Origin of the sequence: Amycolatopsis ruanii (assembly GCF_003385175.1) — a bacterium.
Classification (GTDB): Bacteria; Actinomycetota; Actinomycetes; order Mycobacteriales; family Pseudonocardiaceae; genus Amycolatopsis_E; species Amycolatopsis_E thermalba.
In genome coordinates this window covers 1-55,256 of record NZ_PQHY01000003.1, presented here as the reverse complement: position 1 = coordinate 55,256, position 55,256 = coordinate 1, and the positions used below count along the sequence as shown (strand labels likewise).

The window sequence follows — 55,256 nt, the reverse complement described above, 5'->3', positions numbered from 1 at the left end:
CGATCGTGGTGTCCCGCCCCAGTTTCGCCGACGTCGTCTCGATCGACGCCGGCACCGGGGCGATCAACTGGCGCTTCCCCGTCTCCGGTTTCCGGGCCGACCACATGGCGGTCTCGCCGGACGGGCTGCGCGTGGCGGTGTCGGCGTCCACCAGCAACCGGGTGCACGTGCTCGACATCCGCACCGGCGCCGAACTCGGGTCGTTCGCCACCGGGGACAAGCCGCACGAAAACGTGTTCTCGGCGGACGGGCGGTACCTGTGGAACATGTCCATCGGGGAGGTCAACAACGACCTCGACGCGCCGATCCTCGACCCGCTGAAGGGCGACCGCCGCATCACCGTGGTCGACGCCGCGACCTTCCGGCAGGTGCGGATCATCGACATGCGGCCGCGGCTGGACGCGTTCGGCCGTGCCGACCACTCGGACGCGGTGCGGCCGGTCGCGTTCAGCCCGGACGAGTCCACTTTGTACTTCCAGGTTTCGTTCTTCAACGGGTTCTTCGAGTACGACGTGCGCGGTGACCGGATCACGCGCATGAAGACGCTGCCGGAGAACCCGGCGACGAGCGACGACCGCACGACCTTCGTCAACGACTCGCGCCACCACGGCCTGTCGATGAACCCCGCGGGCACGAAGCTCTGCGTGGCCGGCACGATGGACGACTACGCGACGATCGTCGACCGCGCGACGCTGCGGGAGGGCCCGCTGGTGACGGCGAGCAAGCCGTACTGGGCCACGGTCAGCGGGGACGGCGCCGCGTGCGTGATCTCGGAGAGCGGGACGGACCAGGTGACCGCGATCGACTTCGCGACCGGGCGGAAGATCACCTCGGTTCCGGTGGGCGATCACCCGCAGCGGGTGCGGCTGGCGCGCCTTCCCGCGAACTGGCCGGGCCGGTGATCGGTGCGGGCGTCTCGCCGCCGGTGACCACCCGCGGCTGGCGCGCCTTCCCGCGGGCTGGTCAGGCCTTCGGCTTGCGGCGTGAGGTCGCCGAGCGCGGCGGTGCCGCGCGCATCCGCTCGCGCACCCCGCTCAGGATGCCGCTCAGGGTGGTGAGGTCGCGCCGCGACAGCCCCTCGAACAGCATCGTCCGCACCACCTCGACGTGCCCGGGCAGGACGCGCGCCACCATGTCCCGGCCGGCGTCGGTGATCGTCACCGTCACGCTGCGCTCGTCGTCCTCGGACGGGCGGCGCGTGACCAGCCCGGCCTTGTCCAGCAGCCCCGCCTGGTAGGTCAGGCCGCTGCGGCTGTAGACCACCCCGTCGGCCAGGTCCGTCATCCGCTGGCCGCCGCCGGGGGAGTTCGCGAGCCGGGCGAGGATCTGGAACTGCACCCAGCTGAGCGGCCCGGCGGCACGCAACTGCTGTTCCACCGCGTGCTGCAGGAGGCTGCTGACCTCCATCAGCGCGAAGTAGGCGTCCAGCTGCTCGGCGTCCAGTGCGTCGTGGCTCACATCCGGATTCTACTTGCTTCGACTTCGAAGCGTGCTACGGTCTACATATGCTTCGAATTCGGAGCAAAAATCGAGGAGAGATCATGCGAGCAGTGCGGTACCACGAGTACGGCGGAGCCGAAGTCCTGCGTCCCGAGGAGGCCGAGCGCCCGGCGCCCGGGCCGGGCCAGGTCCTGGTGCGGGTCGCGGGCACCAGCTTCAACGGCGTCGACGCCCTGATCCGCGCCGGTGTGCTGCGGGAGGTCTTCCCGGTGCGCCTGCCCCACATCTCCGGCGTGGACGTGTCCGGCACCGTCGCGGAGACCGGGGACGGCGTGACCGGCTTCCGGGCCGGCGACCCGGTGATCGGGTTCCTGCCGATCATCGACGGCGGCGCGGCCGCCGAGTACGTCCTCGCCCCGGCCGAGGTGCTCACCGCCGCGCCGGAGTCCGTCCCCGCGGCCGACGCCGCGGCCCTCCCGGTGGTGGGGCTCACCGCCTGGCAGGCCCTGTTCGAGCTGGGCGAGGTGCGGGACGGGCAGCGCGTGCTGGTCAACGGCGCGGGCGGCGCCGTCGGCGGGTACGCGGTGCAGCTGGCCGCCCAGGCCGGGGCGACGGTCGTCGCCACGGCCCGCGAAGCCCATGCCGAGCGGCTGCGGTCCTACGGCGCGGCGCGGGTCGTCGGCCACGGTGACTGGGACGCGGTGCGCGAACCGGTCGACGTGGTGGTGAACCTGGCGCCGGCGACCCCGCCGGAGCTGACCGCGCTGGTGCGCGAGGGCGGCATCGTGGTGAGCAGCGCGACGCCGCCGGAGCCGGACGAGTCCCGCGGGGTGCGAGCCGCCCGCGTCTTCGTCCGCAGCGACGCCGGGCAGCTGCGCCACCTGGTGCGGGAGGTCGACGCCGGACGGCTGCGCATCCACGTCGCCGACCGCCGCCCGCTGCACGAACTGGCCGCGGTCCACGAGGAGGCCGCCGCCGGGAAACTCGCCGGCAAGACGGTGCTGCTGCCCTGACCGGCGCTGGAGGGGTGGCCGTGTCGTGACTCCTGGTCCGGCGCCGGACCAGGAATCACGAGTCCACATCGGACGATCACCGGCGCAGTTCGGCCACCTTGTCCAGCCAGCCCAGCTTGTGCGGGTTGTTGATCCCGTAGATGCGGGTGATCCGGCCGTTTTCGACCACCAGGCTCAGCGCGGCGGCCGAGCCCTCGACGTCGAGCCGGACGCCCGGCATCCCGTTGACCCAGGTGGCGCTCGCGGTGAACCCGGTGCGCTCGGCGGCGTGGGCGAGCAGCGTCGCGACCCGCTCGGCGCCGATGACCGGCTTGCGCGCCGCCGGCACCACGCCACCGCCGTCGGAGATCACCACCACGTCCGGGGCCAGCACGTCCACCAGAGCGCGCACGTCACCGTTGGACACGGCGGCCAGGAAGCGGTCCACGGCCGCCTGCTGCTGCGCCCGGTCCACCTGCATCCGCGGCCGCCGCGCGGCGACGTGCTCCCGGGCGCGGTGCGCGATCTGCCGCACCGCCGCGGTGCTCTTCCCGACCGCCTCGGCGACCTCCGCGTAGGACAGGTCGAACACGTCGTGCAGCACGAACGCCGCCCGCTCGGCCGGGCCGAGCGTCTCCAGCACGGTGAGCATCGCGATCGACACGTTCTCCGCCAGCTCCACGTCCTCGGCCACGTCCGGGGTGGTCAGCAGCGGTTCGGGCAGCCATTCGCCGATGTAGTCCTCGCGCCGCCGGGACACCGACCGCAGCCGGTTCAGCGCCTGCCGCGTCACCACCCGCACCAGGTACGCCCGCGGGTCCCGCACCTCCGCCTGGTCCACCTCGGCCCAGCGCAGCCAGGTCTCCTGCACCACGTCCTCGGCGTCGGCCGCGGAGCCGAGCATCTCGTAGGCCACGGTGAACAGCAGGCTGCGATGGGTGACGAACGGGTCGGTCACGGTTCCTCCTCGGGTCGCTCGGCATGCAGACACCGCCCGGCGCGCGGATGTGACACCCCGGTTCAGATCCGGTTCAGGTAAAGGAACAGCCGCCGCGCGATGGCCTGGTCGGACAGCCCCTCGGCCATCAGGGCGAGCACCGGGTGCTCGCGTTCGGTGAGCCGCTCCAGCCGCCGGTCCGGGCCGGCCAGCAGCTTGCGGGCGTAGAGCTGCTCGACGTGCTGGGAGAGCACCAGAACCGGCAGCCCGGGCACCTCCCGGCGCGCGGCGAGCGCGGCTTTGAGCCCCTCGTCGGACTGGGTGGGCGGCATGCGGACGTCCACGACGGCGGCGTCCGGCCGCCACTTCAGCAGCGCGTCGAGCGTCTCCGGTCCGGTGGCCGCCGTCGCCACCACCTCGTGCCCGTAGGCCTCGAGCAGGCGGACCAGCCCGTCCCGCAGCAGGTAGAGGTCCTCGGCTACCACGATTCGCACGGCACCATCATCCTCACCGTGGTCGGACCGCCCGCGGGGCTGGTGATCGCCAGCGCCCCGTCGAACACCGCGAGGCGGCGGCGCAGCCCGGCGAGACCGCCGCCGTCCGGCTCGCGCACGCCGCCCCGGCCGTCGTCGGAGACCTCGGCGACCAGCCCGGCCCCGTCGTGGGCGAGGCGGACGTGCGCGCCGGTCGCGTGGCCGTGCTTGACCGCGTTGGTCAGCAGCTCGGCGATGCCGAAGTACACCGCCGACTCGACCGGCGGGTCCAGACGCAGCTCGTCGGCCTCGACGGTCACGTCGAGCGGCGTGTCCAGCGTGAGCGCGCGCACCGCGTCGGCGAGGACGCGCTCGGTCAGCACCGGCGGGCTGATGCCGCGGACCAGGTCGCGCAGTTCGGCCAGGGACGACACGGCCCCGGCGCGGGCTTCGCGCAGCAGCGCCCGAGCTCTGTCCGGATCGGACTCCATCAGTTTCTCCGCGGTGGCCAGCGAAAGCCCGAGCGCGACCAGCCGTGCCTGCGCGCCGTCGTGCAGGTCCCGTTCGATGCGGCGGATCTCCGCGGCCTGCGCGATCGTGGTGTCCGCGCGCTGGGCGGTCAGCTCGCCGACCCGGTCCGCGAGCGCCATCGCCGGGGTGGGGCGCAGGAAGCGGACGGCGACCGGTCCGGCGACGCGCCAGGCGAACGGTGCGGTGGCGAGGGCCACCGCCACCCCGAGAACCACCGCGGGCACCGAGAACCACCGGACCGCGGCGGCGATCCCGGCCGGCGGCACGGCCGCCGCCAGGCCCGCGGTCACCGGGGCGATCGCGGTGAAGCGCAGGTCGCGCCACCGCGCCGGATCCCGCCACCGGAGCCGCCACTGCTGGTCCAGGCGGGCGTCGCGCTCGGTGCGCTCGTAGGAGTGGCCGTTCCACCAGAAGCCGGTGGACAACCGCACCACCGGCGGCATCTCCCGGTAGCCGGCGGGGATGACGGTGCCCGTCCACTTCGCCACGAGCGACCGGAAGATCCGGCACACCGGCCGGGCGAGCAGCAGCGTCGCGACGGCCGCCCACAGCACCGGCGGTATCCACGTCCACGGACCGTCCCACCACAGGGCCAGCGCCACGGCGGCCGCCCACACGGCCGGGACCAGCATGCTGACGACCAGGACCACCACCGCTCGCCAGAATCCCACCACCACGTTTCGCACGGGTCCACTGTGCACCGCGGAACGCCGGGCCGGTACCGGATCGGCGCGGAAGTGGGGCTGGACCCACCCGGCTGGGCGCCCACCCGCACCCCCCGGGGGCGCGGTCACCGGCTCACGCGCCCTCCAGCAGCCGGCCCCCGTCCAGGTGCAGGCGGCGCTCGATGCCGATGCCGGCCAGGAAACGTTCGTCGTGGCTGACGACCACGAACGCGCCCCGGTAGGCGTTCAGCGCGGCCTCCAGCTGGCCGGTGCTCACCAGGTCCAGGTTGTTCGTCGGCTCGTCCAGCAGCAGCAGCTGCGGCGCGGGCTCGGCGAACAGGACGCACGCGAGCGTCGCGCGCAGGCGTTCGCCGCCGGAGAGGGCCCGCGCCGGCAGGTGCACCCGCGCGCCGCGGAACAGGAAGCGCGCCAGCAGGTTCATCCGATCGGCCGGGAGCATGCCGGGCTCGGCCGCGGCCAGGTTCTCCGCCACCGTGCGGTCGTCGTCGAGCAGGTCCAGCCGCTGCGACAGGTACGCGACCCGCCCACCGGCCCGCCGGATCGACCCGTGGTCGGGCTCCAGATCACCGCTGATCAGCCGCAGCAGCGTCGACTTGCCCGACCCGTTGGGCCCGGTCAGCGCGATGCGTTCCGGCCCGCGCACCGCCAGGTCCACGCCCGCGCCGAACAACTCCCGCTTGCGCAGGCCCTCACCGAGGAACAGCGTGCGCCCCGCGGGCACCGCGGTCCGGGGGAGTTCCAGGACGATCTTCTGGTCCTCCCGCAGCGACCGCTCCGCCTGGTCCAGCTTCGCCTTCGCCGCGTTGACCCGCGCGGCGTGCGTGCCGTCGGCCTTGCCCGCCGACTCCTGCGCGTTGCGCTTCAACGTCCCCGCGACGATCTTCGGCAACCCGGCGCTGGCGACGTTCCGCTGGGCGGTGCTCGCCCGCTTCGCGGCCCGCTCCCGGGCCTGCTGCATCTCGCGCTTCTCCCGCTTGACCTCCTGCTCGGCGTTGCGGATGTTCTTCTCGGCGACCTCGCGCGCGGCCTGGACGGCCTGCTCGTACTCGGTGAAGTTCCCGCCGTGGAAGGTGATCCCGCCGGCGTCCAGCTCCGCGATGCGGTCCATCCGGTCGAGCAGCGCCCGGTCGTGGCTCACCACGAGCAGGCAGCCGGGCCAGTCGTCGAGCACGGCGAGGAGGCGGCGGCGGGCGTCCAGGTCGAGGTTGTTGGTGGGCTCGTCGAGCAGCAGCAGGTCGGGCCGCTTGAGCAGCTGGGCGGCGAGCCCGAGCGACACGACCTGGCCGCCGGACAGGGTGTCCAGCCGCCGGTCGAGCGCGACGTGCCCGAGCCCGAGCCGGTCCAGTTGGACGCGCGTGCGTTCCTCGACGTCCCAGTCGGTGCCGATCGTGGTGAAGTGCTCCTCGGCGACGTCCCCGGCCTCGACCGCGGCGAGCGCCCGCAGCACCGGCGCGATGCCGAGCACCTCGGCGACGGTGAGGTCACCGGTCAGCGGCAGGTCCTGGGGCAGGTAGCCGAGCAGCCCGTCCACGGACACGCTGCCCGCCGACGGCCGCAGCTCACCGGCGACGAGCCGGAGCAGGGTGGACTTCCCGGCGCCGTTGGGCGCGACCAGACCGGTGCGCCCGTCCGGGAAGGTGACGGACAACCGGTCGAACACGGGGGTGTCGTCCGGCCAGGAGAAGGACAGGCCGGACACGACGATACGAGCATCGGACATGACGGAGAAACCTCGGAATGCGTGGCGGAACGGGTGGACGACGAGACGGCCACGACGGCAATATCCGCCGGTGGCCAGCTAGCTCCGGGGCTCACCCGGAGATGTCGTCTTCACCTGCCACGACGGGTCTCCTTCGCACGAGTCACTCCACCTTGATCGTAGCAGCTCCGGCGATCACCGCACGGCGTTAACGCGCGGCCCGGACCGCGCGACTCAGTGACATGGACGACGCCGACCTGTGGCGGGCCGTCGACACCCAGCGCGTGGCGATCGCGGACCTGCTGGACGGGCTGACCGGCGACGAATGGGCCCGCCCGTCGCTGTGCGAGGGGTGGACGGTGCGCGACGTCGCGGCCCACCTGGCCACCCAGTACCGGACCAGCCTCCGGGACGCGCTGGCCGCCGCGGTCCGGGCGCGCGGCGACATGAACCGGGCGATCCGCGACTCCGCGTGCACCTACCCCGGCACGGACGGGCTCGCCACGGAGATCCGCGCCCTCGCCGGGTACCGGCGGACCCCGCCGAGCATCGGCGTGCACGAGGTGCTGCTCGACATCCTCGTGCACGGCCTGGACATCGCGCTGCCGTTGGGCAAGCACCTCACCGTGCCGCCGGAAGCCGCCGCGCACGCCGCGCAGCGGCTGTGGGACAAGCCGCGGATGTTCCACGCCGCCGCCGTTTCGGCGGGCACCGCTACCGCACGACCGACAGCGGCTGGGCGGTGGGCGAGGGCCCCGAGGTGAGCGGCCCGGCGTGGGCGATCATGCTGCTGTTCGCGGGCCGCCCCGCCGCGCGGGCGCACCTCACCGGCTTGCGTTAGGCGGCGACGTCGAGCGCGGCGCGAGTTCGAGGGGACGTTCGTAGCTCGGCGAGAAGCGTTGCCCTGGCGGGGAGCCGGACGCGGGGCCGGCTCAGGCGAGTTCGGCCGAAACCACCGCGGGCAGCTCCCGCAGGCGGGCCAGCAGGTGGTCGATCTCCTCGCCCGGCAGCAGGACCGCGCAGACCATGCTGCTCTCCCGGACGCCCTCGCGGATGTCGACCGACAGTTCATGCACCGGGCGGCCCTGCTGCGACAGCGCGCCGATCAGGGCGGGGACCTGCGGGGCCCCGCCGGTGAAGTACGTGGCGATCCGGCGCCGGACGAGCAGAGCCGAACGCGGGGCCGGGGTGTCGAACGTGCTGACGGACATGGCGGATCTCCAGGAAGATCGAAAAGACCGGATGGATCCGGGCCAGGTCCCGAAGAAGAAGAGCGATCGCCGAACTGCGCGCCGGCGACCTGGGTTCAGCCGGCGCGCCGGGTTACGAGTCGCTGGGACGTCAGGCGCTGCACGGCGCAAGATTAACACGACCCCGCACCGATCGCCGAGACCCGTGATCGGGACGGGCCCGAGACCGGCCGGTTCCCGCTGGCCGTGCGCTATCCGGCCACCCGGTACCGCAGGTGTGTCACGCCGTGGCCGTCCAGCCGCCGGATCGGTTCGAGCTCGACCGGGGCGTCCTCGCGCGTGCCGAACAGCCGGCGGCCCGCGCCGAGCAGGACCGGGACGAGGTGGATCTCCATCTCGTCCAGCTCCCCGGCGGCGAGCAGCGCCTGCGCCGCGCCCGCGCCGTGCACCAGGATCGCGCCGTCGCCCGCCGCGGCCCGGGCGTCGGCGGCGCACTCGGCCACGTCGGTGTAGAACCGGGCGCTGCCGGGCGGCTCGTCGCCGGGGTCGACGTGGTGGGTGAGGACGTGGATCGGCACGCCGTCGTGGTGGTCGCCCTGCCACCGCCCGGCGAGCTCGAACGTGCGCCGCCCGGCGATCACGGCCCCGGTGGCCAGGGCCTCGCCGAACACCTGGCCGTCGGGCCCGGGGGAGTCGCGGTGGTCCAGCCAGTCGAACAACCGCCCGCCGCCGCGCCCCAGCTCCTGGCCGGGCCGGTCGTCGGGGCCGGGGATGTAGCCGTCGAGCGACATGGACATGTAGAGCCGGGTGGTCGCCATGGGACCGTCCTTCCGTTCGGGTGTCTCACCACCACGTCGGACGGCGGCGCCGCGGTTCGACAGGTTCCTAGGCCTCGTTTCCGGGGGAGAGGCCGCGCACCGCCTGGAACCCGAGCTGCGGGCCGAGACCGGTGGCGGTGGTGGCGGCGACCGGGCGCAGCAGCAGGCCGACGTGGTCGCCGGTGTCGTGCCGGGACAGGATGTCGCCCGCGAACCAGCCGGCGCAGTCGTCGAGCACCGGGGCGCCGCCCGGGCCGGGATGCCAGGCGCAGCGCGCGAACTTGTCGGTGTCGAACCCGGTGTGGCTGCCGAACAGCTCGGCCAGTTCGTGGGCCGAAGCGTCGAGCCGGTGCACGACGAGCGTGGCGGCGCGGGCGGCGACTTCGAAGGTGTGGTTGTTCTTCGACAGCCACACCATGAACCGCGGCGGGTCGATGCTGCACTGCGCGGCGAACCCGACGAGGCACCCGGCGTGCCGCCGCCCGTCGGTCGTCGTCACGACGAACATCGGGTAGTCCAGCGCGCCGACCACCGTCTCGAATCCGTCACCTGCCACCGCTCAGTTCTACCCCGTCGTGTCACACGGGGAGCGGTCGCGGTGTCTGGTGCGGACGCTCGGCGTGCTGGAGATCCTCGCCGCGATCGGGCTGATCCTGCCCGCGCTGACCGGGATCGCGCCGGTGGTGGTGCTGGTGACCGCGGTGTGCTGGATCGCGCTGATGATCGGCGCGATGGTCACGCACCTCCGCTACGCGGGCGGCGCCAGGTTCGCCCTGCTGAACCTGACCTACCTGGCGATCGCGGCGTTCCTCGCGCTCGGCCGCTTCGGGTTCGAGCCGTTCTGATCAGCGTCCCAGGATCATCTCGATGTTCTCCATGATCCCGGCCGTGTCGCCCAGCCCGCCCAGCACGATGACCTTCATCCGCGCCCGCTCCTCGTCGTAGGCGGTTTCCAGGCGCAGCGGCTGGTCCTCCGAGCTGCGGTTGGCCGTGGCGGCCATCAGCAGCGTCGCCAGGCGGCTCGCCGTCTCGGGGCTGATCGCGTCGATCTCCACGATGCTCGACACGTCCACGTGCCGCGCGCCCGGTTCGCGCGGCGCGGCGGTCGCGGTGCGGCCGGTGAAGGCATCCAGGTCCTTCTGCGCGATGCGGTACTGCTTGCCGATCCGGACCGCGTGCAGGCGCCCGTCGCGGACGTACCCGCGCACGGTCCGGACGTGCAGGCCGAGCATCGAGGCGACCTGGTCCACCGAGTACAGCTTTTCTTCCACAACCGGACCCTACACAGGAGGATGGGGAATGTTAGGGAGCGTCCTCACGGGTCCACGGTCAGCACGAGCTTGCCGAACTGGTCACCCGCCGCCAGTCCGGCCAGTGCGCGTGGGCCGTCGTCCAGGGGGAAGGTGCCGTGGACCACCGGCCGGATCCGGTGTTCGGTCACCAGGGCGAGCATCCGGTCGAACTCCCGCGCGCTGCCCATCGACGTGCCCAGCACGCTGATCTGGCGGAAGAACATCTCGCGCAGCGACAGACCGACCTCCGCGCCCGTCGTCGCCCCGAGCGACACCAGCCGCCCGCCCGGGCGCAGCACCGACAGGCACTTGCCGAACGTGGCCGAGCCGACGCTGTCCACGACGAGATCCACCGGCCCCAGCGCGGCACGCCAGTCCTCGGCGCTGCCGATCGCGTGATCGGCTCCCAGTTCCCGTGCCCGGCGGCACTTCCCCGGACTGCGCGAGGTCACGCTGACCGTCGCGCCGGCGGCCTTGGCCATCGCCAGCGCGAAGGTGGCCACCCCGCTGCCGATGCCGGGCAGCAGCACGTGCTCGCCCGCGCGGAGACCGCCGCGGGTGAAGAGCGCGCGGTAGGCCGTCAGCGCCGCCAGCGGCAGGGTGGCCGCCTCGGCCCAGCCGAGGTGCGCCGGCTTGGGCGCCACGTTCTTCGCCGGCACCACGACCTGCTCGGCGAACGTGCCGTCGGTGGGGACCCCGAGGATGGCGGGGACCTCCGGCACGTCACCGGGCTCGTCCCAGCCCAGCGACGGGTTGACGACGACCTCGGTGCCGGGAGCCACCGCGGCCCCGGGCCCCGCCGCGACGACCACGCCCGCGCCGTCGGAACCCAGCACGACCGGCGCGTCACCCGGACCACGGGCGTCGACGAGGAACAGGTCGCGGTGGTTGAGACCAGCCGCGCGGAGAGCGACCACGACCTCACCCGGCCCCGGCCGCGGCGCGGGCACCTCCGCCACCCGCACACCTTCCAGTCCCGCCGCGTTCCCGTGCACCACCGCCGTCATCGTTGTCACGCCGGCGAAACTAGCAGCGGCCCGGCGCCCGCCTCGACGCATCGCGAAGTGGGTCACAGCAGGGAATTTCCAGATGGTGAAGCGTGCGCGCGATGCCCGCACGGCGGTTCGGACAGTCGCATGCGGACGGTGGCGCCGTCAGACCGGCACGGCCGCCCTGCCCGGGGACAGCACCCCGGCGGCGATCGCGGCCACCGCGGCGGTCACGGCGAACACGACGAACCCGCCGCGGAACCCGGTCAACGTTTCCCCGACCAGGCTCGCCGCCGCGACGCTCGACACCACCGCCGCCCCCAGTGACGCGCCGAACTCGTGGAACGTGCTCACGATGCCCGACGCGATCCCGGCCTCGTGCGGCGCGACCTGTCCCAGCGCCGTCGCCGACGCCACCACGAACAGCACCCCGGTGCCGGCGCCCGCGACCGCGATGCCGATCGCCACGACCGCGGCGTTCATCACCAGCGCCGGGATCGCCAGGCCGATCGCGGCGACCAGCAACACGGCCACGGCCAGCGGGCGCGCGCCGAAGCGGCCGATGACCCGCCCGGTGAGGTTGGCCGCGGCCATCGTCAGCAGCGCGACCGGCAGGAACAGCAACCCGGTCACCAGCGCGCCGAACCCGCGCTCCTGCTGGAAGTAGAAGGTGCCGAGGAAGAACACCGCGACCGTCAGCGCCGTCGCCATGAGGATGAGGAACGTGCCGGTCGCCACCGGACGACGGGCCAGCAGCCGCACGTCCATCAGCGGCGCCCGCGTCCGCCGCTGCCACGCCGCGAACACCACGTAGCCGACGGCGGCCGCCGGCACCAGCCAGCCCGTCGTCGCCGTCAGCCAGCCCTGGTCACCGGCGTTGATCAAGGCGTACACCAGCGCCCCGGACGAGGCGGTGACGAGCAGCGCGCCCAGCACGTCCAGCCGCCCGCCCGGGGCCGCGGCCGCGCCACGCGGCAGCATCCGCGCCAGGGCGGCGACGATGACGAGCCCGATCGGCACGTTGATCCAGAACACCCACGGCCAGCCCGGCCCGGCGGTGAGCAGCCCGCCCAGCAGCACGCCGAGGGCCGCGCCCCCGCCGCCCAGCGCCGACCACACACCGAGCGCCTTGTTCCGCTCGTCACCGTCGAACAACGTCACGACCAGCGACAACGCCGACGGCGACAACAACGCGGCGCCGACACCCTGCGCGACCCGCCCGCCCAGCAGCACGCCGGAGCTTTCGGCGAGCCCGGTCGTGAGCGAGGCCAGGGTGAAGATCAGCAGGCCGGCGAGCGCGATCCGCTTGGCGCCGGCGAGGTCGGCGAGGCGGCCGCCGAGCAGCATCAGGCCGCCGAAGGTCAGCGTGTACGCGCTGACCACCCAGGTCATCGCCGCGCGGCTCATGCCCAGGTCGGTCTCGATGTGCGGCAGCGCGATCGCCACCACGGTGACGTCGAGGATCAGCATCAGCTGGGCGACGCCGAGGAAGCCGAGGATGCGCCACCGCAACGGGTGCCCGCCAGGTGCCGCGAAGGAATCCGACATGATCAACTCCGAGTTAACTCGTACGACTCAGTACGACTTGCAACCGGAATGCTAACTCGTACATTCCAGTACGAGCTAGACTGTGGTGGTGAGCACTTCCGCACGACCGCGTCGGCGCGGCGACGCCGAACGCAGCATCGCCCGCATCGTCACCGCCGCCCGGGAGGTCCTCGGCCGGGATCCGGACGCGAGCATCGACGACATCGTGAAGGCCGCCGGGGTCGGCCGGATGACGCTGTACGGGCACTTCCCGAACCGGGCGGCGCTGGTCGAAGCCGCCCTCGCCGACGCGCTGCGGGCCGGGGAGGAGGTCCTGTCCACGGTTGACCTCGACGGCGACGCGCGTGACGCGCTGGCCCGGCTGATCGCCCCCAGCTGGGCGCTGGTGGCCGAGTCGACGAAGCTGCTGCAGGCCGCCGAGGGGCTCCTGCCGGCGGCCCGGATCCGCGAGCTGCACGGGGAAGCCGCCGACCGGGTCGAGGACCTGATCCGAAGGGGGCAGCGGCAGGGCGTGTTCCGGACCGACCTGCCGATCACGTGGCTGGTCAACGTCGTGCACTACGTCCTCAACGGAGCGGCGGAGGAGACCCGCGCCGGGCGGCTGAGCGCCGACGACGCGCCGGGCGTCGTGGCCGCGACGGTCCGGTCGTTGCTGTCGGACTTGCCTTGACGTGCGCGTCAACCCGCAGAATGGCGCCGGTGTTCACACGAGCAGAACTGGATTACCTCGCCACGCAGCGCATCGGACGGCTCGCCACGGTGTCGCCCGGCGGGCAGGTGCAGAACAACCCGGTGAACTTCTTCGTCGACGACGGCACGATCGTCATCGGCGGGCACGCGCTGGGGGCGTCGAAGAAGTTCCGCAACATCCAGCGGGGCAGCACGGTCGCGTTCGTGGTGGACGACCTGGCGAGCGTGGACCCGTGGGTGCCGCGGGGCATCGAGGTGCGCGGCACGGCGGCGGCGCTGACCGGCCAGGAGCCGCCGGTGCCGTACTTCTCGCGGGAGACCATCCGGATCACCCCGGAGCGGATCATCGCCTGGGGACTGGACGGCCCCAGGGTGAGCCGCAGAGCGTGACCCGGCGCGGCACCTGCTGAGGAACCGAGGGCGATGGAGGGCCGCAACGGGCGCGTGCGCGCGCCGCATGGGGCTTTGTGGCGCTGCTGGGCGAGTGCACGCCGCGCGTGGGCTTTGTGGCGTGGCGCGGATGCGCGCCGCGCGACGCGGCACGGTGCGCGTGCCCGCGGGACCTTGTGGCGCTGCGGCGGCGTGCACATCCGGTGGGTTGCCGCGCGCGTGCGCATCCGGCGGGGCCTGGTGGCCCTGCCGCGCCGCAAGGCCCCGCGCCTTGACGGGCCCCTCGGTGTTCGGCTTCCGCGCCGTCGCGGTGCGTTCCTTACGCGGGTTGGGTTTCCGTGATCAGCTCCTCCAGTTCCAGCCGGGCGCCGGTCTCGTGTTCGGTGGTGTAGGTCTTCTCGCCGAGGGCTGTGCGGGCCGCGTGTTCGATGCGGTCCACGTCGCCGCGTTCGGCGGGGGGCAGGGGGGCTCCGACGGAGCGGCGGGAGACGTCGGCGGCGCCCAGCAGCCGTGCGGCCAGTGCGTGATCCCCGGCCAGGGCGTGCGCGCCGGCCAGGCCCTCCAGCGCCAGCGCGACCGCCCGCGGGTCCGTGCCGCGCCGGGCGATCTCCAGCGCCCGCCGGTGCCAGGTGAACGCGCCGTCGGCGTCGCCGCGCAGCTCGGCCACGAAACCGAGCTCGTCGCACACCAGCGTGTTGCCCGGCTCGTGTTCGACGAGCCCGTGCCACTCCAGCAGCACCCGCAACTGCCGCTCCGCCTCGTCGAGCGCGCCCTCCCGGCGGGCCCCCAGCGCGAGACCCGTGCGCGCGTACATCTCGCCCGGCGTGAACCCGCTCTCCACCGCCACCCGCCGCGCCCGCTCGTGCAGGCGCCGCGCCTCCGCGAAATCCCCGGCGAGCAGCGCGGTGCGGCCCAGCCACGACAACTGGTAGGACACCTCCGGCCACAGCCCCAGCTGTTCGGCCCGCTCCAGGCTCTCGGTGTGCAACCGCTCCGCGTCGGCGTAACGGCCCTCGAACGACGCCAGCGTGCCCAGCACGAACGACGCCTGCACCTGCCCCCACCGGTCACCGACCTCGGCGAAGATCGCGGCGCTCTCCGCCGCGGCCGCGGACGCCCGGCCCAGCTCGCCGCGCGCGATCAGCTGGCTGGCCGACTCGGCGAGCCCGGCCGCCGTGCCCCAGCGGTCACCCAGCGCGGCGAACCCGTCGAGAGCCGCTCCGGTCAGCTTCGACGCCCCCGCCAGATCCGCGACCGTGCCCAGCACGTACCCGAGGAACCACAGCGCCCGCGACCGCACCGCCACGTCGGGAATCCCCGCGGCCTCCTCGGCCACCGCCGGGTAGACACGCCCGCCGGCCAGCACCTCGAGCCCCGCCAGCCACGCCCGCGCGGCGGCCCGCCGGCCGGGCGCCACCTCACCCGGCACCGCGAGCGCCGCCCGCAACGACCGCAGCGCCTCGCCCAGCCGCCCGCGCAGGAACCAGTACCACGCCAGGCTCGTCACCAGCCGCAACGCCTCGTCCGCAGCGCCCTGCCGGACGAGCGTGTCGAGCGCCGCGCGCAGGTTCGCGGCCTCCGCGTCCAGCCTCTCCAGCCAGTGGCACTGACCGCTGCCGCGCAGCAACGGATCGGCCCGTTCCGCGAGCGCCGCGTAGTACCGCGCGTGCCGCGACCGGACCGGCTCGGCCTCGTCCGCCTCGATCAGCCGCTCCAGGCTGTACGCGCGCACCGACTCCAGCAGCCGGTACCGCGGGCCCAGCTCCCCGTGCTCGGACACCACCAGCGACCGGTCGACCAGCCGCCCCAGCACGTCGACCACCGTGCCCGGCTCGTCCCCGCACACCTCCTCGGCGGCCTCCAGCCCGCACCCCTCGGCGTGCACCGCGAGCCGCCGCAGCGCCCCGCGCTCCGAAGTGGACAGCAGCTCCCAGCTCCAGTCGATCATCGCGCGCAGCGTGCGCTGCCGGGCCGGCGCGCCCCGCGCCCCGGTGGCGAGCAACCGGAACCGATCACCCAGGCGCGCGAGCAGCTCGTGCACCCCCAGCGCCCGCACGCGCGTGGCCGCGAGCTCCAGTGCCAGTGGCAGCCCGTCCAGGGTGCGGCAGATCGCGGCGACCGCGTGCACATTGCCTTCGGTGAGCGCGAACCCGGGCGCCGTGGCCGCCGCCCGCGCGACGAACAGCCGCACCGCGCTGAACTCGCGCACCGACGGCAGCACCTCCGCGGCCGGCCGCTCCGGATCGGCGTGGCCCGCGGCGGGAATGCCCAGCGGCGGCACCGTCCACAGTGTCTCGCCGGTGAGGCCGAGCGGTTCCCGGCTGGTGGCGAGGATCCGCAGGTCCGGCGCCGCGGCGAGCAGCCGGGCCGCCAGCGCGGCGACGGGCTCGACGAGGTGCTCACAGTTGTCCAGCACCAGCAGCAGCCGCCGGCCCCGCACCGCATCCGCCAGCCGCGCCGTCAGATCACCGGCGTCGTCCCGCACCCCGAGCACCGCGGCGACGGCTTCGGCGGGCCGCGCCGGACCGTGCTCGTCGAGCCCCGCGAGCTCCACCAGCCACACCCCGTCGGGCGCGGTCAGCCCCGCCGCGATCTCCAGCGCCAGCCGGGTCTTCCCGACCCCGCCCGGACCGGTCAGCGTCACCAGCCGCGACCGCTCCAGAACCTGCCGGACCTCCCGCACCGCCGTCTCCCGGCCGATCAGATCCGTCAGCGGCACCGGCAGGTTCGACCGCGCGGCCGCGGGCGGCGGGTCCAGGGCCGGGTCCTGCCGCAGGATCGCCTGCTGCAGCTCGCCCAGCTCCGGCCCCGGCTCCAGGCCCAGCTCGTCGGCCAGCCGCTCGCGCAGATCCGTGTAGGACGCGAGCGCCTCACTCTGCCGCCCCGACCGGTACAACGCCCGCATTTGCAGCGCCCGCAACCGCTCGCGCAGCGGGTGCTCCGCCACGAGATCACCCAGCTCGCCCGCCAGCTCCGCGTGCTCGCCGAGCGCCAGCCGCGCTTCGGCCAGCTCCTCGACCGCCGCCAGCCGCTCCTCCTCCAGCCGCTGCGCGTACCCGGCCGCGAACGGTTCCTCCGCGAAATCCGCCAGCGCCGGCCCCCGCCACAGCGCCAGCGCCTCCCGCAGCAACGCGGCCGTGCTCGCCGGATCCCGGCTCGCCTTGGCCCGCCCCACCAGCGCCCGGAACCGGCGGGCGTCCACGGCGTCCTCCGGCACCCGCAACGCGTAGCCCGGCGGCTGCCGCACCACCAGCTCGCGGGCGCCCGGCTCGGCCCGCTCCAGCGTGCGGCGCAGCTGCGAGATCTTCGTCTGCAACGTGTTGGCCGGGTTGCCCGGCAGCCGCTCGCCCCACAGGTCGTCGGCCAGGCGCGCCACCGAGACCGGCCTGCCCTCGTGCACGAGCAGGTCGGCCAGCAGCGCGCGCACCTTGGCCTCCGGCACCGCCACCGCGGCGCCGGAGGCCGCCTGCACGGCGAGCGGACCCAGCACTGAAAACCTCACGGAAGCGACAGTAGCGGGCACCACCGACAGAAAACCGTGCGTGAACCGTGCGAGGCCACCGGCACGGTGATCACATGACCACAGACAAGCCATCCGTCACGGTGCTCGGCCTCGGCGCCATGGGCACCGCACTCGCCGGAGCGCTGCTGTCCGCGGGCCACCCGGTGACCGTGTGGAACCGGACCGCGGCCAAGGCCGACGCCCTCGTCGAACGGGGCGCCGCGCGGGCCGCCAGCCCCGCGGAGGCCGTCGCCGCGAGCCAGATCGTCGTCGCGTGCCTGCTCGACTACGACTCCGTCCGCGAGGTGCTCGGCACCGAGTCCCTGCGCGGCCGCACCCTCGTCAACCTCACCAACGGCACGCCCGGCCAGGCGCGCCGGTTCGCCGAGTGGGCCGCCTGCCAGGGCGCCGACTACCTCGACGGCGGCATCATGGCCGTGCCGCCGATGATCGGCACCCCGGCCGCGTTCGTGCTCTACAGCGGATCGGCCGGCGCGTTCGACCGCGCCCGCCCCGCGCTGGACACCTTCGGCGAAAGCATCTTCCTCGGCGAGGCCGTCGGCCGCGCCGCGCTGACCGACATCGCGCTGCTCACCGGCATGTACGGGATGATCGCCGGCTCCCTGCAGGCCTTCGCGCTCGTCACCGCCGACGGGGTGCCCGCCACCGACTTCGCGCCACTGCTGACCCGCTGGCTGCAGGCCATGAGCGGCTGGGCCGACGGCGCCGCGAAGCAGCTCGACAGCGGCGACTACGCCACCGGCGTCGTCTCCAACCTCGGCATGCAGGCGGCCAGCTTCGACAACCTCCACCGCACCGCCGACGAGCAGGGCGTCCACTCCGGACTGTTCGCGCCGCTCGGCCGGCTCATGCAGCAGCGGGCCGCCGACGGCCACGGCCACGAGGACCTCACCGGAATCATCGAACTCCTCAGGAAGGACGACAACGCATGACCAGCACGACCCTGATCGGCCTGGGCCCGATGGGACAGGCCATGGTGCGGGTGCTGCTCGACCACGGCACCGAAGTCACCGTGTGGAACCGCACGAAGAGCCGCGCCGACGACGTCGTCGCCCGCGGCGCCGGTCTCGCCGCCACCCCCGCCGAGGCGGTGAAGGCGGCCGAGCTGGTGATCCTCAGCCTCACCGACTACCAGGCGATGTACGACGTGCTCGCCGACGCCGGCGAGGCACTGGCCGGACGCGTCGTGGTGAACCTCAGCTCGGACACCCCGCAGCGCACCCGGGAAGCGGCGGCGTGGCTCGCCGAACGCGGTGCGACCCTGGTGGCCGGCGGGATCATGGTCCCGGCGCCGCTCGTCGGAGCGGAGGCCTCCTACGTCTTCTACAGCGGGCCCCGCGACGTTTTCGAGGCGCACGAGCCGGTGCTGCGGCACATCGGCCGGCCGGAGTACCTGGGGGAGGACCACGGCCTGGCGCAGCTGTTCTACCAGGCCGCGCTCACGATCTTCCTCACCTCGCTGTCGTCCTACCTGCAGGCGTTCGCGCTGCTGGAGGCCGAGGGCGCCGAGCCGGAGCGGCTGGTGCCGTTCGCGAAGGAGGCCGCGGGGCTGGGGGCGACGTACCTGGACGAGACCGTGGCGCACCTCCGCGCGCGTACCTACCCCGGCGACCTGAGCACGGCCACCATGATGGGCGCGACCGCGGACCACATCGTGCAGGCCAGCCGGGACGCGGGCGTGGACCTCGCCCTGCCCGAGGCCGTCAAGTCCCACTACGACCGCGCGATCGCGGCGGGCCACGGCCGGGACAACTGGACCAGCCTGTGGGAGGTCGTCGCCAAGCGCCGGTGATCGGTGACGGATTTTTTCCGGCGGGCTGTCGAATCCGGTGGTGCTCGATCGATGCAGTGGTGACAGCACCGCCGGATCCACCGCGGCCGCCTACGAGATCAAGGGCCGCGAGCAGGGCGAGGCCACCGCGATGCTGCTGGGGCGGGTCAGCTACCAGGCGTTCTCCCCGGTCTGGCCGGGCATGACCGAGGAGTTCGCCGGCTACCACGCGATGCCGAAGTACGTCGTGTCGGCGACGCTGCCCGCCAGTCCTGCTCGAACGGGATCCAGAAGCTGGTCTACGACGTGGTCCGGTGATCCCGCCGGGGTTCTCCGGCGGACCGCTGGTGGGCGTGGCGCCCGTAGGGCACGGCGCTCACCAGCGTCACCCGCACCGTCGCGCCGCTGGGGACCGGGTACGTCCGGGACTCGCCCTGGCGGGCGCCGGTCAGGGCGCGGCCCAGCGGGGAGTCGGGGGAGTAGACCTCCAGGTCGTCGCCCGCCCCCTCGCGCACCCCGAGGAGGAAGGTTTCCGTCTCGGGGTCGTCGTCGAACCGGACGGTGAGCACCATGCCGGGTCCGGCGATGCCGTCGTCGGGCGGGGCCTGCCCGACGACGGCGCGGCGCAGCAGGTCCTCCAGCTCGCGGGTGCGCGCTTTCCGCCGCCGCAGCCCGGTTTCCCGGTCCTCCGGGTCGTGGTCGTGTGCGGCGCGCAGCGCGGTCAGCTCGGCACGCAGGCGCGCGTATGCTTCCTCGGTCAGCCACACGGTGTCCATCGGGTTTCCTCGTTCGTTCGGCCGGGCGGCGGTGCGCCGCCGGAGCAGGGTGGCGTTCGCGTCGCCGGCGAAACCGGCCGCGACGCGCAGCAGGATGTCTCGTTCCACGCGCAGCAACGCGTTCTCCGCGCGGAGGAACTCCAGGTCCTCTGTGGATCCCATCGGCCGGCTCACCGCAGCGGGTCGAACGGCCGCAGTGCTTCCGGCTGTTTGCCGGTGACGATGCGCTCGGCGAGCAGCTTCCCGGTGACCGGCCCCTGGGTGAAGCCCCACATGCCGTGCCCGCCCGCGACGAACACGCCCGGCTCGGCGGTGGCGCCGATGACCGGGAGCCCGTCGCTGGTGACCGGTCGCGGGCCCACCCAGGTGTCGCTGCGCTCGTCCCAGCGCACGCCCGCGAAGAACGGGGCCGCCGACCGGACGATCGCCTGCACGCGCCGCTCGTCGGGTGGATCGTCGGGACCGCGGAACTCCATCGTCCCGGCCACCCGCATCGCGTCCCGGTAGGGCGTGCACGCGACGCGGACGGTGGGCAGGTACACCGGCTGCCGCAGCGGTGTCTCCGTCGGGACCGTGAAGGAGTAGCCGCGCCCGGCCCGCACCGGTACGCGGACGCCGAGTTTCCCGGCCAGGCGGCTGATCCAGGCTCCCGTCGCGAGGACGGCGACGTTGGCCGAGAAGCTCACGTTGTCGCGGGAGACGACCGTGACCGCGTGCCGGTGGTGGCGGATCGACCGCACGTCGAACCCGGCGCGGATCGTGCCGCCGCGGTGGCGCACCGAGTCGGCCAGCGCCCGCACGAACCGCGCGGGGTCGACGGGACGCTGGCCGGACAGCTGGATTCCGGCTCCGGCGCGTTCGGACAGCTGCGGCAGGCGCGCGCGGACCTCGCTCGCGGTCAGGCTGGTGTGATCGGCCCGCGCTCCGGCCGCGGTGAAGCGCCGCAGCTCGGCGAGCAGTGTCGCGGCCTCGCCTGCCGAGCCGAACACCGCGGTGACCGGGGCCTCGACGGTCTCGGCCACCACGCCGCCGCGGGTGAGGGTGTCGAAGGCGTCGAGGCAGTCGTCGTTCAGCGCCACGCCGGCGGAGACCACCCGGCGCCACGCGGGCCAGGTGCAGTGGGCGGCGAAGCGCAGCAGGAACGACCACAGCGCCGGGTCGGCGGTCCGCGGCACGTGCAGCGGCGCGTCGCGCTGCAGGAGCGAGGCGAGCCCGGCCCGCCGCACGCCGGGTTCGTTGAGCGGGATCGCGAGCCCCGGCGAGAGCCAGCCGGCGTTGCCACACGACGCGCCCGCGGCGACGCCCTTGCGGTCCAGCACGGTCACCCGCACCCCGTGTTCCTGCAGGAACCAGGCCGTCGACAGCCCGACGATCCCGGCGCCGACCACGACGGCGGAGCGTGGTCCCGCACCTCGAGCGGCCTCGTTCACCGGCAACCTCCCTGACTCGGCGTTCCGACCCGAGCATCGCGCCGCCGAGCCGGGCACAGGGTGTCCCGAACGCACAATTTGCCGGATTCGGTTTGTAGGATCCGCACATGGTCAAGCTCGACCGTCTGATCACGATCCTCGGCACCTACGGCGCCCGCCTGCTCGGGACCGCCGACCGCGAGGTCGAGCTGCGCAGCGTCGCCCTGCACGACCCGGTGCGGCAGGAGTCCGGGGTGGGCGACATCTTCCTCGCCGTCGGCGTGCCCACGGTGTCCGAGGCGATCCGGCTCGCCCGGCAGGCCCGGGCGGTGGTGCTGGTCGTGCGCACCACCGAGGAGCCCGCGCCGGACCCGGACGGGATGGCCGTGCTGGTGGCCGACCCGAGCGTGTCCTGGAGCCAGGTCGCCGGCGTGGTGTACGGGCTGGTGCTGGAGGGGCGCGAGACCGAGTCCGGCCGCGGCCCGGCCGACCTGTCCGCCCTGGCCGACACCATCGCCGCGGCGGTCGGCGGACCGGTCACCATCGAGGACCAGCTGTCCCGCGTGATGGCCTACTCCAGCGAGCAGCGCGAAGCCGATCCGGCGCGGCACGACACCATCCTGGGCCGCCGCGTGCCGGACCGGGTGCGGGCCCTGTTCGAGCGGCAGGGCGTGTTCACGCACCTCGCCCGCTCCGACGAGCCGCTGTTCGTGCCGGCCTCACCCGAGCACGGGCTGCACGGCCGCTCGGTCGTCGCGGTCCGGGCGGGCCGGGAGCTGCTGGGATCGGTGTGGGTGTCGTGCACCGCGCCGCTGGACGCCGCGCGGGCGCGCATCCTCACCGACGGGGCGCGCACGGTGGCGCTGCACCTGCTGCGCTGGCGGGTCAGCGCGGACCTGGAGCGGCAGGTCGAGTCGGAGCTGGTCATCCAGCTCCTCGAAGGCGATCCGGACGCGGACGCGGTGATCCGGAAGCTGGGCCTGCCCGCGTCCGGGCTGCGGGCCGTCGCGGTGCAGGCGCACACCGAGGCCGAGCGCAACGCCGGTCTGCTGCTCGCGTTCGAGCGCGCCACGACCGGCTTCGGGTGGTCGCGCGTCGGGCGCAGCACCCTGTTCGGCAACACCGTCTACACCGTGCTGCCCGCCGCCGATCCCGCCCCGGCGTTCCACTGGGTGCGGCAACTCGTCACCGGCCTGCCCGCGCACCTGCGCGTCACGGCCGGGGTGTCCGGGGAGTGCGAGGTCGCGGAGCTGCCGGCCGGCCGCCGGGAGTCCGACGAGTGCCTGACGTTGCACGACCGCCTCGGCCACACCGAAGCCGTGTGCTACGACGATTCCTGGCACCAGGTGCTCCTGCAGCGCCTGCGTTCCGCCGCGGCGACCGGCCGGATCCCCGCCCGCGGCCCGGTGGCGCGGCTGGCCGGACACGACGCCGCGCACGGCACCGAGCTGCTCCCGACGCTGCGGGCCTGGCTGGAGGCCCAGGGCGACCTGGCCCGCGCCGCCGCCGCGCTGGACGTCCACCAGAACACGGTCCGCAACCGTTTGCGCCGCGTCACGGCGGCGGTCCCCGGCCTGGACCTCACCGACCCCGCCCGGCGGCTGGCGATGCTGATCGCGCTGGCCGTGCACGAGTAGGTCAGCAGCAGTGCTCGCCGCGCCAGGCTTCGCGGCCTTCCTTCACCGCCACCGCGGCGATGACCAGCGCGACGACCGGATCGGCCCAGGACCAGCCGAACAGCGAGTTGAGCAGCAGCCCGATCAGCAGCACGCCGGACAGGTAGGTGCAGAGCAGGGTCTGCTTGGAGTCGGCGACCGCGCTGGCCGAGCCGAGTTCCCGGCCGGCGCGCCGCTGGGCGTTGGACAGGAACGGCATGACCAGCAGCGACACCGCGGCCAGCGCGATCCCCACCGTGGAGTGCTCGGCCGCCTCGGCGCCGAGCAGGCCGCGCACGGACTCGACGGTGACGTAGGCGGCCAGCGCGAAGAACGACACCGCGATCACCTTCAGCGCCACCCGCTCGCGGGCCTCCGGATCGGCGCCGGAGAACTGCCAGGCGACCGCGGCGGCCGAGGCGACCTCGATCACCGAGTCCAGCCCGAACCCGATCAACGCCGTCGACGAGGCGACCGTGCCGGCCGAGATGGCGACCACGGCTTCGATGACGTTGTAGGTGATGGTGGCGGCGACCAGCAACCGGACGCGGCGCTCGAGGGTGGCTCGCCGCCCGGTGGGGGCGGCGGCAGGGGCGCAGCAGTCGTCTTGCGTGGTCGCGGGCGGGTTGCGTGGCTCGGTCATGCGGTCACGCTCGGGGCCGGCTCGTCCAGGCAGGGCTCGCCGGTGTCCACCGCCAGCACGACGTGCACCAGCTCGCTCAGCGCCTTCTCCAGGTGCGGGTCCGCCAGCTCGTACCGCACCTGCCGCCCCTCGTAGGAGGCCACCACCAGGCCGCACCCACGCAGGCAGGCCAGGTGGTTGGACACGTTCGAGCGGGACAGTCCCAGCTCCGCGGCCAGCCGTCCCGGGTAGCGCACGCCGTCCAGCAGCGCGACCAGGATCCGGCATCGCGTCGGGTCGGCGAGCGCGCGGCCCAGCCGGGCCAGCGCGGCGCCCCGCGTCTCACAGGTCAGCACACGGCGAACAGTACAGCGGACGCTGACATGACGGCAAGGGGCACGGGGCCGGCGGTGATCGGCGCGGGCGCGCTACCCGGGCCGCACCCCGGCGTGGGAACGTCACTCTCGTCCGGAAGTGCCGGGGGTCAGCGGCTGAGCGGGATGCGCATGAGGTCGTTGCCGACGATCACCTCGCCGTCGAAGCCCCGGCTCGCCTGAGCGTGCCAGGACGCGTCGGGGATCGCCTTGAGGCCGGGCGCCAGGTGAGACAGAACGAGGGTGCGGACGCCGGCCGGCTGGGCGATCTCGCCGCAGAGGCGGGTGACGTCGGAGTGGCTCTCCCGGTGGTGGCGCAGCTGTTCGGGGGTGAGGCCGCCGAACTGTTCGACGATCCGCAGGTCGATCGCCTCGTGCACGAGGATGTCGGCGCCCCGGGCGAGGGTGACCATGTTCGGGGTGATGGTGGTGTCGCCGCTGATCACGACCGAGCCGTAGGCGGTGTCGAAGCGGAAGGCGAACGACGGGAACACCGGCGGGTGCCGCACGAGGATCGCGCTGACCGACACGTGATCGTCGGCCACGACCGGGAACGGCCGCATCGGCGGGGCCATCTCGCCGAGCGGGCTCGCACCGACGTCGGGCACCGCGATCTCGTGCACCCGGTACAGATCGCGGATGTCGGGCCAGGCCTCGTCGCGCATGCGGAGGTTGACGTCGTAGGCGGTGGCGGCGAGCGAGTTCGCGAAGAAGCCCGCCAGCCCGGGCGTCGGGTTGCCCGGCTCGACGGTGCCGGCCGGCTTGCCGGACGAGGGCTCGGGCAGCGCGCCGGCCGGGCCGGGGCCGTAGAAGTCGATCGGGTGGGTCAGCCCGTTGACACCACCGAACCGCAGCCACAGCAGCGTGTACAGGTCCGCCAGGTGGTCGGAGTGCAGGTGGGTGACGAAGACCTTGCCGAGCGTGCCGATGTCCACACCGGACTGCTGGAGCCGGCCGAACGCGCCGTGCCCGAAGTCGACGAGGTAGGTGCGCCCGTCGACGACGAGCGCGGTGGCGATGCCGGAGCGGCCCGCCATCGGGACCGGGCCGGCGGCGGTGCCGAGCAGTACGAGATGGGCGCCGGTGCGGGGGACCGCGGTCTCGGCGGCGGCCTGCCCGGCGCCCAGGAAGGGGAGGGCGCCGGAGACCGCGGCGGCGGATTTGAGGACGCGGCGGCGGGAGATGATCACGAAGCCGACGATACCCGTGGGTATTGAATACCGGCAAGTATCGAAACTCAGCGGATCAGGCCGCGCAGCGTGGTCGTGAAGACGGCGGCCACGGCGGCCCGGTCGACCTGCTCCGGATCGGTGCCGTGCTCCAGCGCGAGCCCGAGCCGCAGCGACTGCAGCGTCAGCGCGATCTGCTCCGGGGGCACGGCGAGTTCGATGCCGTACTCCTCGCAGGTCCGGGCGACCTGGGCGGCCAGCTCGTCGCGCAGCGCCCGGCGCACCTCCACGTAAACCGCACGCACGGCGGGATCGTGACCGGCCTGCTGGCCGATCTCGACCAGCAGCCGCCCCCAGGTGTCCTGCTCGACGATCCCGCGGGCGACGACCTCCGCGATGTCCTCCACGGCCCGCTCCGGCGCCTTCCCGGCGCGCAGTTCGAGCGCGCTCGCCGCGAACCGGGTGCGCACGTGCTGGTCGATCAGCTCCGCGAGCAGAGCCTGCTTGCTGGCGAAGTTGGAGTACACCGCACCCTTGGTGAACCCGGCGGCGTGCGCGATCTCGTCCAGCCTCGCCGCCTGGTACCCCCGCTCGGCGAACACCTTCGCGGCGGCCTCGAGCAGGCGCCGCCGCACCTCCTCGCGCGGGACGCGGGGAACCGGGCCGCTCATGTCGTCCTCGTCCGGGGCGCTGTGCACATGCGCAGGACGATACTTCCGGTATGCGCGCCGCGGATTCGCCTGGCAGCCGCTACTTCGGGTGCGCACACCGCATCCGGGTGACCACTCTTTACAGTCATGTCCGCTTTGCCGGATACTGGATCGCGAGGGGAGTACTTCCCAAGGTCCTGACCGGTCAGTACGGACACCCGTGTGTCCCCGGCAGGGCGCCCGGTCTCACCGGGTGAAGGAGACCTCGGACGCTGACCGTGTTCGAGGAGGCCCCTCCATGCCGGACCATTCCGCTGTCGCCGCTGCCGCGCCCATGTCGTCGATCGGCACGCCCTGGCTGTGGGGGATCAGCATCGCGGTGCTGCTGGCCCTGCTGGTGACCGACTTCCTGGTCACCCGGCGGCCGCACGAGGTGTCACTGCGCGAGGCCGCTGGGTGGTCGGTGTTCTACCTGACCCTGCCACTGCTGTTCGCCTTCTGGCTGTGGAGCGCGTTCGGCGGGCCCCAGGCGCTGGAGTTCGCCACCGGGTTCGTCGTCGAGAAGTCGCTCTCGGTCGACAACCTCTTCGTCTTCATGCTGCTGCTCGCCGCGTTCGCCGTGCCCGTCGAGGTGCAGCAGCGGGTGCTGCTCTACGGCATCGTCGGCGCGCTCGTGCTGCGCGGCATCTTCATCGCCGCCGGTGCCGCCCTGCTGCAGGCCGGCACGTGGGCCTTCCTGGTGTTCGGTGCGATCCTGTTCGTCTCGGCGATCAAGATCCTGCACGAGGCCCTGCGCGGCCCGGAACTCGAGCGCGACGTGTCGCGGATGCGTTCGGTCCGGCTGCTGCGCAAGCTGATGCCGGTCACCGACGACTACCGCGGCACGCGCCTGGTGGTCCGGGAACGCGGACGCCGCGCCCTGACGCCGCTGACGCTGGTGGTGGTGGCCGTCTTCGCCACCGACGTGGTGTTCGCCGTCGACTCGGTGCCCGCGGTCTACGGCATCACCGAGGACCCCTACCTGGTCTTCACCACCAACGCCTTCGCGCTGCTCGGCCTGCGTGCGCTGTACTTCGTGCTGCACACCGCGCTGGCCAAGCTCGTCCACCTCAACCACGGCCTGGCCATCATCCTGGCCTTCATCGGGGTCAAGCTCGTGCTGCACTGGGCGCACGAGGTGTGGCCCGGGGTGCCGACCATCCCGACCCCCGTTTCGCTGCTGGTCATCGTGCTGATCCTCGCCACGGTCACGGTGACCAGCCTGCGCTCCCGCAACCGCAGCGAGGAACCCGCCACGCGGAGCCGATCATGATCGACACCCTCGTCGACGCCGGCCTCATCGCCCTGCTCGTCGTCGCCACCATCATCACGGCCGCGGTCCTGATCACCGCCCGGCCACCACGCTGACCGGGCGGCGCGATCAGGGTCAGTAGATGTTCGTGTCGGTGAACGAGCTCTCGTGGCTGTTGATCTGCGCCCGCAGCGCGATCTGGTCGAACACGCGGATCTCGCGGGTGATCCGGCCGCCCTGGACCAGGAACTGCGACACCCCGATCAGGTCGACCGGCTGCCCGGTCAGCGGGCCGAACTCCGGCACGCCCCGGTAGGAGCCCTTCATCACCCACAGCACGGCGATGCGCAGCCCCGCGTACCGCTCGGCGTAGTTGGTCTGGATGTCGCGCACCTCGAACCGCGCGTCCGGGAACGGGGCGACCTGGTTGAGCAGGTCGCGCTGGTAGCCGTCCGGGCGGAGGACCGTCCGGTCGCCGATCGTGTGCAGGAACAGGTCGCGCGGCATGAAGTCGGTGACCTTGTGCAGGCGCCGCGCGTTCCACACCTCCTCGATGAACTCCAGCACCATCTCGCACTCGGGCCGGTGGTCGTCCGGGCGCGGCCCGCTGTCGCCCGCGGTCAGCACGTCGGCCGGGGCCGGCTCGGTCATCGAGCCCTCGTACCCGCGGAACCGCAGGCCCCGCGCGACCTCCGCCGGGTCCAGCCCGAGCTGCAGGCAGTCGGCGAGGTCGTCGCGCACGACCCATTCCTCCACCATCCCCCCGCGGCGGTAGAGGCAGTTGGCGATGGTGCGCTTGCGGATCGGCGCCGGTACGCCGTTCACGATGTGCGTGTCGGCGGAGAAGACGAGGTGCGAGCTGAGGAAGGCGTCATCGCCGCGGGCTTCCCACACCACGTCCTCGGCCTGGCCCACGTGTTGCGGCACCTGCGCGATCCGCATCAGGCTGCCTTCGATCACCCCGTCCCGGCCGACGACGGTGCCGAGGCCACCGTGGACGATCGAGTCCGGCTCGTAGTTGTCCACGATGTAGGAGATGTCGCGCTGGACCCAGATCCGGTCGGTGACTTCGCGGATGAAGTCGTCCGGGTCCTCGTAGGGCTGGTAGGCGACCGGATCGAGGGGCATGGCTGGGTCCTTTCCGTGCAGCGGGCCGGGGCACGCTGACTGTATCCGTATGCATGATCGTCGGCAAGAGCGAACTCCCCGCTGTGATCTGCGTCTTGACCGCACCACGTCACACACCTATGTTGCTCTCCATACGTATGCAAACGGCTCAGCCGTTGTGGCACAATGGAGGTGTCATGTCCACCGTCGCGCCGACCACAGCCGCGCCCGCCGACGCGCCCGGACGCCGGAAGGTGATCCGCCGGACCATCGTCGCCGGCAGTATCGGCAACTTCGTCGAGCAGTTCGACTACGGGTTGTACGGCTACATGGCGCCCGTCCTCGCCGCCTCGTTCTTCCCGGCGAGCGACCACACCGCCAGCGTGCTCAGCGCCTACGCGGTGATCGCGATCGCGTGCCTCGTCCGCCCGCTCGGCGGGACCATCCTCGGCCGCTGGGGCGACCGGTTCGGCCGCAAGAAGGTTCTGCTGTGGACGGTCGTGTTCATGGGCATCTCGACGGCCGCGATCGGCGTCCTGCCCACCTACGACCAGATCGGCCTGGCCGCGCCGCTGATCCTGCTGGTGCTGCGGGTCGTGCAGGGCATGGTCGCGGGCGGTGAGTACGTCGGCGCCGTCGCGTTCGTGGTCGAGTGGGCCGAGCCGCGCCGCCGCGGGTTCTACACCTCCTTCGCGTCCAACAGCTGCTTCCTCGGCATCCTCGCCGGGGCCGGGGTGGCCGCGTTGATGAGCGCGGTGTTCACCGACGAGGCGCTGCGCAGCTGGGGCTGGCGGATCCCGTTCCTGGCGGTGCTGCCGCTGTGCCTGGTCGGGGTCTGGCTGCGGCGCCGGATCGAGGAGTCGCCGGAGTTCGTCGCCGCCACCGACCACGGCACCAACGTCGTCGCCGCGCCGTTCCGCGAGGCGCTGCGGTCCCAGTGGCGGCCCATCCTGGTGTTCTGCGGCGCCTCCATCATGCTGGCGATCCTGTCCTACACCTGGGTCACCTTCTACCCGGAGTACCTGTCCGAGACGCTCGGCCTGTCCAAGTCGGCGGCCTGGCTGTCCAACATGATCTCGGTCGCCGTGCTGATCCCGCTGCTGCCGCTGGCCGGCTCGATCTCCGACCGGATCGGGCGCAAGCCGATGCTCGTCATCGGCGCGCTGTGCTGCATCTTCCTGGTGCCGCTGGCGTTCTGGGTCGGCCAGTCGGGCACGTTCGGCGGCGCCGTGGCCAGCCAGCTGATCTACATCATCCCGGAGTTCTTCCTGACCGGCATCGTCACCGTGTGCGCGGCGGAGCTGTTCGCCACCCGCACCCGGTTCAGCGCCAGCTCGATCGCCTACAACAGCTCGTTCTCGATCTTCATGGGCATCACGCCGTTCGTCGCGACGCTGCTGGTGTCCACCTTCGGCACGATCTACGCCGTGTGGGTCTACCTCGCGGTGGCGGCCGTGCTGGCGCTGGTGGTGATCACCTTCTTCATGACGGAGACCTACCGCAGCGAGCTGTCGGCCGACAAGTTCGCCCGCTGAGTTCTCCCTCAGGGCACCGGCGGCTCCTCCCGCGCGGGGAGGGGCCGCCGGTGTTCGAGCATCTCGTTGCGCATCAACAGGTCCACGGCGAGCCGGGCGAGTTCGGCGGTGGCGGGGGAGAGCCTGCTGTGCCGCCGCCGGACGAGCGCGAACGTGTTGTGCAGCGGCGGGTCGAAGGTCGTGGTGTGCAGGCGCAGCCCTTCGGTGCGCAGGAGCCGTTCGGCCACCGCCCGGGACAGGAACGTGTCCCCGAGCCCGCGCGCGACCAGGTGCAGCGCCGCCTGGGCTTGCTCGACCTCGAGGAACGGCTCCAGCCGCACCCCGGCGATCTGCGCCCGCTCGGCCAGCTGCAGCCGGTCCGGGTCCGCCCAGCCCACGTGCGCGTCGTAGAGGACGAGCCGCCGCGCCGCCATGGTCGTGATGTCCACCGGCGTGGCCACGTGCGCCGGGTCCGCCGACACGTAGAGCACCTCGTCCCGCGCCAGCGGCGTGACCTCCAGCCCGGACGGGGTGACCGGCAGGACCACGATGCCCGCTTCCAGGTCCCCGGCCGCGACCGCTTCGGCCACGCGCGCGGCGTTGACCCCGACCAGCCGGACGCGCACGTCCGGGTGCGCGGTGGCGAACCGCTCGGCGAGCTCGGCCAGCAGGTAGAAGTCGGCGTTGCGGAACAGGCCGAACGAGGCCACCCCGCCGGTCAGCCCGCGCACCGCCCGCACCGTGTCCTCGGCGTTCTGCGCCGCGCTCACCGTCTGCTGCGCGTGCGGCAGCAGCTGCGCGCCCGCGGGGGTGAGCGTCAGCTTGCGCCCGCCGCGGTGGAACAGCTGCAGACCGCACTCCTCCTCCAGGCGGCGCACCAGTTCCGAGACCGCCGCCTGCGTGTAGCCGAGCGCGTTCCCGGCCGCGGTGAAGGAACCGAGTTCGGCGGCCGCCACCAGGGCACGCAGCTGTGTCAGTGTCACAAGGAAAGGTTATAGGTGTCCCAACGGAAGACAAGGTGGTCCTGTGGCCGGAGCGGAACTAGCTTTCCGGGCATGTACTTCACCGAAGCCACCCAGCGCCGCTTCGCCGGCCGGTTCACCGTCGTCAAGGAGCCCGCGGCCGGCGGCGCCCCCGCCCAGCGCGACCCGGGCGTCATCGACACCGTGACGCGCATGCTCGGCCGGATCCGCGCCGAGGGACTCGATGCCGTCACCCGCTACGCCGCCGAACTCGACGGCTACGACGGCAGGCCACTGGAGATCTCGCGCGAGGAGATGCGCCGCAGCGGCGAGGCGCTGCCGGACGACCTGCGCGCGGCCATCGAGCTCGGCGCCGCCCGCACCCCGGCGTTCGCCAAGGCGTCCCGGGACGCGCTCAAGGACCTGGAGATCGAACTCGAACCGGGCCTGGTCGCCGGATACCGCTACGTGCCGGTGCAGCGCGTCGGCGCCTACCTCCCGGCCGGCCGGTTCCCGCTGACCGCGAGCGCGTTCATGACCGTCGGCGTCGCCAAGGCCGCCGGGGTGCCGTCGGTGGTGGCGTGCACCCCGCCGCAGCCCGACGGCGGCCCGAACCCCGCCGTGCTCTACGCCGCGTACGTGTCCGGAGTGGACCGGGTCTTCCTGCTCGGCGGGGTGCAGGCGCTCGCGGCGATGGCCTACGGCCTGGTCGGCGACGCCCCGGTGGACATGCTCGTCGGCGCGGGCAACGCGTTCGTGGCCGAGGCCAAGCGGCAGCTGTTCGGCACCGTCGCGATCGACCTGCTCGCCGGACCGTCCGAAGTGGCCGTGATCGCCGACGAGACCGCCGATCCCGAACTCGTCGCCGCCGACCTGCTCGGCCAGGCCGAGCACGGCCCGGACTCGCCCGCGGCGCTCATCACCACCAGCGCCGAGCTGGCGGCGCGGGTCGCCGCGGAGGTCGACCGGCAGCTCGCGACGCTGTCCACGGCACCGATCGCCGGTCCCGCCTGGCGCGACCACGGCTCGATCACGGTGGCGGCCGACCGGGAGACCGCGGCCGCGCTCATGGACGACCTCGCGCCCGAGCACCTGGAGATCCAGACCGCCGACGACGACTGGTACCACACGCACCTGACCGCCTACGGGTCGCTGTTCCTCGGGCCGTGGAGCACCGTCGCCTACTCCGACAAGGGCATGGCCGGGACGAACCACGTGCTGCCCACCGCGGGCGGCGCGCGGCACAGCGCCGGGCTGTCGGTGTCCCGGTTCGTCCGGCCACTGACCTACCAGCGGGTCGCCCGCGAAGCCACGCCCGCCCTCGCCGACGCGGTCGAGGTCATCTCCGCCTCGGAAGGCATGGCGGCCCACCGCGCCACCGCCACCCTGCGCACGCAGCGGCTGGCGCTGCAGGAGGTCTGATGGGACGGCCGCTCACCCTCGCGCTCGCCCAGGTCCCCGCCTGCCGCGACGTCGACGGGTTCGCCGAGCACGTCACCGCCACGCTGCGCCGGTTCCCGGGCACCCGGCTGCTGGCCTACCCCGAGCTGCACGTGACCGGAGAGTCCGATATGGACGCCGAGCCGCTGACCGACGGGCCGCGGCACCGGTGTTTCGCCGAACTCGCCGGGGACCTGGGCGTGTGGCTGTGCCCGGGCACTGTCGCGGAGCTGGGCGCCGACGGCCACGTCTACAACACGGCCGTCGTGTACTCGCCCGGGGGTGAGCAGGCCGCCGCCTACCGGAAGGTCTTCCCCTGGCGCCCGCACGAGCCGTTCCGGCCGGGCCGTGAGTTCGTGGTGTTTCCCATCCCCGGGGTCGGCCGCGTCGGGCTGTCCGTCTGCTACGACGCCTGGTTCCCGGAGGTCACCCGCCACCTGGCGTGGCTGGGGGCCGAGCTGGTGCTCAACGTGGTCCGCACCGACACCGCCGACCGCGCCCAGGAGGTCGTGCTGGCCCGCGCCAACGCGACCGTCAACCAGCTGTTCGTGGCCAGCGTCAACGCGGCAGGCCCGACCGGCGCCGGGCACTCGGTGCTGGCCGGGCCCGAGGGGCAGGTCCTCGCCGCGCTGCCCGGCTCCGGCGCGGGCGTGCTCACGGCGGTGATCGACCTGGACACGGTGACCGCGGTGCGCCGGCACGGCAGCTTCGGCGTCACCCGGGTGTGGGAGCAGATGCGGGAGGACGACGAGCCGATCCCGATGCCGCTCTACGGCGGCGCGCTCACCCCGTGGGCCTGGGCCGCGGCGGAACGGCGGCGCACCGCGCCGTCGTGAGGCTCACCGCGCCGCGTGCGTGCCCCGCGGCACCAGCTCCGGGGCGAACGTGACGCGGCGCGGTGTCTCCTCCGCGCCGCCGGCGAAGCGCACGTCCAGCAGGTCCGCGGCGGCCTGGGCCATGCCGTGCAGGTCGTGGCGGACCGTGGTGAGGTCGAAGGTCTCCCAGGACGCCATCGGCAGGTCGTCGAACCCGATGAGCGTCAGGTCGCCCGGCACGTCGACGCCCAGCCGGCGCGCCGCGTTCATCGCGCCGATCGCGATCACGTCGTTGCCGCAGAACACCGCCGTGGGGCGAGGGTCCTCGGCCATCAGGTCGAGCAGGCCCTGGTAGCCGGTGCCGTAGTCGAACGGCCCGCGCCGCACGCGGTGCCGCGGCAGGCCGACCCCGGCCTCCGACAGGCCCACCCGGAACCCGAGTTCGCGGTCGCGGCCGGTGGTGGTCTCCGCCGGGCCGCCGATCAGGGCCACGTCGGCGTGGCCGAGGCGCACGAGTTCCTCGGCGACGAGCCGGCCGCCGGCCTCGTTGTCCACCACGGCGGCGTCGGCCTTGTCGTTGCCGGTCTCCCGGTTGAGGAACACGAACGGCAGGCCGCGGCGGTGCAGCTCGGCGGGCAGGGCGGACCCGATCACCGCGGTGGTGAGCACGACGCCGTCGATCGAGCGGTCGAGCAGCCGTTCGGTCTCCAGCGCGGTCTCGCTGCGCTCGGTGAACAGCATCATCCGGTACCCGTGCCGCTCGAGTGTGTCGTGCAGGGGGCCGATCAGGTGCGGGTAGAACGGGTTGGTCAGGTCGGTGACGACCACCCCGATGCGGCGGGTCGAGCGCGTGGACAGGCTCCGGCCCGCTTCGCTGGGCACGTACCCGAGCGCCTCGGCCGCCTCGCGCACCCGCGCGCGCGTGGCCTCGGACACCCGGTGGTCCCCGCGCAGCGCCCGGGAGACGGTCGGCTGCGAGACCCCGGCGAGCCGGGCCACGTCATGGCTCGTGATCGACATCGGCGCCCCTTCCCGTGGATCGGCCGTGCATACGCATCCTAGCCGAACTCCGGCCGCCTTGGGCTTGACACACGGGTGTCCCCGATGGTGTTCTGCATACGTATTAACAACGAGCTGCGGAGGGTGTCATGGTCAACGGTGAGGGGTGGGTCCCGGCGGCGGAGCTGGAGCGCCGGACGATCCGGCGGGCCGATTTCGTGTCCTGCAACCAGGCGTTCATCGACTGCCGGACGCCGGGTTCGGACCGCAAGGAGAACTACTCGATGATCGGCCCGGGGGTGACGCAGAACCCGAACCAGGTGGTGAACCTGCGTGAGCCGCACGGGTTCAACATCGGCGCGGCGGCGATGCCGCACGGCATCACCAACAACCTGCACCTGCACTTCACGGCCGAGGTGTTCCTGTGCTTCCGGGGCGAGTTCCTGCTCCGCTGGGGCGCCGACGGCGACGAGGGCGAGCTGGTGCTCCGCGAGGGCGACATCGCCTCGATCCCGACGTGGATCTTCCGCGGGTTCACCAACATCGGCCCGGACGACGGCTGGCTGTTCACCGTGCTCGGCCACGACGACACCGGCGGCATCATCTGGGGCCCGTCGGTGCTGCGCGAGGCCGAGCGGCACGGCCTGTACCTGAGCGCGGACAACCGGCTCATCGACACCGTCGCCGGGGACGAGGTGCCCGATCCGGCCGAGCTGGTCCGCCCGATGGCCGCGGCGGACATCGCCGCCCTGCCCTCCTACGACGTGGCCAAGCTGCGCCGCCGGGTGGCGACCACGGACGACCTCCGGTGGTCGTCGCGGGCTCTGCTGGGCAGCGCCCTGCCCGGCGGGCGCGCCGAGCTGGCCACGGTGATCGGCTTCGGCATGACCGAGGACCGCGACCAGGAACCGCGGATCCACCAGCCGCACGGGCACAACCTGGCCTGGCTGCGCGCCGAGCCGGGCGAGGGCCTGCTGCCGCACCGCCACGACGAGACCCAGGTCCTGATGGTCAAGGACGGCGAGTGGGAGGTCACGCTCAACCGGCACGACGAGGTGAGCGTGCGGCTGGGGCCGTGGGACATGGTGTCCGTGCCGCGCGGGGCGTGGCGCAGCGTCCGCAACGTCTCCGACGACACGGCGACCCTGCTCGTCGTCAACGGCGGTGACGGCCGGGTGCGCCTGGAGTGGGACGAGGAGGTCGTCAAGGCGGCCGCCGACGCGGGGGTGGGCGTGGACCACAACGGCTACCTCGCGCCCTACCACCTGCTGCCGAAGCCGGTCGGGCGATGACCGTGCCGCCGGTGGTGCTGGTCCCCGGGATGCTCTGCGACGCCGATCTGTGGGCCGATGTCGAGCTGCCCGGGCCGGTGGTCCACGCGGAGATCACCGCGCCGTCCATCGGCGGCATGGCCGAGCAGATCCTGGCCGCGGTCGACGGCCCGTTCGTGCTCGCCGGGCTGAGCCTCGGCGCGATCGCGGGCTTCGAGGCCGCCCGGCTGGCGCCCGGGCGGCTGGCCGGGTTCTGCGCGATCTCCACCAACGCCGGTGCGCCGCTGCCGCAGCAGCTCGGCGGCTGGGCCGAGTTCGGCCGCCGCACCGGCGAAGGCGGGTTCGCCGAGGTCGTCGAGCAGATCCTGCCCACCATGTTCGCCGATCCGGATCCCGCGCTGCGGCAACGGTTCCGGGAGATGGCCCACCGGGTGGGGCCGGAGACGTTCCGCGCCCAGCTCGCCGCCCAGGCCACCCGGCGGGACGGCGCCGCCGCCATCGCCGGGTTGTCCTGCCCGGTCCTGGTGCTGTGCGGCGAACGGGACGCGCTGTGCCCGCCCGCGTTCCACCACGCCATCGCCGCCCACGCGGCCGACGCCACCCTCCGGGTGCTCCCGGCGGCCGGTCACCTGCTGACGCTCGAGGAACCCGCCGCCGCGGCCACGGTGCTGCGCGACTGGCTCCAGTCAATCCGATGAAGGAGTTGCCATGCCCAAGGTCCTGAAGTCCGCCGTCCCCGTCGAGCAGGTCGCCGCCCAGCGCACCGACGTCGCCGAGCGGGTGCGCGCGATCATCGCCGACATCCGCGAGCGCGGGGACGCCGCGGTCGCCGAGTACTCGGCCAAGTTCGACTCGTGGTCGCCGGAGTCGTTCCGCCTGTCGCCCGAGCGGATCCAGGAAATCGTCGCCCGGGTGCCGGACCAGGTGCTGGAGGACATCCGGTTCGTGCAGGACCAGGTGCGCACCTTCGCCCGGCACCAGCGCGACTCGCTGCGCGAGTTCGAGGTGGAGACCCTGCCCGGTGTCCACTTGGGACAGAAGCATGTGCCGGTGGCCGCCGCCGGCGCGTACGTCCCCGGCGGGCGGTACCCGCTCACCGCGTCGGCGCACATGACGATCGTGACCGCGAAGGTCGCCGGGGTGCCCCGGGTGGCCGCGTGCACGCCGCCGATCCGCGGCGAGGTGCCCGAGGCCACCGTCGCCGCCATGCACCTGGCCGGTGCCGACGAGATCTACCTCCTCGGCGGGGTGCAGGCGGTGGCCGCCCTCGCCGTCGGCACGGAGACCATCGGGCGGGTCGACCTGATCGCCGGCCCGGGCAACGCCTACGTCGCCGAGGCCAAGCGGCAGCTGTTCGGCGAGGTCGGCATCGACCTGTTCGCCGGGCCGACCGAGGTGCTGATCGTCGCCGACCACACCGCCGACCCGTTCGTCGTCGCGGTGGACCTGTTGTCGCAGGCCGAGCACGGGCCGGACTCGCCCGCGGTGCTGATCACCACCTCCGCGGACCTCGCGCGGGAAGTGCTCGGCCACGTCGAGGCGCTGCTGCCCGGCATGCCGACCCGCGACTTCGCCGAGCCCGCGTGGCGCGACCACGGCGAGATCCACGTGGCCGACACGCTCGACGAGGCGTTCGCGCTGGCGGACACGTTCGCCTCCGAGCACGTCCAGGTGCTCACCGAGCAGCCGCGGCAGGCGCTGGAGAAGATGCGCGACTACGGTGCGCTGTTCCTCGGCCCGGGGACGTGCGTGTCCTTCGGCGACAAGGTGATCGGCACCAACCACGTCCTGCCCACGCGCGGCGCGGCCCGCCACACCGGTGGGCTGTGGGTCGGCAAGTACCTGAAGACCGTGACCTACCAGGAGGTCACCAGCAGCGAGTCGAGCGTGCGGCTGGGCGAGGTCTGCGGGCGCGCGGCGCGCGTGGAGCTGTTCGAGGGGCACGCCCGGTCCGGCGACGTGCGGGCGGCCGGGTTCCGGCGCGGGGAGCTGCCGTGGAACCCGGCGTGAGCGGGCGGACCGCGCTGGTCACCGGCGGCGGCAACGGACTGGGCCGCGCGATCGCCGTCGCGCTGTCGGAAGCCGGTGCGCGGGTCGTGGTGACCGGGCGGCGACGGTCCAGTTTGGACGAAACCGTCGCGGCCCTGCCGGGGCCGGGACGGGCCGCCGTGTGCGACGTGGCCGATCCGGAGTCGGTCGCCGCGCTGGCCGACGAGCTGGCCGGCGAGGAGATCTCGGTGCTCGTCAACAACGCCGGGGTGGCGGGGCCGGTCAAGCCGCTGGTGGAGGTCTCGCCGGAGGAGTGGGACGAGGTGTTCGCGGTCAACGTCCGCGGCGTGTACCTGATGTGCCAGGCGTTCCTGCCGCCGATGGTCGCGCGCGGGGCGGGTGATGTCGTCAACATCGCGTCGGTGAGCGGGAAACGGCCGTTGCTGCGGCGCACGCCGTACTGCGCGTCGAAGATGGCGGTCATCGGGTTGACGGCCACGCTCGCCGGGGAGGTCGGGCCGTACGGGGTGGCGGTGAACTCGCTGTCGCCCGGGCCGGTGGAGGGGCCGCGGATGGCGCGCAACTTCCGGCTGGAGGCCGAGCGCACCGGGGTGAGCTACGACAAGGCGGAACGGGCCTTCGTGGGACGCGCGGCGCTGGGCCGGATGGTGACGGAGTCCGAGGTGGCGGCCGCGGTGCTGGCGATGCTGCGGATGCCGGGGCTGTGCGCCGCGGATATCGACTTGTCGGCGGGAATGGTGGCGCGATGACGACGCTGAAACAGCGGCTCGCGGCGGGGGAGCGGCTGCTCGGTGGTCTGCTGCGGCTGCCGTCGGAGACGCTGGTCGAGATGGCGGGCGTGGCCGGGCTCGACTTCGTGGTGCTCGACTGCGAGCACGGGCCCGCCGATCTGGTGCCGCTGCAGCAGCACGTGGTGGCCGCGCAGGCACACGGCCTCGGGGTGCTGGTCCGGGTCGGGGCGGCCGAGCCCGCGCTCGTGCTGCGGGTGCTCGACCTGGGCGCGGACGGGGTGATCGTGCCGCACGTGGACACCCCGGAGCAGGCCCGCGCGGTCGTCGCGGCCGCGCACTACCCGCCGCTGGGCGAACGGGGTTTCGCGACGTACAGCAGGGCCGGCCGGTTCGGCGCCCGGGGCGTTGCCGAGCACCTCGAACGGTCCGCGGAGACGACGCTGGTCGTGCCGATGATCGAGACCCCGGAGGCGTGCGCCGCGGCGCCGGAGATCCTGGCGGTCCCCGGTGTGGACGCGGTCCTCGTGGGCCCCGCGGACCTGTCCGTCGCGATGGGACTGACCACCGGAGCCGCCGACCCCCGCGTCCGCGAGGCGATGGCCCAGGTCGTCGCCGCTGCCGGGCGCGCGGCCAAGCCGATGGTGAGCATCGTGGGCAGCGTCGAGCAGGCCGGGACCGCCCCGCCGGGCGCGGTGATCTACAACCTGGCCCACGTGCTGCTGCACACGCTGCGCGATCTGGCGTCGGCACGTTAGGTCAGCTTAAGGATCTTGTAAAAACGCTCACTTGTCCTTACGTGGCACCTCCGGCACCGTGGTGGCGGAGGTTCGAGTGAGCACAAGAACAACACGGGTGACCGCCCTCACCGCCGGCCGGCACTCCGACGTGGTGGTGATCGGGTTCGGGCGGGGAACCGCCGACGTCGCTCCGCTGATCGCGACCGCGACCGCGTGGGGAATGACCGGAGCGGTGGGCGAAACGCTCAGGCTGCCCGCGCCGCCGGGGTTCGACGCCGGGTCCGTCCTGCTCGTCGGCCTCGGCGAGCCGGACCCCGACGGCGGATACGGGCCGGACGCACTCCGGCAAGCCGCCGGTGTGGCGGCGCGTGCCCTGGCCGGCGTGCCGAGCGTGGTGCTGGCCCTGCCGGCCGTCACCCCGGAGGCGGTGGAAGCCGTGACGCTGGGCGCGGTGCTCGGCCAGTACTCGTTCGACGCCTACCGCAGCGCGCGACAGCCCGCGGCGACCGAATGGGGCGTGCTCACCGGCCTGGACCACGCGGAGGCCGATGCCGCGGTGCGGCGCGCGGTGGTTCTCGCGCACGAGGTGAACCGCGCGGGATCTGGTCAACACGCCCGCCAACGACCTGTACCCCGAGGTCTTCGCCGCGGAGGTCCAGGCGGTGGGCGCCGAACACGGGCTGGCGGTCGAGGTCCTCGACGAGAAAGCGCTTGCGGCGGCGGGGTTCGGCGGTCTGCTCGGCGTCGGGCAGGGCTCGGTCCGGCCGCCGCGGCTGGTGCGGATCTCCTACGCGCACCCGGACGCGGCGACCGGCATCGCCCTGATCGGCAAGGGCATCACCTACGACTCCGGCGGGCTGTCGCTCAAGCCCGTCGGGTCGAACGAGATCATGAAACGCGACATGGCGGGCGCCGCCGCGGTGTTCGCCGCCGTGGGCGCGGCCGCGCGGCTCGAGGTGCCCGTGCGGGTCAGCGGCTGGCTCGCCCTCGCGGAGAACATGCCGTCCGGTTCGGCCACCCGCCCCGGCGACGTGCTCCGCATGTACGACGGGCGCACGGTCGAGGTGCTCAACACCGACGCCGAGGGGCGGATCGTCCTCGCCGACGCGATCGCCTGCGCCGCGGAGGACGAGCCGGACGTGATCGTCGACGTCGCCACGCTGACGTTCGCGATGCGCATGGCGCTGGGCAACCGGATGTTCGGGGTGATGTCGCCCAGCGAGGAGTTCGGCGGCCGGGTGGCCGCGGCCGCCCGCCGCGCCGGTGAGCAGGCGTGGCCGCTGCCGTTGCCGGCGGATCTGCGCCCCAGCCTGAACTCGACGGTCGCCGACATCGCGAACGTGGGGGAGCGCCTGGGCGGTGCGCTGGTCGCGGGGTTGTTCCTGAAGGAGTTCGTGCCGGACGGCACGCCGTGGGCGCACCTCGACATCGCCGGCCCCGCCTTCCACGAGGGCGAGCCCCACGGCGACACCCCGCGGGGCGGCACCGGCGCGGCGGTGCGGACGCTGGTGCAGCTGATGCGCGAGCTCGCGGAGGCGGGGACATGACGTCCCGGCGCCCGGTGGTGACCCGGTCACTCCGCGCCGACGGTCGTCGCTGACGGCGGGACAGAGTGGCGATCGCCCGGGAGGCCGGCGGAAGTGCCGCCCGGGGACCCTGTTCCGGAGTGCTCACGTGCGGGCACGCGACGATCGTCACGCACGGTCGAGGGGCTGCGTCCGGCCTGGGAGGCGCTGGTGGCGCTGAGCCGCGAGACGGGGTGCAACGGGGGCACGGCGTTTTCGCGCCACGTTCCTCCGGTGAGAGCGGCGCCCCTCCCGCCCGGGGCGGCGGATCACCGCGTGGTCCTCGTGCTGCGGCGCAGCGCTTCCGGTGTGCTGATGACTTCCGCGTGCGCCTTGCGGACCTTCGTCAGCGCGGCCGCCATGACCTGTTTCTCCTCCTCGGTCAGGTACTGGGCGAAGTGCTGTTCGATGCCGCGCAGGTACCGCGGCGCGGTGCCGTGGAAGGCGCTCGCGCCCTCGTCGGTCATGGCCGCCCACACCACCCGGCGGTCCTCCTCGTCGCGGATCTTCGTCACCAGCCCGGCGGCCACCATCTCGTCGACCAGCCGGCTCACCCGGGTCCGGCTGAGCACGACCCGGTCGGCCAGGTCGTTCATGCGCAGCCGCCGCCGCGGGCCGGCGTTCAGCTCCAGCAGCACGTCGTACCAGGTGAGGGGGATGGTGCCGGCCCGGGTCAGGTCCGAGTCGATGGCCCGCAGCGCCGCGTTGTACGCCAGCAGCATCGCGCGCCAGGCCGCCACGCCCGTGTCGTCAGCAGTGTCCACGACTCCTAGGATAACCTATTGTGTGCGTGCGCACGCATCAATAGTGTGAGTGCCAGGGAAACCCGAGAGAAGGGGAAGAACATGACGGGATCAGTGATGCCCACCCGGCGGCTGGGCGACGTGGAGCTGCCGGCCGCCGGCACCTGGAAGATCGACCCGGGGCACGCCGAGGTCGGCTTCGTCGGCAGGCACTTCATGCTGACCAAGGTCCGCGGCCGGTTCACCGGCGTGGACGGCGCGGTGGAGGTCGCGGAGAACCCGGCGGACAGCAAGGTCTCGGTGACCATCGACATGGCGTCGGTGAACAGCGGCGACCAGGCCCGCGACGACCACCTCCGCTCGGCCGACTTCTTCGACGTGGACGGCAACCCCACCGCCGCCTTCACCTCCACCGAGGTGCGGTGGGAGGGCAGCGGCGGCTCGATGACCGGGGATCTGACGATCAAGGGCGTGACCAGGCCGGTCACCCTGAGCATCGACTACCTCGGCTACGCGCAGGACCCGTGGGACAACCACCGCGCGGTCTTCTCGGCCCGGAGCCGGATCAACCGCGAGGACTGGGGCCTGACCTGGAACATGCCGCTGGCCAAGGGCGGCCTGCTCGTGTCCAGGGAGATCGACCTGGAGTTCGAGGTCGAGCTGATCTACGCCGGCTGACCACGACCTGCCCGGCAGGGGCGGCGCGGCCCCCGCCGGGCAACCCCGGCAGCTTCCGGCCACCCGGGGCGACGCGCGCCCCGGAATCCCTACCGTGCAGAGCATGGAAGATCTCGGCCCACTCGTGCAGTCCTACCCGAGCGACAACGGCCGCCGGCTGCGGCAGGCCGTCGCGTGCCTGCTCGCCACCGCCGGCCTGGTCCCGCTCGGCCTGCTCATGGTGAAGCTGGACGAATACCTGTACGGCAACACCCCGGCCGAGACCTCGATGACCGCCCCCGTCTGGGCCGGGAGCGCGTGTTTCGGGCTCAGCGTGCTGTTGCTGCCCTACGGGCTGCGGCGGCTCGTCCAGGGCCTGCGGCACCGCGGCGAACGCATCAACCTGCACGCCGGCGGTTTCGTCCACCACCGCAACGCCGGAGCGCGCACGGAGTTCCGGTGGAATGACATCGCGGTGGTCGACGCGCGCGGGAACTGGCAGCCCGGGAAGCTCGGCCACCGCATCGGCATCGACTGGCGCTGCGTGGTCAAACGCGCCGACGGGCGGAAGGTGGTCGTGAACTCCTTCTTCCCCGGCGCGCGGGACCTGGCCGACCGCATCGCCCGTGCCGCCGCGCCCCGGCCGCACTGAGCGATGCACTGGCGCGACAGGGTCGCGGTCGGGGTCGCGGCGGCCCTGGGGCTGGGTGCCGTCGCCACGGGCGTGGCGATCATCTGGCTGACCGTCGCCGGCGTCGATCTCCTGGCCGCGCTGCACGGCGAGGACGAGCGCGGCGTGCGACGCGGGAACACCGTCTTCGAGTCGGTGTTCCTGATCACCCTCGGCGCGGGGGCCATCCTGTCGGTCCTGGTGCCCCTGGGGAAGATCGTGGCCCGCCGGCACCGGTCCGGGCCGGACGGCTGACCGCCCGGCCCGTCCACTCAGTACACCTCGGCGAGCAGGTCGAGCACCTCCGCCTCGGTGGGGGTGCGCGGGTTGTTGCGCGTCACCGGGTCCTGCACCGCGGCGCGCGCCAGCTCCGGCAGCATCTCCCGCGCCACGCCCAGCTGCCGCAGCGGCTTCCGGATCTCCAGCGGCCCCGACAGCTCCCGCACCGCGGCGATCGTCGCGGCCGTGCCGTCGCCGTCGACGGCACCCAGGGCACGCGCGGCCTGCGCGTGCGCCGCGGCCGCGGCCGGGGCGTTGAACGCGATCACCTCCTCCAGCACGGCGGCCAGCGCGACCCCGTGCGGGGTGCCGGTGTGCGCGGTGATCGCGTGCCCGATCCCGTGCACCAGCCCCAGACCGGAAATGGTCAGCGCCTGCCCGGCCAGATGAGCGCCGAACATGAGCTGGGCCCGGGCCTCCAGATCGCCGCCGTCCCGGTGGGCCACCGGCAGCCAGCGCCCGATCAGCGTCACCGCGTGCTGGGCGAACGCGGCCGACATCGGGTTCGCCCCGCGCGCGGCCAGCGACTCGATCCCGTGCACGAGCGCGTCGACGCCGGTCGCCGCGGTGACCCGCGACGGCAGCCCGAGCGTCAGTTCCGGGTCCAGGACCGCGATCCGCGGCCGCACCGACGGGTGTCCGATGTAGACCTTCCGGCGCGCGCAGGTGTCCTCGATGACGCCGAACCCGTTGGTCTCCGCGCCGGTGCCCGACGTGGTGGGCACCGCGATCACCGGCAGCCCGTCCGCGGCGTCCCACAGCGCGTCCGCGTCGGCCGCGGCGGCGCCCGGGTTCCCGGCCAGCAGCGCGATGCCCTTGGCCGCGTCCAGTGGCGAACCGCCGCCGAGCGCGATCACCACCGCCCGGCCGAACGCGCGGGCACGGGCGGCCCCGCGATCGATCTCGGCGGCCGAGGGGTTGGCGCTGATGTCGTCGTGGATCTCGTGCTCGATCCCGGCGGAGTGCAGGATCTTGCCGGCCCGCGGCGCGATCCCCGCCGCCTGCAGGCCCCGGTCCGTGACCACCAGCGCGCGCTGGTGCCCCAGCTCGGTGACGAACCGGGGGAGGTCCTCGACCGCACCGGCACCGAACTCGACGCGGCAGGTGGGCTCGATCGTCACGCGCCCGGCGGTCACAGCGCACCCGCCGGAGCCAGGCGGAACGGACGGCCGGCCAGCCCCTCGTACAGCCGCACCGGGCTCATCTCGCCGGCCAGGTCGCCGAACTGCGCCTTGGCCCGCCGGTAGATCTGCTCGACGAGCGCGGACACCTCGGTGGACACGCCCAGCTCGCGGCCGAGGTCGACGGCGAGGCCGAGATCCTTGCAGGCCAGCGCCATCGCGAACGAGTCGTCGTAGTCGCCATCGGCCAGCACCGACTCGATGTCGCGTTCGAGGAAGTTCGACGCGGCCGGGCTGGCCAGCAGCGAGGCGCGCAGCACGCCGAGGTCCACACCGGCCTTCACGCCCATCGCCAGCACCTCCGAGGTGGCCACGACGTGGCAGAACCACAGCAGGTTGATCATGAGCTTGGCGGTGTAGCCGGATCCGGCTGCGCCGATGTGCAGGATCCGGCCGGGGTCGCCCATCGCGGTGAACAGCGGCATGGCGCGCTGGAACTGGGTGGCGTCCCCGCCCACGAAGATCTGCAGGGTGCCCGCTTCCGCGCCGCGCGCCATCCCGCTGACCGGCGCGTCCAGCCGGTGCACGTCGCGGGAGTCGAGCACCTCCTGCGCGACGCGCTCGGCGGCCGCCGGGGTGGAGGTGGACATGTCGACCCACAGCGCGCCCGGGTCGAGCGCCGCGGCCGCGCCGCCCCGCAACAGGACGTCCTCGACGATGCGCGGGGTGGGCAGCATGGTGATCAGGACCTCGGCCCCCGCCGCGCACTCGGCGGGGCTGCCGGCCCAGGTCGCGCCCAGGGCCAGGTGCTCGGCCGCCGCCTCGGGGCGGGCGTCGTGCACGGTGACCTGGTGACCGGCGTGGATCAGGTGGCGGGCCATGTGCCTGCCCATGTTGCCCAGTCCGATGAATCCGATTCTCATGGTTGTCCTCGCAATCCGACCCGTCAGGACAGGTCGATCCAGGTGGTCTTGAGCGCGGAGTAGGCCTCCAGCGCGTGCAGGGACTTGTCCCGGCCCGCCCCGGTCGCCTTGAAGCCGCCGAAGGGGGTGATCACGTCGCTGGCGTCGAAGGTGTTGATCCAGACCGTGCCCGCCCGCAGGTGCCGCGCCACGCGGTGCGCGGTGGTCACGTCCCGGGTCCACACCGAGGCGACCAGGCCGAAGTCGGAGTCGTTCGCCAGCCGCGCGCCCTCCTCGGCGTCCCCGTCGAAGGTGATCACCGACAGCACCGGGCCGAACACCTCCTCGCGGGCGATGGTCATGTCGTTCGACACACCGTCCACAATGGTCGGCTCCAGGAAGGTGCCGCCCGTCCCGGTGCGGATCCGCTGCCCGCCGAGCACCGTCGCGGCGCCCTCGGCCCGTGCGATGTCCAGGTAGCCGAGGACGCGCCGCAGCTGGGTCTCGTCCACGATCGGGCCCATCACGGTGGCCGGATCCAGCGGATCGCCCACCCGGAACGTCTCCCGCGTGATCTTGACGATCTCCTCCAGCAGCCGGTCCTTCACCGCGCGGTGCACGATGAGACGGGACCCGGCGTTGCAGGTCTGGCCCGCGTTGTAGAAGATGCCCCACGCCACGGCGGACGCGGCCGGCGAGGTGGCGGCGTCCGGCAGCACCAGCTGCGGCGACTTGCCGCCCGCTTCGACGGCGACCTGCTTGCCGTTGGACTCCCCGGCGTACACCTGGAAGCGCCGCGCGACCTCGGCCGAACCGGTGAAGGCGATCTTGTCCACGTCCGGGTGCCTGCCGAGCGCCTGGCCGGCGACTTCACCCCGTCCCGGCACGACGTTGAGCACCCCGGCGGGCAGGCCGGCCTCGTGCCCGAGCCGCGCCAGCAGCAGGGCGGCCAGCGACGTCTGCTCGGCCGGTTTGAGCACCACCGAGTTCCCGGTGGCCAGCGCGGGCCCGAGTTTCCAGGACGCGATCAGCAGGGCGTAGTTCCACGGCACGACCGCGCCGATCACGCCCAGCGGCTCCCGGGTGATGAAGGCCAGGGCGTCGCCGGGCGCGGGGGCGACCTCGCCGTAGGTCTTGTCGATCGTCTCGGCGTACCAGGCGATGGTCTCCGCGGTCTTGGCCACGTCCACCCGCAGCGCCTCGGTCACCGGCTTGCCCATTTCGAGCGTGTCGAGCAGGGCGAGCTCGTCGGCGTGCGCGGTGATGGCGTCCGCCCAGCGCAGCATGATCCGCTTGCGCTCCTTGGGCGGCAGGCCCCGCCACCGGGCGTCGTCGAAGGCGGCCCGCGCCGCGCGCACCGCGCGGTCGATGTCCGCCGCGCCCCCGGCCTGAACTTCGGTGAGCACCCTGCCGTCGCGCGGGGAGGTGGTGGCGAACACCTCGCCGGAGAGCGCGCCGGTGAAGGCGCCGTCGATGAACGGCCGGGTCTCGAAGGTGATCCGCTCGGCGGCGGCCAGCCACGCCGCGTGGTCCCGCTGCACCGTCATCGGATCCGCCACCGCCGCACCGCGTCCTCGTCGAGTTCGACGCCGAGGCCCGGCGCCTGCGGGACCTCCAGCTCACCGGCGGCGTTGATCATCACCGGTTCGGTGAGCATGAAGTCGCGCCGCTCCGGCGTCCAGCCCGGCGGGTCGAACGGGAACTCGAAGTACGGGCCGCCCCCGACCCCGGCGGCGACGTGCAGGTTCGCCAGCACGCCGATGCCGTTGGTCCAGCTGTGCGGCGTGAACTGCCGGTGCTTGAGCTGCGCCACCTCGGCGAGGGTCCGGGCGCGGTGCATGCCCACGGCCAGCACGACGTCCATCTGGTACACGTCCAGCACGTCGTGTTCCAGGTACCGCAGCAGTTCCGGGACCGAGTGGTGCATCTCGCCCGCGGCGATCCGCACGCCCGGGTTGTCCGCCCGCAGCACCCGGAAGCCCTCCAGATCGGCGTAGGGCAACGGTTCCTCGACCCAGAACACGTCCAGCTCGGCCAGCCTGCGCACGATCCGGCGGGTCTTCACCAGGTCCGAGGCGTCCGCGGTGTCCCCGGCCATGCGCCAGGACTGGTTGAGGTCGACCATGATCTCGAAGTCCGGGCCGAGCGCGGTGCGCACCGCCTCGACCGCGGCGATGCCGTCGGCCACCCGGTCCCGGTCGATGCGGATCTTGACCGCCCGGAAGCCGGCCGCACGCGCCTGGAGCGCGGTCTCCACCCGGTCCGCCGGGGATTTGAGTTCGGCGCTGGAGGCGTAGGCGGGCAGGGACCGGGCCGCGTTGCCGAACAGCGTGGCGACCGGCAGGCCCGCCGTCTTGCCGATGATGTCCCAGAGCGCGACCTCCAGCGGCCAGTAGTGGCCGCCGTGGAAGTTGGCGGTCTCGATCGCCTTGACGTGCCGCACGATGTCGAGCGGATCGGCACCCAGGAACAGGTCCCGGAACGCCTCGAACCCGTCCATGGTGTCGCCCGAGCCGATCCCGGTGATCCCCTCGTCGGTGTGCACCCGGACGATCGTGGCGTCGAAGTGCCGCCGCGGCTCGGGATCCCACGCGGCGCGCAGCGGCGGGTCCAGCTCCAGCCGCAGCCGGTCGAGCGTGATGTCGGTGATCTTCATCGGGCGGCCTCCGGCGCGGACTCGGCGAGCACGGCGGCACCCGGCTCGTAGAACGGGTTGGCCGCGCCGGCCCGCGCCGCCGCCTGGACCTCGTCGACGGTCGGCGTGCCCGCCACGGCGGCGCGGATCGCGCCGAACGCGGCCGCCCGCTGGTTGCGGAAGGACTCGTCGAGGTCGGCCACGCCGGGGTTGACCCAGACCGCGGCGATGATCAGCAGGTCGTCCGCCTCGGCGGCCGGGATCAGCCCGTGCTCGACCGCGTCGGCGACGCCGTGGGCCAGCCCGGCCTGGGCCGAGCCCCAGGTGGCCCGCTCGTGCAGGTCGCCGGAGGCGGCCGCCTTGGTGACGAACAACGTCAGCGGCTTGACCGGCACGCTGGGCCGCAGCACGGTCACGAACGGCACGTGCCCGGCGCTCGGGGTGGCCAGCGCGGTCGCCCAGGCGGTTTCCACGGGCCCGCCCTTGCGCCCCACCACGATGTTGGTGTGCGCGGCGTTGACCCCCGTGCCGACGAACGACTCGCCGGCCAGCGCTGCAGGCGCGAAAGTCATGGAAGCTCCAGAAGTGGCGGATGGTGTTGACGCAGCCGAACGGTAAGGAGCCGGGGGAGGGGCGGCAAGGAGTTCCGGGCGATCGCAACGTCGGTTGCGCTGGCGGCAACTCCAGGCGTGACCAGCGCCGTTACCCCTGGTTTACGCTACGGCGGTGAGTTCGGACGGGCAGGGCGCCGGCGCGCGCAACCAGGGCCACGGCCTGCGCCGGGACATCGACCTGCTGGAGGCGCTGGCGTCGGAGGAGGCCCAGCACGCCGGCGGCCTCGGCGTGGACACGCTGGCGCAGCTGGTCGGCCGGGAGAAGAGCCAGGTGTCGCGTGCGCTGAAGGCGCTCGCCGGGGAGGGCATCGTCGAGCGCGACCCGGACACCCTGGAGTACCGGCTGGGCTGGCGGTTGTTCTCCCTGGTGGCGCGCACGGTCGAGGACCGGCTGCTGCGGGCCGCGGAACCGGTCATGCGCTCGCTGTCCGGCGAGCTGGAGGAGACCGTCCACCTGTGCGTGCTGCGCGACAACCAGGTGCTCACCCTACTGTCGGTGTCCGGGCACTCCTTCCGCGTGCAGGGCTGGGAAGGCCGGGGCGTGCCCGCGCCCTGCACGTCCGCGGGCCGGGTCCTCCTGCAGGACGCCGCACCGGACGACCTGTACGTCCGGTTCGGACTGCGCGCCGATCTCGGGGCCGGCTGCCCGCGATCGGAGGTGCGCACGCTGCCCGACCTGTGGTCGCGGATCCAGCGGGGCAAACGCGACGGCTACGCCGCCGTCCGCGAGGAGTTCGAACCCGATCTCGTCGGGGTTTCCGCGCCGGTGCGCGACTTCCGCGGGCGCGTGGTCGCCGCGCTGAACGTCTCCGCGCCCAAGGACCGGTTCGGCGCGCGGCTGGACGACGCCGGCCGGGTCACGGCACGGGCCGCCGGGGCGGTCTCGGAACAGCTGGGCTGGCGGATGCGCGCCGTCCCGCCCGCGTCCCGGCGCTTCACCTGAGGCGGTTGTCCTCACCGCAACTCAGGTTGCGAAACACCGGGTTCTCTTGCCGCGCAACACGTGCGGCTCATACGTTGCCTCGCGCCAGGTCAGGGTGTGAGGAGAACAGAATGGACATCGACGCGATCGCGAAGGCCGCGGCGGGGGAGGGCGACCTGTTCGTCGGCGGGCGCTGGCTGCCCGCCGCCGACGGCCGGACCTTCCCGGTCTTCGACCCGGCCACCACCGAGCCGATCCGCGAGGTGTCCGCGGCCTCCGCCGAGGACGCCCGGGCGGCGCTCGATGTGGCGCAGGACGGGTTCGAGCAGTGGCGGGCGGTCGCGCCACGGCGCCGGTCCGAGGTGCTGCACGCCGCCTTCGCCGCGATGCACGAGCACGCGCCGGCCCTGGCCCGGCTGATCACCCTGGAGAACGGCAAGGCCTACCGCGACGCGCTCGCCGAGGTCTCCTACGCCGCGGAGTTCTTCCGCTGGTTCGCCGAGGAGGCCGTCCGCATCGGGTCCGGCTTCGCCGACGCGCCCGGCGGCGGCTACCGGCACGTGGTGCGCAAACAACCGGTCGGGGTCGCGGCGTTCGTCACCCCGTGGAACTTCCCGGCCGCGATGGCCACCCGCAAGATCGCGCCCGCCCTGGCCGCCGGCTGCGCGGTGGTGCTCAAGCCCGCGCCGGAGACGCCGCTGACCGCGCTGGTGATCGCCGGGCTGCTCGCCGAAGCCGGGCTGCCCGCCGGGGTGTGCACCGTGCTGCCCACCGACCGGGCCGCCGAGGTGGGCGGTGTCTGGCTGGGCGACGAGCGGGTGCGGAAGTTCTCCTTCACCGGATCCACCGCCACCGGCCGGGTCCTGCTCCGGCAGGCGGCGGACAACATCGTGAACGTGACCATGGAACTCGGCGGGAACGCCCCGTTCATCGTCTGCGCCGACGCCGATGTGGACGCCGCCGTGCGTGGCGCGATGGACGCCAAGATGCGCGGTGGTGGGGAGGTCTGCATCGCCGCCAACCGGTTCTACGTGCACGCCGGCGTCGCCGACGAGTTCACCGCCAAGCTCGGCGCGGCGATGGCCGCGGTCCCGATCGGACCCGGGTTCGGCGAGGGGGTCGGCCTCGGGCCGATGATCAACCAGGCCGCGGTGGACAAGATCGCCGGTCTGGTCGCCGACGCCGTCGCCCGCGGCGCCACGATCGCCGCCCAGGGGCCCCGGCCCGAGGGACCCGGCTGGTTCCACCCCGCGACCGTGCTGGCCGGGGTGCCGGACGACGCGGAGATCATGCACACCGAGGTGTTCGGCCCGGTCGCGCCGATCACCACCTTCACCGAGGAGGCCGATCTGCTCGCGCGCGCCAACGATTCCGTGCACGGTCTCGCGGCCTACGTTTACTCCGGCGACCTGGGCCGTGCCCTGCGCCTCGCCGACCGCCTGGAGACCGGGATGGCCGGCATCAACCGCGGCCTGATCTCCGACCCGGCCGCGCCGTTCGGCGGCGTGAAGCAGTCCGGGCTCGGCCGCGAGGGCGGCCGCGAAGGGATCGACGCCTTCCTGGAGACCAAGTACCTGGCCGTGGACTGGCCGGCCTAGCCCCGCGTTTCCCCATTCCCCTACGAGAACAGGACGGATCATGGCAGCGTTGCCCGATACCGACACCGGCGGCTCCGCCACCGCCGAGCGCGGCCGCCGCCGGCTGCGCACCAAGCTGATGCTCGCCACCCAGGTGGGGCAGGGCATCGACGGCTACATCCTCGGCGGCATCGGCGCCGCGATGCCCGCGATCGTCGCCGACATGCGCATGTCGGACTGGACGGCCGGGCTGATCGGCGCGTCGGCGCTGGTCGGCATCTTCGTCGGCGGGCCGCTGTTCGGCTGGTTCGCCGACCGCTTCGGCAGGCGGATCGTGTTCCTCACCGACATGATGATCTTCCTGGTCGGGTCGATCGCTCAGTTCTTCGTGGACAACGCGTGGCAGCTGTTCGTCATCCGGCTGGTGATGGGCATCGCGATCGGCGGCGAGTACGCCATCGGCGCGCCGCTGCTGTCGGAGTACGCGCCCCGGCACAACCGCGGGCGGCTGCTGGCCAGTCTCGAGGTCAGCTGGTACGTCGGGTTCATGCTGGCGTTCGCGGTGGGCTACGCACTGTCCGATGTGGACGACGGATGGCGCTGGACGCTGGGCAGCAGCACGCTGATCGCGCTGGTGTGCGTGGCGCTGCGCGGCGGCATCCCGGAATCGGCCCGGTGGCTGCTCAGCAAGGGCAGGCGCGCCGAGGCCGAGGAGCTCATCCGCCGCTACGGCATGGACGTCGACGTGGACACCGAGCTGGCCGACGGCGAGCGGCGGAACAGCCTGCGCCTGCTGTTCACCCGCCGCCACCTGCGCAGCACCGTGTTCGCCAGCACGTTCTGGGCGGCGCTCGTGCTGCCGTACTTCGCCATCGGCACGTTCTCCCCGCAGGTGCTGGAGGCCCTCGGACTCGGCGACGCGCTCGCCGGTTCGCTGGCCAGCAACGCGCTCGCGGTGCTCGGGGTGGCCGCGGGCTGCCTGCTCGTCGAGCGCATCGGCCGCCGCAGGCTCTTGATCCCGCCGTTCTGGATCACCGCGGCGGCGCTGGCGCTGATCGGGTTCTGGCCCACCGCGCCGATCGCCGTGGTCGTCGCGTGCTTCCTCGTGTTCGCCTTCCTCAACGCGGCCTCCAGCGCGCTGACCGCGGTCTACCCGCTGGAGGTGTTCCCGACCGCGATCCGCACGACCGGGGTCGGGTTCGCGACGGCGATGAGCCGGGTCGGGGCCGCGATCGGCACCTTCCTGCTCCCGGTGACGCTCACCCACCTCGGCGTCGGACCGACGATGCTGATCGGGGCGGGCGTGCTCGCCGCGGCCGGGCTGCTGTCGCACTTCCTCGCCCCGGAGACCGCCGGACTGGAACTGAGCCACGCCGCACGAGCGGCGACCGAGGGGAGCAACCGGTAGCTCCCGCTTGCGCACGGCCCCGTCCCACGCCGGGACGGGGCCGCTTGCGTTGGCGGAGCGCCGAAACCCAGAGGCGCGGTGCCAGACGTAGGGGTGTCCGGCAAAGCTTTCATCCAGATGGTGACGTCGTGGATGGGGATGGCTGCGTCGTAGACCGCGGCGGGAGTAGGTGTTCGATGGCGTCGCGGTAGATGGGTCGCCGTGCGTCGCGGGAACCGCGGCGGTTCCGGTGTCCTGCTCGGTCGGCCGGCTCGGGGATGACCGCCCGGATTCCCGCCGGCGTACGTGTGCGGATCGCGCCGCCGGCACATCCCGCCAGACGATTCCGCACCGAAACCGGCGATGATGCCCGAGACCGTCGCCCGCGTATCCGGAAACGGCCGGCCAGGCTCGCCCGTGGGCACCGGCAGCACGTCAACGCCGCCACGGCACACTCGGCGGCCACCCACCAGCCGACTGCCACCAACCTGATGGCCAAGTACACCTAGCGCCGGCTCAGGAACTCGCCTCGTCGGTGCGGGCGCCGGCCAGGATGGCGTCCAGCAGGCCCGGGTAGCGCGCGTCCAGGTCGTCGCGGCGCAGGGTCAGCAGGTTCTCCCGGCCCGACGGCTCCTGGATGATCACGCCGCTGTCGCGCAGCACCCGCCAGTGGTGGGTCATCGTCGACTTGGCCGGGATGCCCAGCTCGGTCAGCACGCTGGTGCAGTTGTGCTCGCCGCCGCCGGCCAGCACACGGACGGCGGCCAGCCGCACCGGATGGCCCAGCGCCGACAGCACGCCGTCGATGCGGATCTGCTCACGCTCCGGATGACGGTACCTCACGGTACTACCGTACACGGAAAGTCGAACTATCACCTTGCGCTACGGTTCGACTGTACGTAATTATTCGTACAGTCGTACTCTGCTCTTGGAAGGTGTTCTCTCGCATGTCCGCTGTTCCCCGACAGCCCGCCGCCCGGCGGACGGGCTGGATCCTGGTCCTGCTGGCGCTCGCGCAGCTGATCTACGCCCTGGACCTCAACATCGTGTTCGTCGCCCTCCCCGAGATCGGCGCGGACCTGGGCTTCCCCGGTCAGACCCAGCAGCTGGTGGTCAGCGCCTACGTCGTGTTCGCCGGCGGGTTCCTGCTCTTCGGCGGCCGGGCCGCCGACCTGCTGGGCCGCCGCCGGGTGTTCGTGTTCGCCCTGGCCCTCTACGCGATCTCGTCGCTGGCCGGTGGCCTCGCGCCGAACCCGGCCACGATCATCATCGCTCGTGCGGTGCAGGGGATCGGTGGCGCACTGCTGCTGCCGTCGACCCTGTCGCTGATCAACACGTTGTTCCCGGAGGGACCGCAGCGCAACCGCGCGCTGGCCGTCTGGGGCGGCGCGGGCGCCAGCGGCCTGACCATCGGGGCGCTGCTCGGCGGTGTGCTCACCGAGAACTTCGGGTGGCCCGCCGTCTTCTACGTCAACGTCCCGCTGGCCGGCCTCGTGGCGCGCGCCGCGCTGGCGGTGATCCCGCGCGACCCGGCGGGCGGGCCGCGGCGCCGCTTCGACCTGCCCGGTTCGCTGACCGTCACCGGCGGCGCGACGCTGCTCGTGTTCGCCCTCGTCCAGGGCCCCGAGCAGGGCTGGGGCAGCTCGCTGGTGATCGGCGCGTTCGCGCTGGCCGCCGTGCTGCCGGTGGCGTTCGCGGTGATCGAAGCACGCAGCGCCGACCCGCTCATGCCGTTCCGGCTGTTCGGCAACCGCAGCCTGACCACGGGCATGATCGTCACGTTCATCTACATGGCCACGTTCGGCGTGCTGCCCTACTTCCTGACCGTGCTCATGCAGAGCGTGCACGGCTACAGCGCCCTGCAGACCGGACTCGCGTTCCTGGTGCCCTCGCTGGCGATCGCGACCGGGACCCAGCTCGGCGAGCGGCTGACCACGCGCATCGGCCTGCGCACCACGCTGATCCTCGGCTTCGTGGTCGGCGTCGTGGGCACCGCGGCCATGGCGATCGGGTTCGACGCCGGCGCCGGCTACGGCGTGCTGGTGCCCGGGCTCATCGTCTCCGGCGTCGGCCAGGGTGTGGTGTGGACCGCGATGTGGATCGCCGCCGCCACCGGCACCGCCGCCCACGAGCAGGGTGTCGCCAACGGCATCGCCTCCACGGCGCTGAACATCGGCAACGCGATCGGGCTGGCGGTGTTCACCGCGCTCGCCGACATCGGCACCGAAGGGAAGACGGGCGAGGCGCTGCGCACGGCCACCGCGGACGGCGAATTCCTCGTCGTGCTGCTGACCGCCGCCGGCATGGTCCTCGGGTTGCTGGTCAGCCTCGCCCTGCGGCGCACCCGTGCCGCGGCTCCCGCGGAACCGGTCGCCGCGGCGTGACCGGACCGGGCAGGGCGAGCCCGTCGCCCTGCCCGGTTTCCCGGCGGTTCAGGAACTCGTCCGCGCGTAGTGCCCGGCGATCTCGTCGCTGGTGGTGAGCCAGACGTCGTCGTGGCTCGCGATGTAGGCCAGCGCCTCGTCCAGGTAGCGGGCGCGGAACGGCTGGCCGATGACGAACGGGTGCAGCGGCAGCGCCATGACCCGGCCGCTGGTGGCGGAGTCGGCGTAGAGCTGGTCGAACTGGTCCTTGATGATCTGGAGCACCTCGGGGCCGGTGAACCCCTGGGTGATGAACATCAGCAGGTCGTTGACCTCCAGCGTGTACGGCACGCTCAGCATGCCCGGCACGTTGAGCCGGTAGGGCTGGTCGTCGTTGGTCCAGTCCAGCACGTAGCTCAGGCCGAGTTCGGACAGCAGCCGCGGCGTGTGGAACGTTTCGGTGAGACCGGGGCCCATCCAGCCCTTCGGCCGCTGCCCGGTCGCCTTCTCGATCGTGGTGACCGCGTCGGTGAGGATCGCCCGCTCCTCGTCGATCTCGAGGTTGGCGTGCAGCCGCGAGTTGGTCTGCCCGTGCACGAGCCAGGCCCAGTCCCGGGCCCGGCCCGCCTCGACCACCTGCGGGTAGTGCTCGGCGACCTCGGAGTTGAGCAACGCCGACGCGCGGATGCCGTGCCGGTCCAGGATGTCGATGACCCGCCAGATCCCGACGCGCAGGCCGTAGTCGCGCCAGCCGTAGTTGAGCGCGTCGGGCACCAGCGTGTTCGTGGACGCCCAGATGCTGGTGGACGGCTTGTCGACGTGGAAGTGCTCGATGTTGAGACCGACGTAGAACGCGAGACGGGCCCCGTTCGGCCAGACGACGGGCTCGCGCTCGGTGATCGGCTGGTAGTCGAAGAGTTCCAGACTCATGCGGCCAGCGTGCAACGTTGACACCAGTGTGAAGGTCAAGCGCGACGCCGATCACGACCACGTGATCAGCGCGTCCAGCGCCTCCACCCGGGAACCGGTCACCAGCAGCGGGTTGACCTCCAGCGCGGTCAGCCGCGGGCCCAGCTCCACGGCCAGCTCCCCGATGCGCGCGATCACCTCCGACAGCCGCCCGAGGTCGGCCGGCTCCGCGCCGCGGGCGCCGGTCAGCAGGCCGTACCCGCGCAGCTCGGCCAGCGCCGCACGCACGTCGTCCGGGGTGACCGGCAGCAGCCGCAGCGCGGTGTCCCGCAGCGCCTCCACCCACACCCCGCCCAGGCCGATCGCCATGGCCGGGCCCCACGCCGGATCCCGCACCACCCCCACCAGCAG

55 protein-coding genes and 3 pseudogenes (1 of these 58 running past the window's edge) are annotated in these 55,256 nt (G+C 73.2%); 28 read left to right on the top strand and 30 right to left on the bottom strand.

Annotation, left to right across the window (positions count from 1 at the left end; translation table 11 throughout):
* Positions 1–902: the 3' portion of a YncE family protein gene (locus D0D28_RS02260; protein ID WP_094005088.1), read on the top strand. The gene continues 319 nt to the left of window position 1, outside the view; the window shows 902 of its 1,221 coding nt (coding positions 320–1,221); the start codon falls outside the window, past its left edge; it ends in the stop codon at positions 900–902.
* 61 nt (positions 903–963) lie between these two features.
* Here D0D28_RS02260 and D0D28_RS02255 read toward each other — a convergent pair whose 3' ends face one another.
* Positions 964–1,458, bottom strand: coding sequence for a MarR family winged helix-turn-helix transcriptional regulator (locus D0D28_RS02255; RefSeq protein WP_425266772.1), 495 nt, complete (start codon positions 1,456–1,458; stop codon positions 964–966).
* 83 nt (positions 1,459–1,541) lie between these two features.
* On the opposite strand from D0D28_RS02255, the gene D0D28_RS02250 reads away from it, so the two are divergent.
* On the top strand, positions 1,542–2,453 hold the full coding sequence (locus D0D28_RS02250) for an NADP-dependent oxidoreductase (protein ID WP_205413169.1): 912 nt from the start codon (positions 1,542–1,544) through the stop codon (positions 2,451–2,453).
* Positions 2,454–2,529: 76 nt separating this feature from the next.
* On the opposite strand, the gene D0D28_RS02245 is transcribed toward D0D28_RS02250, so the two are convergent.
* The 4 genes and pseudogenes from D0D28_RS02245 to D0D28_RS02230 all read right to left on the bottom strand — a co-directional run bounded on the left by D0D28_RS02245 (position 2,530) and on the right by D0D28_RS02230 (position 6,779).
* The gene (locus D0D28_RS02245; protein ID WP_116109531.1) at positions 2,530–3,390 is read right to left on the bottom strand and encodes an RNA polymerase sigma-70 factor; all 861 of its coding nucleotides are present in this window, start codon (positions 3,388–3,390) and stop codon (positions 2,530–2,532) included.
* Positions 3,391–3,470: 80 nt separating this feature from the next.
* Positions 3,471–3,863 (bottom strand): annotated as a pseudogene (locus tag D0D28_RS02240) (response regulator); the annotation flags it as partial.
* Positions 3,848–5,059, bottom strand: a complete 1,212-nt coding sequence (locus tag D0D28_RS02235; RefSeq protein WP_240323051.1) for a sensor histidine kinase — start codon at positions 5,057–5,059, stop codon at positions 3,848–3,850. The pseudogene D0D28_RS02240 and the gene D0D28_RS02235, both read right to left, overlap by 16 nt.
* Before the next feature lie 112 nt (positions 5,060–5,171).
* Positions 5,172–6,779 (bottom strand): ABC-F family ATP-binding cassette domain-containing protein, encoded by a 1,608-nt coding sequence (locus D0D28_RS02230; protein WP_116109529.1) that lies wholly within the window; start codon positions 6,777–6,779, stop codon positions 5,172–5,174.
* A gap of 221 nt (positions 6,780–7,000) precedes the next feature.
* Here D0D28_RS02230 and D0D28_RS02225 point away from each other — a divergent pair, with 221 nt between their 5' ends.
* On the top strand, positions 7,001–7,522 hold the full coding sequence (locus tag D0D28_RS02225) for a maleylpyruvate isomerase family mycothiol-dependent enzyme (RefSeq protein WP_240323050.1): 522 nt from the start codon (positions 7,001–7,003) through the stop codon (positions 7,520–7,522).
* Positions 7,523–7,690: 168 nt separating this feature from the next.
* Here D0D28_RS02225 and D0D28_RS02220 read toward each other — a convergent pair whose 3' ends face one another.
* The 3 genes from D0D28_RS02220 to D0D28_RS02210 all read right to left on the bottom strand — a co-directional run bounded on the left by D0D28_RS02220 (position 7,691) and on the right by D0D28_RS02210 (position 9,322).
* On the bottom strand, positions 7,691–7,969 hold the full coding sequence (locus D0D28_RS02220) for a hypothetical protein (RefSeq protein ID WP_094005082.1): 279 nt from the start codon (positions 7,967–7,969) through the stop codon (positions 7,691–7,693).
* A 230-nt stretch (positions 7,970–8,199) separates the two neighbouring features.
* Entirely contained in the window at positions 8,200–8,766 is a 567-nt protein-coding gene (locus tag D0D28_RS02215) for a dihydrofolate reductase family protein (protein ID WP_116109528.1), read from the bottom strand.
* 67 nt (positions 8,767–8,833) lie between these two features.
* Positions 8,834–9,322: a flavin reductase family protein gene (locus tag D0D28_RS02210; protein WP_198958197.1), complete on the bottom strand. Its 489-nt coding sequence runs from the start codon at positions 9,320–9,322 to the stop codon at positions 8,834–8,836.
* Between the two features lie 49 nt (positions 9,323–9,371).
* Between D0D28_RS02210 and D0D28_RS02205 the strand changes: the two genes are divergently transcribed.
* On the top strand, positions 9,372–9,611 hold the full coding sequence (locus D0D28_RS02205) for a DoxX family protein (protein ID WP_240323049.1): 240 nt from the start codon (positions 9,372–9,374) through the stop codon (positions 9,609–9,611).
* On the opposite strand, the gene D0D28_RS02200 is transcribed toward D0D28_RS02205, so the two are convergent.
* The 3 genes from D0D28_RS02200 to D0D28_RS02190 all read right to left on the bottom strand — a co-directional run bounded on the left by D0D28_RS02200 (position 9,612) and on the right by D0D28_RS02190 (position 12,595).
* On the bottom strand, positions 9,612–10,037 hold the full coding sequence (locus D0D28_RS02200; RefSeq protein WP_094005079.1) for a helix-turn-helix domain-containing protein: 426 nt from the start codon (positions 10,035–10,037) through the stop codon (positions 9,612–9,614).
* 44 nt (positions 10,038–10,081) lie between these two features.
* On the bottom strand, positions 10,082–11,065 hold the full coding sequence (locus D0D28_RS02195) for a zinc-binding dehydrogenase (protein ID WP_116109526.1): 984 nt from the start codon (positions 11,063–11,065) through the stop codon (positions 10,082–10,084).
* A 147-nt stretch (positions 11,066–11,212) separates the two neighbouring features.
* Positions 11,213–12,595: an MFS transporter gene (locus tag D0D28_RS02190; protein WP_240323048.1), complete on the bottom strand. Its 1,383-nt coding sequence runs from the start codon at positions 12,593–12,595 to the stop codon at positions 11,213–11,215.
* A gap of 88 nt (positions 12,596–12,683) precedes the next feature.
* Between D0D28_RS02190 and D0D28_RS02185 the strand changes: the two genes are divergently transcribed.
* Together D0D28_RS02185 and D0D28_RS02180 are read left to right on the top strand one after the other, a co-directional pair.
* A complete protein-coding gene (locus D0D28_RS02185; RefSeq protein WP_240323047.1) occupies positions 12,684–13,265 on the top strand; it encodes a TetR/AcrR family transcriptional regulator in 582 nt (193 codons plus the stop codon).
* Positions 13,266–13,285: 20 nt separating this feature from the next.
* Positions 13,286–13,675: a PPOX class F420-dependent oxidoreductase gene (locus D0D28_RS02180; RefSeq protein ID WP_369806794.1), complete on the top strand. Its 390-nt coding sequence runs from the start codon at positions 13,286–13,288 to the stop codon at positions 13,673–13,675.
* Between the two features lie 319 nt (positions 13,676–13,994).
* Here D0D28_RS02180 and D0D28_RS02175 read toward each other — a convergent pair whose 3' ends face one another.
* Positions 13,995–17,177 carry a BTAD domain-containing putative transcriptional regulator gene (locus D0D28_RS02175; RefSeq protein ID WP_116109524.1) on the bottom strand — a complete coding sequence of 1,061 codons (3,183 nt, stop codon included), beginning with the start codon at positions 17,175–17,177 and terminating at the stop codon, positions 13,995–13,997.
* Positions 17,178–17,251: 74 nt separating this feature from the next.
* Between D0D28_RS02175 and D0D28_RS02170 the strand changes: the two genes are divergently transcribed.
* The 3 genes and pseudogenes from D0D28_RS02170 to D0D28_RS36495 form a co-directional block, all read left to right on the top strand.
* The gene (locus D0D28_RS02170) at positions 17,252–18,130 is read left to right on the top strand and encodes an NAD(P)-dependent oxidoreductase (protein ID WP_094005075.1); all 879 of its coding nucleotides are present in this window, start codon (positions 17,252–17,254) and stop codon (positions 18,128–18,130) included.
* Positions 18,127–18,990: an NAD(P)-dependent oxidoreductase gene (locus D0D28_RS02165; RefSeq protein ID WP_116109523.1), complete on the top strand. Its 864-nt coding sequence runs from the start codon at positions 18,127–18,129 to the stop codon at positions 18,988–18,990. The genes D0D28_RS02170 and D0D28_RS02165 overlap by 4 nt, the downstream gene beginning before the upstream one ends.
* Before the next feature lie 85 nt (positions 18,991–19,075).
* Positions 19,076–19,232, top strand: a pseudogene (locus D0D28_RS36495) (dihydrofolate reductase family protein); the annotation flags it as partial.
* 36 nt (positions 19,233–19,268) lie between these two features.
* Here the strand turns inward: D0D28_RS36495 and D0D28_RS02155 are convergent.
* Positions 19,269–19,907 (bottom strand): GreA/GreB family elongation factor, encoded by a 639-nt coding sequence (locus tag D0D28_RS02155; RefSeq protein ID WP_116109613.1) that lies wholly within the window; start codon positions 19,905–19,907, stop codon positions 19,269–19,271.
* 8 nt (positions 19,908–19,915) lie between these two features.
* On the bottom strand, positions 19,916–21,175 hold the full coding sequence (locus D0D28_RS02150) for an NAD(P)/FAD-dependent oxidoreductase (RefSeq protein WP_116109522.1): 1,260 nt from the start codon (positions 21,173–21,175) through the stop codon (positions 19,916–19,918).
* A 107-nt stretch (positions 21,176–21,282) separates the two neighbouring features.
* Between D0D28_RS02150 and D0D28_RS02145 the strand changes: the two genes are divergently transcribed.
* Positions 21,283–22,791, top strand: a complete 1,509-nt coding sequence (locus D0D28_RS02145; RefSeq protein ID WP_116109521.1) for a PucR family transcriptional regulator — start codon at positions 21,283–21,285, stop codon at positions 22,789–22,791.
* Position 22,792: 1 nt separating this feature from the next.
* On the opposite strand, the gene D0D28_RS02140 is transcribed toward D0D28_RS02145, so the two are convergent.
* The 4 genes from D0D28_RS02140 to D0D28_RS02125 all read right to left on the bottom strand — a co-directional run bounded on the left by D0D28_RS02140 (position 22,793) and on the right by D0D28_RS02125 (position 25,645).
* Complete coding sequence (locus D0D28_RS02140) at positions 22,793–23,452, bottom strand: cation transporter (protein WP_240323046.1); 660 nt, start codon at positions 23,450–23,452, stop codon at positions 22,793–22,795.
* Positions 23,449–23,787 (bottom strand): Cd(II)/Pb(II)-sensing metalloregulatory transcriptional regulator CmtR, encoded by a 339-nt coding sequence (gene cmtR, locus D0D28_RS02135; protein WP_094005070.1) that lies wholly within the window; start codon positions 23,785–23,787, stop codon positions 23,449–23,451. The genes D0D28_RS02140 and cmtR overlap by 4 nt, the downstream gene beginning before the upstream one ends.
* Before the next feature lie 128 nt (positions 23,788–23,915).
* On the bottom strand, positions 23,916–24,995 hold the full coding sequence (locus D0D28_RS02130) for an MBL fold metallo-hydrolase (RefSeq protein WP_116109519.1): 1,080 nt from the start codon (positions 24,993–24,995) through the stop codon (positions 23,916–23,918).
* 47 nt (positions 24,996–25,042) lie between these two features.
* Entirely contained in the window at positions 25,043–25,645 is a 603-nt protein-coding gene (locus tag D0D28_RS02125) for a TetR/AcrR family transcriptional regulator (protein ID WP_094005193.1), read from the bottom strand.
* Between the two features lie 277 nt (positions 25,646–25,922).
* Here D0D28_RS02125 and D0D28_RS02120 point away from each other — a divergent pair, with 277 nt between their 5' ends.
* On the top strand, positions 25,923–26,936 hold the full coding sequence (locus D0D28_RS02120; RefSeq protein ID WP_094005068.1) for a TerC/Alx family metal homeostasis membrane protein: 1,014 nt from the start codon (positions 25,923–25,925) through the stop codon (positions 26,934–26,936).
* A 114-nt stretch (positions 26,937–27,050) separates the two neighbouring features.
* Here D0D28_RS02120 and D0D28_RS02115 read toward each other — a convergent pair whose 3' ends face one another.
* Positions 27,051–28,043 carry an ester cyclase gene (locus D0D28_RS02115; protein WP_116109518.1) on the bottom strand — a complete coding sequence of 331 codons (993 nt, stop codon included), beginning with the start codon at positions 28,041–28,043 and terminating at the stop codon, positions 27,051–27,053.
* Positions 28,044–28,219: 176 nt separating this feature from the next.
* Here D0D28_RS02115 and D0D28_RS02110 point away from each other — a divergent pair, with 176 nt between their 5' ends.
* Positions 28,220–29,557, top strand: coding sequence for an MFS transporter (locus D0D28_RS02110; RefSeq protein WP_116109517.1), 1,338 nt, complete (start codon positions 28,220–28,222; stop codon positions 29,555–29,557).
* Between the two features lie 8 nt (positions 29,558–29,565).
* On the opposite strand, the gene D0D28_RS02105 is transcribed toward D0D28_RS02110, so the two are convergent.
* Entirely contained in the window at positions 29,566–30,519 is a 954-nt protein-coding gene (locus D0D28_RS02105; RefSeq protein WP_116109516.1) for a LysR family transcriptional regulator, read from the bottom strand.
* Between the two features lie 72 nt (positions 30,520–30,591).
* Here D0D28_RS02105 and hisD (D0D28_RS02100) point away from each other — a divergent pair, with 72 nt between their 5' ends.
* Entirely contained in the window at positions 30,592–31,920 is a 1,329-nt protein-coding gene (hisD, locus tag D0D28_RS02100; protein ID WP_116109515.1) for a histidinol dehydrogenase, read from the top strand.
* Positions 31,920–32,774 carry a carbon-nitrogen hydrolase family protein gene (locus D0D28_RS02095; RefSeq protein ID WP_116109514.1) on the top strand — a complete coding sequence of 285 codons (855 nt, stop codon included), beginning with the start codon at positions 31,920–31,922 and terminating at the stop codon, positions 32,772–32,774. The genes hisD (D0D28_RS02100) and D0D28_RS02095 overlap by 1 nt, the downstream gene beginning before the upstream one ends.
* Positions 32,775–32,777: 3 nt before the next feature.
* Here the strand turns inward: D0D28_RS02095 and D0D28_RS02090 are convergent, their stop codons facing one another.
* The gene (locus D0D28_RS02090; RefSeq protein ID WP_116109513.1) at positions 32,778–33,773 is read right to left on the bottom strand and encodes a LacI family DNA-binding transcriptional regulator; all 996 of its coding nucleotides are present in this window, start codon (positions 33,771–33,773) and stop codon (positions 32,778–32,780) included.
* A gap of 128 nt (positions 33,774–33,901) precedes the next feature.
* On the opposite strand from D0D28_RS02090, the gene D0D28_RS02085 reads away from it, so the two are divergent.
* From D0D28_RS02085 to D0D28_RS36485, 7 genes and pseudogenes are all read left to right on the top strand, one after another.
* Complete coding sequence (locus D0D28_RS02085; RefSeq protein WP_094005062.1) at positions 33,902–35,044, top strand: cupin domain-containing protein; 1,143 nt, start codon at positions 33,902–33,904, stop codon at positions 35,042–35,044.
* Positions 35,041–35,721: an alpha/beta fold hydrolase gene (locus D0D28_RS02080; protein WP_116109512.1), complete on the top strand. Its 681-nt coding sequence runs from the start codon at positions 35,041–35,043 to the stop codon at positions 35,719–35,721. The genes D0D28_RS02085 and D0D28_RS02080 overlap by 4 nt, the downstream gene beginning before the upstream one ends.
* A gap of 10 nt (positions 35,722–35,731) precedes the next feature.
* Positions 35,732–37,033, top strand: coding sequence for a histidinol dehydrogenase (gene hisD, locus D0D28_RS02075; protein WP_116109511.1), 1,302 nt, complete (start codon positions 35,732–35,734; stop codon positions 37,031–37,033).
* Positions 37,018–37,782, top strand: coding sequence for an SDR family NAD(P)-dependent oxidoreductase (locus tag D0D28_RS02070; protein WP_116109510.1), 765 nt, complete (start codon positions 37,018–37,020; stop codon positions 37,780–37,782). Before hisD (D0D28_RS02075) ends, D0D28_RS02070 begins: the two co-directional genes overlap by 16 nt.
* Positions 37,779–38,519: an HpcH/HpaI aldolase family protein gene (locus tag D0D28_RS02065; RefSeq protein ID WP_116109509.1), complete on the top strand. Its 741-nt coding sequence runs from the start codon at positions 37,779–37,781 to the stop codon at positions 38,517–38,519. The genes D0D28_RS02070 and D0D28_RS02065 overlap by 4 nt, the downstream gene beginning before the upstream one ends.
* A gap of 202 nt (positions 38,520–38,721) precedes the next feature.
* Positions 38,722–38,931 (top strand): annotated as a pseudogene (locus D0D28_RS36490) (M17 family peptidase N-terminal domain-containing protein); the annotation flags it as partial.
* 172 nt (positions 38,932–39,103) lie between these two features.
* A complete protein-coding gene (locus tag D0D28_RS36485) occupies positions 39,104–40,048 on the top strand; it encodes a leucyl aminopeptidase (RefSeq protein ID WP_346009472.1) in 945 nt (314 codons plus the stop codon).
* A 287-nt stretch (positions 40,049–40,335) separates the two neighbouring features.
* On the opposite strand, the gene D0D28_RS02055 is transcribed toward D0D28_RS36485, so the two are convergent.
* Positions 40,336–40,830 (bottom strand): MarR family winged helix-turn-helix transcriptional regulator, encoded by a 495-nt coding sequence (locus tag D0D28_RS02055; RefSeq protein ID WP_198958196.1) that lies wholly within the window; start codon positions 40,828–40,830, stop codon positions 40,336–40,338.
* 81 nt (positions 40,831–40,911) lie between these two features.
* On the opposite strand from D0D28_RS02055, the gene D0D28_RS02050 reads away from it, so the two are divergent.
* The 3 genes from D0D28_RS02050 (at position 40,912) to D0D28_RS02040 (ending at position 42,391) form a co-directional block, all read left to right on the top strand.
* Positions 40,912–41,487 (top strand): YceI family protein, encoded by a 576-nt coding sequence (locus tag D0D28_RS02050; protein WP_116109508.1) that lies wholly within the window; start codon positions 40,912–40,914, stop codon positions 41,485–41,487.
* 103 nt (positions 41,488–41,590) lie between these two features.
* Positions 41,591–42,118: a hypothetical protein gene (locus tag D0D28_RS02045; protein ID WP_116109507.1), complete on the top strand. Its 528-nt coding sequence runs from the start codon at positions 41,591–41,593 to the stop codon at positions 42,116–42,118.
* 3 nt (positions 42,119–42,121) lie between these two features.
* Positions 42,122–42,391: a hypothetical protein gene (locus tag D0D28_RS02040; RefSeq protein ID WP_116109506.1), complete on the top strand. Its 270-nt coding sequence runs from the start codon at positions 42,122–42,124 to the stop codon at positions 42,389–42,391.
* Between the two features lie 17 nt (positions 42,392–42,408).
* Here D0D28_RS02040 and D0D28_RS02035 read toward each other — a convergent pair whose 3' ends face one another.
* Genes D0D28_RS02035 through fae form a run of 5 tightly spaced genes read right to left on the bottom strand, consistent with a single transcriptional unit; the run spans position 42,409 to position 47,645 of the window.
* Positions 42,409–43,536: an iron-containing alcohol dehydrogenase family protein gene (locus D0D28_RS02035; protein WP_240323045.1), complete on the bottom strand. Its 1,128-nt coding sequence runs from the start codon at positions 43,534–43,536 to the stop codon at positions 42,409–42,411.
* A gap of 11 nt (positions 43,537–43,547) precedes the next feature.
* Positions 43,548–44,459: an NAD(P)-dependent oxidoreductase gene (locus D0D28_RS02030; protein WP_116109504.1), complete on the bottom strand. Its 912-nt coding sequence runs from the start codon at positions 44,457–44,459 to the stop codon at positions 43,548–43,550.
* Between the two features lie 23 nt (positions 44,460–44,482).
* Complete coding sequence (locus D0D28_RS02025; protein WP_240323044.1) at positions 44,483–45,997, bottom strand: aldehyde dehydrogenase; 1,515 nt, start codon at positions 45,995–45,997, stop codon at positions 44,483–44,485.
* Positions 45,982–47,094, bottom strand: coding sequence for a mandelate racemase/muconate lactonizing enzyme family protein (locus D0D28_RS02020; protein ID WP_116109503.1), 1,113 nt, complete (start codon positions 47,092–47,094; stop codon positions 45,982–45,984). The genes D0D28_RS02025 and D0D28_RS02020 overlap by 16 nt, the downstream gene beginning before the upstream one ends.
* Positions 47,091–47,645, bottom strand: a complete 555-nt coding sequence (fae, locus tag D0D28_RS02015) for a formaldehyde-activating enzyme (RefSeq protein WP_094005051.1) — start codon at positions 47,643–47,645, stop codon at positions 47,091–47,093. Before fae ends, D0D28_RS02020 begins: the two co-directional genes overlap by 4 nt.
* A 154-nt stretch (positions 47,646–47,799) precedes the next feature.
* Between fae and D0D28_RS02010 the strand changes: the two genes are divergently transcribed.
* The 3 genes from D0D28_RS02010 (at position 47,800) to D0D28_RS02000 (ending at position 51,594) form a co-directional block, all read left to right on the top strand.
* Complete coding sequence (locus D0D28_RS02010; RefSeq protein ID WP_116109502.1) at positions 47,800–48,630, top strand: IclR family transcriptional regulator; 831 nt, start codon at positions 47,800–47,802, stop codon at positions 48,628–48,630.
* A 110-nt stretch (positions 48,631–48,740) separates the two neighbouring features.
* Positions 48,741–50,207: an NAD-dependent succinate-semialdehyde dehydrogenase gene (locus D0D28_RS02005; RefSeq protein WP_116109501.1), complete on the top strand. Its 1,467-nt coding sequence runs from the start codon at positions 48,741–48,743 to the stop codon at positions 50,205–50,207.
* A gap of 49 nt (positions 50,208–50,256) precedes the next feature.
* Positions 50,257–51,594: an MFS transporter gene (locus tag D0D28_RS02000; protein WP_116109500.1), complete on the top strand. Its 1,338-nt coding sequence runs from the start codon at positions 50,257–50,259 to the stop codon at positions 51,592–51,594.
* Between the two features lie 495 nt (positions 51,595–52,089).
* Here D0D28_RS02000 and D0D28_RS01995 read toward each other — a convergent pair whose 3' ends face one another.
* Positions 52,090–52,416: an ArsR/SmtB family transcription factor gene (locus D0D28_RS01995; protein WP_094005048.1), complete on the bottom strand. Its 327-nt coding sequence runs from the start codon at positions 52,414–52,416 to the stop codon at positions 52,090–52,092.
* Positions 52,417–52,520: 104 nt separating this feature from the next.
* On the opposite strand from D0D28_RS01995, the gene D0D28_RS01990 reads away from it, so the two are divergent.
* Positions 52,521–53,957 carry an MFS transporter gene (locus D0D28_RS01990; RefSeq protein ID WP_205413168.1) on the top strand — a complete coding sequence of 479 codons (1,437 nt, stop codon included), beginning with the start codon at positions 52,521–52,523 and terminating at the stop codon, positions 53,955–53,957.
* Between the two features lie 48 nt (positions 53,958–54,005).
* Here the strand turns inward: D0D28_RS01990 and D0D28_RS01985 are convergent, their stop codons facing one another.
* Positions 54,006–54,866 (bottom strand): polysaccharide deacetylase family protein, encoded by an 861-nt coding sequence (locus D0D28_RS01985; protein WP_094005047.1) that lies wholly within the window; start codon positions 54,864–54,866, stop codon positions 54,006–54,008.
* A 51-nt stretch (positions 54,867–54,917) separates the two neighbouring features.
* On the bottom strand, positions 54,918–55,256 hold a 339-nt coding region (locus D0D28_RS01980; RefSeq protein ID WP_205413167.1), incomplete at its 5' end, for an acetate--CoA ligase family protein.

Bases quoted from the DNA above. Each gene is read 5' to 3' on its own strand.
- D0D28_RS02110 (WP_116109517.1), top strand. From the start codon at position 28,220: ATGTCCACCGTCGCGCCGACCACAGCCGCGCCCGCCGACGCGCCCGGA.
- D0D28_RS02040 (WP_116109506.1), top strand. From the start codon at position 42,122: ATGCACTGGCGCGACAGGGTCGCGGTCGGGGTCGCGGCGGCCCTGGGG.
- D0D28_RS02190 (WP_240323048.1), bottom strand. From the start codon at position 12,595: ATGTCGGATTCCTTCGCGGCACCTGGCGGGCACCCGTTGCGGTGGCGC.
- D0D28_RS02170 (WP_094005075.1), top strand. From the start codon at position 17,252: ATGACCACAGACAAGCCATCCGTCACGGTGCTCGGCCTCGGCGCCATG.
- D0D28_RS02065 (WP_116109509.1), top strand. From the start codon at position 37,779: ATGACGACGCTGAAACAGCGGCTCGCGGCGGGGGAGCGGCTGCTCGGT.
- D0D28_RS02125 (WP_094005193.1), bottom strand. From the start codon at position 25,645: ATGAGCGGCCCGGTTCCCCGCGTCCCGCGCGAGGAGGTGCGGCGGCGC.
- D0D28_RS02095 (WP_116109514.1), top strand. From the start codon at position 31,920: ATGGGACGGCCGCTCACCCTCGCGCTCGCCCAGGTCCCCGCCTGCCGC.
- D0D28_RS02045 (WP_116109507.1), top strand. From the start codon at position 41,591: ATGGAAGATCTCGGCCCACTCGTGCAGTCCTACCCGAGCGACAACGGC.
- D0D28_RS02215 (WP_116109528.1), bottom strand. From the start codon at position 8,766: ATGGCGACCACCCGGCTCTACATGTCCATGTCGCTCGACGGCTACATC.
- hisD (WP_116109511.1), top strand. From the start codon at position 35,732: ATGCCCAAGGTCCTGAAGTCCGCCGTCCCCGTCGAGCAGGTCGCCGCC.
- D0D28_RS02145 (WP_116109521.1), top strand. From the start codon at position 21,283: ATGGTCAAGCTCGACCGTCTGATCACGATCCTCGGCACCTACGGCGCC.
- D0D28_RS02020 (WP_116109503.1), bottom strand. From the start codon at position 47,094: ATGAAGATCACCGACATCACGCTCGACCGGCTGCGGCTGGAGCTGGAC.
- D0D28_RS02220 (WP_094005082.1), bottom strand. From the start codon at position 7,969: ATGTCCGTCAGCACGTTCGACACCCCGGCCCCGCGTTCGGCTCTGCTC.
- D0D28_RS02250 (WP_205413169.1), top strand. From the start codon at position 1,542: ATGCGAGCAGTGCGGTACCACGAGTACGGCGGAGCCGAAGTCCTGCGT.
- D0D28_RS02180 (WP_369806794.1), top strand. From the start codon at position 13,286: ATGGCGCCGGTGTTCACACGAGCAGAACTGGATTACCTCGCCACGCAG.
- D0D28_RS01985 (WP_094005047.1), bottom strand. From the start codon at position 54,866: ATGAGTCTGGAACTCTTCGACTACCAGCCGATCACCGAGCGCGAGCCC.
- D0D28_RS02120 (WP_094005068.1), top strand. From the start codon at position 25,923: ATGCCGGACCATTCCGCTGTCGCCGCTGCCGCGCCCATGTCGTCGATC.
- hisD (WP_116109515.1), top strand. From the start codon at position 30,592: ATGTACTTCACCGAAGCCACCCAGCGCCGCTTCGCCGGCCGGTTCACC.
- D0D28_RS02050 (WP_116109508.1), top strand. From the start codon at position 40,912: ATGACGGGATCAGTGATGCCCACCCGGCGGCTGGGCGACGTGGAGCTG.
- D0D28_RS02195 (WP_116109526.1), bottom strand. From the start codon at position 11,065: ATGACGGCGGTGGTGCACGGGAACGCGGCGGGACTGGAAGGTGTGCGG.
- D0D28_RS01990 (WP_205413168.1), top strand. From the start codon at position 52,521: ATGTCCGCTGTTCCCCGACAGCCCGCCGCCCGGCGGACGGGCTGGATC.
- D0D28_RS02080 (WP_116109512.1), top strand. From the start codon at position 35,041: ATGACCGTGCCGCCGGTGGTGCTGGTCCCCGGGATGCTCTGCGACGCC.
- D0D28_RS02115 (WP_116109518.1), bottom strand. From the start codon at position 28,043: ATGCCCCTCGATCCGGTCGCCTACCAGCCCTACGAGGACCCGGACGAC.
- fae (WP_094005051.1), bottom strand. From the start codon at position 47,645: ATGACTTTCGCGCCTGCAGCGCTGGCCGGCGAGTCGTTCGTCGGCACG.
- D0D28_RS02140 (WP_240323046.1), bottom strand. From the start codon at position 23,452: ATGACCGAGCCACGCAACCCGCCCGCGACCACGCAAGACGACTGCTGC.
- D0D28_RS02230 (WP_116109529.1), bottom strand. From the start codon at position 6,779: ATGTCCGATGCTCGTATCGTCGTGTCCGGCCTGTCCTTCTCCTGGCCG.
- D0D28_RS02030 (WP_116109504.1), bottom strand. From the start codon at position 44,459: ATGAGAATCGGATTCATCGGACTGGGCAACATGGGCAGGCACATGGCC.
- D0D28_RS02085 (WP_094005062.1), top strand. From the start codon at position 33,902: ATGGTCAACGGTGAGGGGTGGGTCCCGGCGGCGGAGCTGGAGCGCCGG.
- D0D28_RS02090 (WP_116109513.1), bottom strand. From the start codon at position 33,773: ATGTCGATCACGAGCCATGACGTGGCCCGGCTCGCCGGGGTCTCGCAG.
- D0D28_RS02155 (WP_116109613.1), bottom strand. From the start codon at position 19,907: ATGGGATCCACAGAGGACCTGGAGTTCCTCCGCGCGGAGAACGCGTTG.
- D0D28_RS02005 (WP_116109501.1), top strand. From the start codon at position 48,741: ATGGACATCGACGCGATCGCGAAGGCCGCGGCGGGGGAGGGCGACCTG.
- D0D28_RS02165 (WP_116109523.1), top strand. From the start codon at position 18,127: ATGACCAGCACGACCCTGATCGGCCTGGGCCCGATGGGACAGGCCATG.
- D0D28_RS02225 (WP_240323050.1), top strand. From the start codon at position 7,001: ATGGACGACGCCGACCTGTGGCGGGCCGTCGACACCCAGCGCGTGGCG.